This is a genomic window from Flavobacterium quisquiliarum (assembly GCF_019308285.1).
Classification (GTDB): Bacteria; Bacteroidota; Bacteroidia; order Flavobacteriales; family Flavobacteriaceae; genus Flavobacterium; species Flavobacterium quisquiliarum.
In genome coordinates, this window is sequence record NZ_WWEM01000032.1 from 1 (window position 1) to 57,671 (window position 57,671).

The 57,671-nt window shown below is 32.4% G+C and carries 58 protein-coding genes, 1 tRNA gene and 1 rRNA gene (1 of these 60 running past the window's edge); 28 read left to right on the forward strand and 32 right to left on the reverse strand.

Going from position 1 to position 57,671, the window contains the following annotated elements; genetic code table 11:
* Nucleotides 1-26: 26 nt before the first annotated feature.
* A tRNA-Ile gene (locus tag GSY47_RS15035) sits at nt 27-100 on the reverse strand.
* Nucleotides 101-229: 129 nt separating this feature from the next.
* Nucleotides 230-1,743, reverse strand: a 16S ribosomal RNA gene (locus tag GSY47_RS15040).
* A 638-nt stretch (nt 1,744-2,381) separates the two neighbouring features.
* Here GSY47_RS15040 and GSY47_RS15045 point away from each other — a divergent pair.
* On the forward strand, nt 2,382-2,900 hold the full coding sequence (locus GSY47_RS15045) for a hypothetical protein (protein ID WP_179002416.1): 519 nt from the start codon (nt 2,382-2,384) through the stop codon (nt 2,898-2,900).
* A gap of 113 nt (nt 2,901-3,013) precedes the next feature.
* Here the strand turns inward: GSY47_RS15045 and GSY47_RS15050 are convergent, their stop codons facing one another.
* Nucleotides 3,014-3,832 (reverse strand): formate/nitrite transporter family protein, encoded by an 819-nt coding sequence (locus tag GSY47_RS15050; RefSeq protein ID WP_218651387.1) that lies wholly within the window; start codon nt 3,830-3,832, stop codon nt 3,014-3,016.
* A 783-nt stretch (nt 3,833-4,615) separates the two neighbouring features.
* Here GSY47_RS15050 and GSY47_RS15055 point away from each other — a divergent pair.
* The 3 genes from GSY47_RS15055 (at nt 4,616) to GSY47_RS15065 (ending at nt 7,692) form a co-directional block, all read left to right on the forward strand.
* Nucleotides 4,616-5,431, forward strand: coding sequence for an oxidoreductase (locus tag GSY47_RS15055; protein WP_179002417.1), 816 nt, complete (start codon nt 4,616-4,618; stop codon nt 5,429-5,431).
* Between the two features lie 272 nt (nt 5,432-5,703).
* On the forward strand, nt 5,704-6,612 hold the full coding sequence (locus GSY47_RS15060; RefSeq protein ID WP_179002418.1) for a helix-turn-helix domain-containing protein: 909 nt from the start codon (nt 5,704-5,706) through the stop codon (nt 6,610-6,612).
* 345 nt (nt 6,613-6,957) lie between these two features.
* Nucleotides 6,958-7,692: a tyrosine-protein phosphatase gene (locus GSY47_RS15065; protein WP_179002419.1), complete on the forward strand. Its 735-nt coding sequence runs from the start codon at nt 6,958-6,960 to the stop codon at nt 7,690-7,692.
* 128 nt (nt 7,693-7,820) lie between these two features.
* Here the strand turns inward: GSY47_RS15065 and GSY47_RS15070 are convergent, their stop codons facing one another.
* From GSY47_RS15070 to GSY47_RS15170, 21 genes are all read right to left on the reverse strand, one after another.
* Nucleotides 7,821-10,187, reverse strand: a complete 2,367-nt coding sequence (locus GSY47_RS15070) for a GumC family protein (RefSeq protein ID WP_179002420.1) — start codon at nt 10,185-10,187, stop codon at nt 7,821-7,823.
* A gap of 8 nt (nt 10,188-10,195) precedes the next feature.
* Nucleotides 10,196-10,960 (reverse strand): polysaccharide biosynthesis/export family protein, encoded by a 765-nt coding sequence (locus tag GSY47_RS15075; protein WP_179002421.1) that lies wholly within the window; start codon nt 10,958-10,960, stop codon nt 10,196-10,198.
* A gap of 76 nt (nt 10,961-11,036) precedes the next feature.
* Nucleotides 11,037-11,237 (reverse strand): hypothetical protein, encoded by a 201-nt coding sequence (locus GSY47_RS15080; RefSeq protein ID WP_179002422.1) that lies wholly within the window; start codon nt 11,235-11,237, stop codon nt 11,037-11,039.
* Nucleotides 11,238-11,255: 18 nt separating this feature from the next.
* Nucleotides 11,256-12,656 (reverse strand): exopolysaccharide biosynthesis polyprenyl glycosylphosphotransferase, encoded by a 1,401-nt coding sequence (locus GSY47_RS15085; protein WP_219071451.1) that lies wholly within the window; start codon nt 12,654-12,656, stop codon nt 11,256-11,258.
* A complete protein-coding gene (locus GSY47_RS15090) occupies nt 12,649-13,095 on the reverse strand; it encodes a VanZ family protein (protein WP_179002424.1) in 447 nt (148 codons plus the stop codon). Before GSY47_RS15090 ends, GSY47_RS15085 begins: the two co-directional genes overlap by 8 nt.
* 11 nt (nt 13,096-13,106) lie before the next feature.
* Nucleotides 13,107-13,865, reverse strand: a complete 759-nt coding sequence (locus GSY47_RS15095) for a glycosyltransferase family 2 protein (RefSeq protein ID WP_179002425.1) — start codon at nt 13,863-13,865, stop codon at nt 13,107-13,109.
* Nucleotides 13,866-14,036: 171 nt separating this feature from the next.
* Nucleotides 14,037-14,585: a WcaF family extracellular polysaccharide biosynthesis acetyltransferase gene (locus tag GSY47_RS15100; RefSeq protein WP_179002426.1), complete on the reverse strand. Its 549-nt coding sequence runs from the start codon at nt 14,583-14,585 to the stop codon at nt 14,037-14,039.
* Between the two features lie 11 nt (nt 14,586-14,596).
* A complete protein-coding gene (locus GSY47_RS15105; protein WP_179002427.1) occupies nt 14,597-15,682 on the reverse strand; it encodes a glycosyltransferase family 4 protein in 1,086 nt (361 codons plus the stop codon).
* Between the two features lie 4 nt (nt 15,683-15,686).
* Nucleotides 15,687-16,226, reverse strand: a complete 540-nt coding sequence (locus tag GSY47_RS15110) for an acyltransferase (RefSeq protein WP_179002428.1) — start codon at nt 16,224-16,226, stop codon at nt 15,687-15,689.
* Entirely contained in the window at nt 16,223-17,764 is a 1,542-nt protein-coding gene (locus tag GSY47_RS15115) for a lipopolysaccharide biosynthesis protein (RefSeq protein WP_179002429.1), read from the reverse strand. The genes GSY47_RS15110 and GSY47_RS15115 overlap by 4 nt, the downstream gene beginning before the upstream one ends.
* Nucleotides 17,765-17,788: 24 nt before the next feature.
* The gene (locus GSY47_RS15120) at nt 17,789-18,472 is read right to left on the reverse strand and encodes an acyltransferase (RefSeq protein ID WP_219071452.1); all 684 of its coding nucleotides are present in this window, start codon (nt 18,470-18,472) and stop codon (nt 17,789-17,791) included.
* Nucleotides 18,469-19,608, reverse strand: coding sequence for a glycosyltransferase family 4 protein (locus GSY47_RS15125; protein ID WP_179002431.1), 1,140 nt, complete (start codon nt 19,606-19,608; stop codon nt 18,469-18,471). The genes GSY47_RS15120 and GSY47_RS15125 overlap by 4 nt, the downstream gene beginning before the upstream one ends.
* Nucleotides 19,605-20,882, reverse strand: coding sequence for a glycosyltransferase (locus tag GSY47_RS15130; protein WP_179002432.1), 1,278 nt, complete (start codon nt 20,880-20,882; stop codon nt 19,605-19,607). The genes GSY47_RS15125 and GSY47_RS15130 overlap by 4 nt, the downstream gene beginning before the upstream one ends.
* Nucleotides 20,883-20,886: 4 nt before the next feature.
* Nucleotides 20,887-22,374: a hypothetical protein gene (locus tag GSY47_RS15135; RefSeq protein WP_179002433.1), complete on the reverse strand. Its 1,488-nt coding sequence runs from the start codon at nt 22,372-22,374 to the stop codon at nt 20,887-20,889.
* 2 nt (nt 22,375-22,376) lie between these two features.
* Entirely contained in the window at nt 22,377-23,507 is a 1,131-nt protein-coding gene (locus tag GSY47_RS15140; protein WP_179002434.1) for a glycosyltransferase, read from the reverse strand.
* Nucleotides 23,508-23,521: 14 nt separating this feature from the next.
* A complete protein-coding gene (locus GSY47_RS15145; RefSeq protein WP_179002435.1) occupies nt 23,522-24,253 on the reverse strand; it encodes a sensor histidine kinase in 732 nt (243 codons plus the stop codon).
* 41 nt (nt 24,254-24,294) lie between these two features.
* Nucleotides 24,295-24,672 carry a hypothetical protein gene (locus GSY47_RS15150; protein WP_179002436.1) on the reverse strand — a complete coding sequence of 126 codons (378 nt, stop codon included), beginning with the start codon at nt 24,670-24,672 and terminating at the stop codon, nt 24,295-24,297.
* Nucleotides 24,673-24,841: 169 nt separating this feature from the next.
* Nucleotides 24,842-25,798: a GDP-L-fucose synthase family protein gene (locus GSY47_RS15155; RefSeq protein ID WP_317197932.1), complete on the reverse strand. Its 957-nt coding sequence runs from the start codon at nt 25,796-25,798 to the stop codon at nt 24,842-24,844.
* A 7-nt stretch (nt 25,799-25,805) separates the two neighbouring features.
* Nucleotides 25,806-26,930 (reverse strand): GDP-mannose 4,6-dehydratase, encoded by a 1,125-nt coding sequence (gene gmd / locus GSY47_RS15160; protein WP_179002438.1) that lies wholly within the window; start codon nt 26,928-26,930, stop codon nt 25,806-25,808.
* A gap of 48 nt (nt 26,931-26,978) precedes the next feature.
* Entirely contained in the window at nt 26,979-27,983 is a 1,005-nt protein-coding gene (locus tag GSY47_RS15165; protein ID WP_179002439.1) for a mannose-1-phosphate guanylyltransferase, read from the reverse strand.
* Nucleotides 27,980-28,408, reverse strand: a complete 429-nt coding sequence (locus tag GSY47_RS15170) for an adenylyltransferase/cytidyltransferase family protein (RefSeq protein WP_179002440.1) — start codon at nt 28,406-28,408, stop codon at nt 27,980-27,982. Before GSY47_RS15170 ends, GSY47_RS15165 begins: the two co-directional genes overlap by 4 nt.
* A 544-nt stretch (nt 28,409-28,952) precedes the next feature.
* Here GSY47_RS15170 and GSY47_RS15175 point away from each other — a divergent pair.
* Entirely contained in the window at nt 28,953-30,344 is a 1,392-nt protein-coding gene (locus tag GSY47_RS15175) for a UDP-glucose 6-dehydrogenase (RefSeq protein ID WP_179002441.1), read from the forward strand.
* A gap of 117 nt (nt 30,345-30,461) precedes the next feature.
* On the opposite strand, the gene GSY47_RS15180 is transcribed toward GSY47_RS15175, so the two are convergent.
* From GSY47_RS15180 to GSY47_RS15190, 3 genes are all read right to left on the reverse strand, one after another.
* Nucleotides 30,462-30,806 (reverse strand): helix-turn-helix domain-containing protein, encoded by a 345-nt coding sequence (locus GSY47_RS15180; RefSeq protein ID WP_179002442.1) that lies wholly within the window; start codon nt 30,804-30,806, stop codon nt 30,462-30,464.
* Between the two features lie 233 nt (nt 30,807-31,039).
* Entirely contained in the window at nt 31,040-31,474 is a 435-nt protein-coding gene (locus GSY47_RS15185) for a response regulator (RefSeq protein WP_219071453.1), read from the reverse strand.
* The gene (locus tag GSY47_RS15190) at nt 31,461-33,473 is read right to left on the reverse strand and encodes a sensor histidine kinase (protein ID WP_179002444.1); all 2,013 of its coding nucleotides are present in this window, start codon (nt 33,471-33,473) and stop codon (nt 31,461-31,463) included. Before GSY47_RS15190 ends, GSY47_RS15185 begins: the two co-directional genes overlap by 14 nt.
* Nucleotides 33,474-33,589: 116 nt before the next feature.
* Between GSY47_RS15190 and GSY47_RS15195 the strand changes: the two genes are divergently transcribed.
* From GSY47_RS15195 to GSY47_RS15210, 4 genes are all read left to right on the forward strand, one after another.
* Nucleotides 33,590-34,360, forward strand: a complete 771-nt coding sequence (locus GSY47_RS15195; RefSeq protein WP_179002445.1) for a response regulator transcription factor — start codon at nt 33,590-33,592, stop codon at nt 34,358-34,360.
* A gap of 691 nt (nt 34,361-35,051) precedes the next feature.
* Nucleotides 35,052-35,408, forward strand: coding sequence for a response regulator transcription factor (locus GSY47_RS15200; RefSeq protein WP_179002446.1), 357 nt, complete (start codon nt 35,052-35,054; stop codon nt 35,406-35,408).
* Nucleotides 35,409-36,693: 1,285 nt separating this feature from the next.
* Nucleotides 36,694-37,641 carry an alpha/beta fold hydrolase gene (locus GSY47_RS15205; protein WP_179002447.1) on the forward strand — a complete coding sequence of 316 codons (948 nt, stop codon included), beginning with the start codon at nt 36,694-36,696 and terminating at the stop codon, nt 37,639-37,641.
* A gap of 126 nt (nt 37,642-37,767) precedes the next feature.
* Nucleotides 37,768-38,538 carry a hypothetical protein gene (locus tag GSY47_RS15210; RefSeq protein ID WP_179002448.1) on the forward strand — a complete coding sequence of 257 codons (771 nt, stop codon included), beginning with the start codon at nt 37,768-37,770 and terminating at the stop codon, nt 38,536-38,538.
* Nucleotides 38,539-38,574: 36 nt separating this feature from the next.
* On the opposite strand, the gene dcm is transcribed toward GSY47_RS15210, so the two are convergent.
* The 4 genes from dcm to GSY47_RS15230 all read right to left on the reverse strand — a co-directional run bounded on the left by dcm (nt 38,575) and on the right by GSY47_RS15230 (nt 42,090).
* Nucleotides 38,575-39,561 carry a DNA (cytosine-5-)-methyltransferase gene (gene dcm, locus GSY47_RS15215; RefSeq protein ID WP_179002449.1) on the reverse strand — a complete coding sequence of 329 codons (987 nt, stop codon included), beginning with the start codon at nt 39,559-39,561 and terminating at the stop codon, nt 38,575-38,577.
* A 240-nt stretch (nt 39,562-39,801) separates the two neighbouring features.
* Nucleotides 39,802-40,041 (reverse strand): hypothetical protein, encoded by a 240-nt coding sequence (locus tag GSY47_RS15220; protein WP_179002450.1) that lies wholly within the window; start codon nt 40,039-40,041, stop codon nt 39,802-39,804.
* Nucleotides 40,042-40,535: 494 nt separating this feature from the next.
* Nucleotides 40,536-41,138: a murein L,D-transpeptidase catalytic domain-containing protein gene (locus GSY47_RS15225; RefSeq protein ID WP_179002451.1), complete on the reverse strand. Its 603-nt coding sequence runs from the start codon at nt 41,136-41,138 to the stop codon at nt 40,536-40,538.
* A gap of 268 nt (nt 41,139-41,406) precedes the next feature.
* Nucleotides 41,407-42,090: a S24 family peptidase gene (locus GSY47_RS15230; protein ID WP_246611340.1), complete on the reverse strand. Its 684-nt coding sequence runs from the start codon at nt 42,088-42,090 to the stop codon at nt 41,407-41,409.
* A gap of 293 nt (nt 42,091-42,383) precedes the next feature.
* Here GSY47_RS15230 and GSY47_RS15235 point away from each other — a divergent pair, with 293 nt between their 5' ends.
* The 15 genes from GSY47_RS15235 to GSY47_RS15305 all read left to right on the forward strand — a co-directional run bounded on the left by GSY47_RS15235 (nt 42,384) and on the right by GSY47_RS15305 (nt 54,422).
* Nucleotides 42,384-42,521, forward strand: coding sequence for a hypothetical protein (locus tag GSY47_RS15235; protein WP_179002452.1), 138 nt, complete (start codon nt 42,384-42,386; stop codon nt 42,519-42,521).
* Entirely contained in the window at nt 42,514-42,792 is a 279-nt protein-coding gene (locus tag GSY47_RS15240; protein WP_179002453.1) for a hypothetical protein, read from the forward strand. Before GSY47_RS15235 ends, GSY47_RS15240 begins: the two co-directional genes overlap by 8 nt.
* 29 nt (nt 42,793-42,821) lie before the next feature.
* Nucleotides 42,822-43,538: a DUF3164 family protein gene (locus GSY47_RS15245; RefSeq protein ID WP_179002454.1), complete on the forward strand. Its 717-nt coding sequence runs from the start codon at nt 42,822-42,824 to the stop codon at nt 43,536-43,538.
* Nucleotides 43,539-43,660: 122 nt separating this feature from the next.
* Nucleotides 43,661-43,861 (forward strand): hypothetical protein, encoded by a 201-nt coding sequence (locus tag GSY47_RS15250; RefSeq protein WP_179002455.1) that lies wholly within the window; start codon nt 43,661-43,663, stop codon nt 43,859-43,861.
* Between the two features lie 408 nt (nt 43,862-44,269).
* Complete coding sequence (locus GSY47_RS15255) at nt 44,270-44,524, forward strand: hypothetical protein (RefSeq protein WP_179002456.1); 255 nt, start codon at nt 44,270-44,272, stop codon at nt 44,522-44,524.
* Nucleotides 44,525-44,897: 373 nt separating this feature from the next.
* Nucleotides 44,898-45,119, forward strand: coding sequence for a methyl-accepting chemotaxis protein (locus GSY47_RS15260; RefSeq protein ID WP_179002457.1), 222 nt, complete (start codon nt 44,898-44,900; stop codon nt 45,117-45,119).
* Complete coding sequence (locus tag GSY47_RS15265) at nt 45,116-45,568, forward strand: CHAP domain-containing protein (RefSeq protein WP_091498012.1); 453 nt, start codon at nt 45,116-45,118, stop codon at nt 45,566-45,568. Before GSY47_RS15260 ends, GSY47_RS15265 begins: the two co-directional genes overlap by 4 nt.
* 27 nt (nt 45,569-45,595) lie before the next feature.
* Entirely contained in the window at nt 45,596-46,093 is a 498-nt protein-coding gene (locus GSY47_RS15270; RefSeq protein ID WP_179002458.1) for a hypothetical protein, read from the forward strand.
* Between the two features lie 30 nt (nt 46,094-46,123).
* Complete coding sequence (locus GSY47_RS15275) at nt 46,124-48,280, forward strand: hypothetical protein (RefSeq protein ID WP_179002459.1); 2,157 nt, start codon at nt 46,124-46,126, stop codon at nt 48,278-48,280.
* A complete protein-coding gene (locus tag GSY47_RS15280) occupies nt 48,281-51,619 on the forward strand; it encodes a hypothetical protein (protein WP_219071454.1) in 3,339 nt (1,112 codons plus the stop codon).
* Between the two features lie 14 nt (nt 51,620-51,633).
* Nucleotides 51,634-52,113: a hypothetical protein gene (locus GSY47_RS15285; protein WP_179002461.1), complete on the forward strand. Its 480-nt coding sequence runs from the start codon at nt 51,634-51,636 to the stop codon at nt 52,111-52,113.
* Nucleotides 52,114-52,176: 63 nt separating this feature from the next.
* Entirely contained in the window at nt 52,177-52,680 is a 504-nt protein-coding gene (locus GSY47_RS15290; protein WP_179002462.1) for a hypothetical protein, read from the forward strand.
* A 14-nt stretch (nt 52,681-52,694) separates the two neighbouring features.
* Nucleotides 52,695-53,243, forward strand: a complete 549-nt coding sequence (locus tag GSY47_RS15295; RefSeq protein WP_179002463.1) for an REP-associated tyrosine transposase — start codon at nt 52,695-52,697, stop codon at nt 53,241-53,243.
* 82 nt (nt 53,244-53,325) lie between these two features.
* Nucleotides 53,326-53,799 carry an SMI1/KNR4 family protein gene (locus GSY47_RS15300; protein WP_179002464.1) on the forward strand — a complete coding sequence of 158 codons (474 nt, stop codon included), beginning with the start codon at nt 53,326-53,328 and terminating at the stop codon, nt 53,797-53,799.
* 74 nt (nt 53,800-53,873) lie between these two features.
* Nucleotides 53,874-54,422, forward strand: coding sequence for an REP-associated tyrosine transposase (locus tag GSY47_RS15305; RefSeq protein WP_179002465.1), 549 nt, complete (start codon nt 53,874-53,876; stop codon nt 54,420-54,422).
* 428 nt (nt 54,423-54,850) lie between these two features.
* On the opposite strand, the gene GSY47_RS15310 is transcribed toward GSY47_RS15305, so the two are convergent.
* Nucleotides 54,851-55,663 (reverse strand): leucine-rich repeat domain-containing protein, encoded by an 813-nt coding sequence (locus tag GSY47_RS15310; RefSeq protein WP_179002466.1) that lies wholly within the window; start codon nt 55,661-55,663, stop codon nt 54,851-54,853.
* Nucleotides 55,664-55,880: 217 nt separating this feature from the next.
* On the opposite strand from GSY47_RS15310, the gene GSY47_RS15315 reads away from it, so the two are divergent.
* The 4 genes from GSY47_RS15315 to GSY47_RS15330 all read left to right on the forward strand — a co-directional run.
* On the forward strand, nt 55,881-56,429 hold the full coding sequence (locus tag GSY47_RS15315) for an REP-associated tyrosine transposase (RefSeq protein WP_179002467.1): 549 nt from the start codon (nt 55,881-55,883) through the stop codon (nt 56,427-56,429).
* 123 nt (nt 56,430-56,552) lie between these two features.
* Nucleotides 56,553-56,903: a hypothetical protein gene (locus tag GSY47_RS15320; protein WP_179002468.1), complete on the forward strand. Its 351-nt coding sequence runs from the start codon at nt 56,553-56,555 to the stop codon at nt 56,901-56,903.
* Entirely contained in the window at nt 56,903-57,394 is a 492-nt protein-coding gene (locus GSY47_RS15325) for a hypothetical protein (protein ID WP_179002469.1), read from the forward strand. The genes GSY47_RS15320 and GSY47_RS15325 overlap by 1 nt, the downstream gene beginning before the upstream one ends.
* A 114-nt stretch (nt 57,395-57,508) precedes the next feature.
* Nucleotides 57,509-57,671, forward strand: the beginning of a protein-coding gene (locus GSY47_RS15330; RefSeq protein WP_179002470.1) for a hypothetical protein. It continues 329 nt past the right edge of the window; the window shows 163 of its 492 coding nt (coding positions 1-163); the start codon lies at nt 57,509-57,511; the stop codon falls past the right edge of the window.

Consider the following 57,671-nt stretch of genomic DNA (forward strand, 5'->3'; position numbering starts at 1 on the left):
AATTTCCTTTAAATCAAGTTAAATAGTAGTCCCGGGCAGACTCGAACTGCCGACCCCTACATTATCAGTGTAGTACTCTAACCAGCTGAGCTACGAGACTCTGTTTTACTTAATTCTTTATCATTTTTTAAATCAACAGCAAGAGTAATACAATCTTAAAATTCCAGACCTTCTATTTTAAGCATCTTATTTCCCAATCGTGCCCGAAGGCTAACAGAATGGGCTCTAGAAAGGAGGTGTTCCAGCCGCACCTTCCGGTACGGCTACCTTGTTACGACTTAGCCCTAGTTACCAGTTTTACCCTAGGCAGCTCCTTGCGGTCACCGACTTCAGGCACCCCCAGCTTCCATGGCTTGACGGGCGGTGTGTACAAGGCCCGGGAACGTATTCACCGGATCATGGCTGATATCCGATTACTAGCGATTCCAGCTTCACGGAGTCGAGTTGCAGACTCCGATCCGAACTGTGACCGGCTTTATAGATTCGCTCCTGGTCGCCCAGTGGCTGCTCTCTGTACCGGCCATTGTAGCACGTGTGTAGCCCAAGGCGTAAGGGCCGTGATGATTTGACGTCATCCCCACCTTCCTCACAGTTTGCACTGGCAGTCTTGTTAGAGTTCCCGACACTACTCGCTGGCAACTAACAACAGGGGTTGCGCTCGTTATAGGACTTAACCTGACACCTCACGGCACGAGCTGACGACAACCATGCAGCACCTTGTAAACTGTCTTGCGAAAGATCTGTTTCCAAATCGGTCAGTCTGCATTTAAGCCTTGGTAAGGTTCCTCGCGTATCATCGAATTAAACCACATGCTCCACCGCTTGTGCGGGCCCCCGTCAATTCCTTTGAGTTTCAAACTTGCGTTCGTACTCCCCAGGTGGGATACTTATCACTTTCGCTTAGCCACTGAAATTGCTTCCAACAGCTAGTATCCATCGTTTACGGCGTGGACTACCAGGGTATCTAATCCTGTTCGCTACCCACGCTTTCGTCCATCAGCGTCAATCCATTAGTAGTAACCTGCCTTCGCAATTGGTATTCCATGTAATCTCTAAGCATTTCACCGCTACACTACATATTCTAGTTACTTCCTAATAATTCAAGTCCAGCAGTATCAATGGCCGTTCCACCGTTGAGCGATGGGCTTTCACCACTGACTTACCAGACCGCCTACGGACCCTTTAAACCCAATGATTCCGGATAACGCTTGGATCCTCCGTATTACCGCGGCTGCTGGCACGGAGTTAGCCGATCCTTATTCTTACGATACCGTCAAGCTCCTTCACGAAGGAGTGTTTCTTCTCGTACAAAAGCAGTTTACAATCCATAGGACCGTCATCCTGCACGCGGCATGGCTGGTTCAGGCTTGCGCCCATTGACCAATATTCCTCACTGCTGCCTCCCGTAGGAGTCTGGTCCGTGTCTCAGTACCAGTGTGGGGGATCTCCCTCTCAGGACCCCTACCCATCGTAGCCTTGGTAAGCCGTTACCTTACCAACCAGCTAATGGGACGCATGCTCATCTTTCACCGTTGTGACTTTAATAGCTCAATCATGCGATTGTGCTATGCTATGAGGTATTAATCCAAATTTCTCTGGGCTATCCCTCTGTGAAAGGCAGATTGCATACGCGTTACGCACCCGTGCGCCGGTCTCTGCTTCCGAAGAAGCATACCCCTCGACTTGCATGTGTTAAGCCTGCCGCTAGCGTTCATCCTGAGCCAGGATCAAACTCTTCATCGTATATTTTTATAATGTATATTCGATGCTTATTCCAGTCGGTTTCATTCGAATCTCTCGATTCTATTACTCTTATTCTTTTATTGTTCCGATTTGCATCGGAACGGCTGTCAATTCAATATGTCTACGAACGTGTGTTTCTTCTTATCCTCGCTTGTGTTTCAAAGCGGGTGCAAAGGTAGACAGTTTATCGGCTTTTACAAGCCTTTTTTTTATTTTTTTTCGATTTTTAAAACAAGTATTTCTTAACTTTCTGATAACATAATGGTTAAGAATTAAAAAACAGAAAAAATATTGAAGATTTTACCTACAATTGTAGATTTAAAACAAAAAATACATCATAATGTTTGTTGATTTTATTAAGTTCGTAAGCATATACTGTTAATTACAGCTAATTATTAAAATTGGAAGATTATATTTCATGATAAAACACTGTGCACTTAAATTTTTAACTACCATATTTAGAATTCATCTGTAAGACTGCTGATTATAGTACGTTTAAACTGTTTCTCTTTATGATGATTTTACAATTCTGATTTATATTCTTTTATAAGAGCTTTATAATGCATAACTTAGTATTTAAGCATTTTTTAATGCGTGAATAATTTTTGATATTGTCTAATTCATAAGATCATAATAAAATGAGATTTCCTACTTGTGTAACGGTATTTCTACTTCTGGCACTAGGCTCCTGCAAATCATCGAAGGTTGCCGATTTTAAAAAGTCGCTGGATCAATCGGAACGAAGAGCTTTTGAGATTGTTGTTGGAAAAGAAGGTCCAGGAGAAAAAAAGCTACAATGTCTAGAGAAAGAGGATTACAAAGGCGCTTTAAAGGCTGTGAAACAACAGAGCTTAGAGTTTGATAAGCTCATTTCCCATATCAGAAAACTTTCTGCTGACGGAATCCCGAAAGGGAAACCGCTTAAAACCGCCTACCTTGAATATTACGAATCCCTTAAAGAACTTCATGCATTCGACAGAAAAGAAATAGAGCAACAGGAAGTTCTGCAAACATTAAAAGACAATGAACTGAAAAATGGACATAATACCCTTATTGTTCTGGCACGGGAGAAAAAAAAACTCTTTGCTGCGGTATATGAAAAGGAAGCCCTTCTCCATACTGCTGCTGAAGACTTCAAAACTTCAAATGGTTTTTGATACAGCTTTTCATCCGCATTTTGTCTCCCAGTCTACTGATGAAATTGATAGCGAAATGCCAAAAAGCTAAAGCATTTTATGCTGATCAACCTGAAATTCATTAAAAAATCAAATCACAATTTATCGCCAGTAACTGTTTTTGTCTTATCTACATGCGTATAATAAACAGTCATGCCCGTAAAAAGCAGTCCGCCAATTATATTGCCGGCAGTAACGATAAACTGGTTATACAGCCACCAGTCAGAAATACTGACTTTAGCCCCGAACATCATGCCTGCGGGAATCACAAACATATTGACTACCGCATGTTCGTATCCCAATGCAAAAAATATAAAAATAGGAATGCCCGCCGCCAGTATTTTCCCTAATGTTGACTTTGAGGTCATTGACATAATTACCCCCATGCAGACCATCCAATTGCAAAGAATAGCCTTAACGAAAGCAGAAAACAATCCCGGAATTCCATGACCGGCGTAACCAATCGTTTTTTTCTCACTAATTTTGATTATTGCCTGCTCAATTAAACCCAATTCCTTTATCTGTCCAGTCTCTGTACTGGCTGCCCAAAATAAAACCGCAAACAGCAGACTCCCAATTAAATTACCTATAAATACCCAGCTTAGATTTTTAATCATTCTAAAACCTGAAATTTTCCCCTCAAGCCAAGCTAATGGTACTAGTGAAAAACTTCCAGTTACTAATTCAAGACCTAGAATAACTATTATTACAAATCCGACAGGAAATACAAAAGCCCCTATAAGACTTAATGAAGTCTGAGTAGTTGCCATCAGGGCAAGAGCCACAGAAATTGCCAGCAGAGCTCCCGATAAAGCTCCTCTTATTAATAAATCTTTTATACGCAATTGTGATTTGCTGACTGCAGCGGCCATCATGTTTTCTGCAACCTCATGCGGTGTGATATAGTCCATCATATTTTTAAGATTTAGATTAGGTTAATGCTTTCAAAAAACAATATACGTACAAATATAAGTATTAATACTTAACAAATACTTATATTTTTTTAATTATTTTAAAATAAAGGGCAAAAAATACATAGATCATGTTTAAGTTACCATTAGGCAATATCTAAATTATTTTTAAATAGGTTTTGTTTAAATCTCTTTATACTTGATCTGGACAAGACTTTTCAAATCAGCGCCCCACTCCAGCCAGCCACCACATTCATCAGCAGAAATCAAAGTAAAAAATCTGAGAAAAATAAATAAGTCTGAGAAAAAATAGAAACAAAAACTAACTAACTAACTAACTAACTAACTAACTAACTAACTAACTAACTAACTAACTAACTAACTTTTTAATAATCTCCATTTAAACAAACCTTCAAGGTCATCTACACTCTCACGGCCAAAATCATACAGGGAAAGAATCTTAGTATTCAAATTGTCAAATCCAAAAATCTTACTGTTGGTCTCTATTATATTCAATAATTAAAATTTAATCTTCTTTTTCAATCAGTTAAATGGTTAAATTATAAAAACACCTAATCTGTAACACCACCTCTTTTTTTCAATACTCACTATTTATCTAAAACAGCTTCAGGAGTCAAAAATTCACACAAAAAATACTATTATATATGAATATCGAATCATTTTAAGCTCTTATATTAGAAAAGTGTACAACTATCATGGATTCGTATTAATTCTGACCTATACAATCGTCTTAATTTTGTCTAATAATTTTAAACAAAATAAAAAATGAAAAAGATAATCTTAATTACTGGCGCAAGTTCTGGAATGGGAAAAGAAGCAGCAAAAGCACTTATCAAACAGGGTCATACAGTTTATGCGGCGGCAAGACGAATTAATCAAATGCAGGATTTAAAAGCATTAGGAGGATATCCTATTCAAATGGATGTAACAAATGAATCTGAAATAGAAACTACTATAAATGCAATTATTCAAAAAGAAGGAAAAATTGATGTCTTGTGGAATAACGCTGGTTTCGGTTTATATGGATCTGTTGAAGATGTTTCTTTAGATGAAGCCAGAAGACAATTTGAAGTAAATCTTTTTGGCATTGCAGCAGTAACTCAAAAAGTAGTTCCTCACATGCGTAAAGCAAATTCAGGAACAATTATCAACACATCTTCTATGGGAGGAAAAATGTACTTTCCTATGGGAGCCTGGTATCACGCTTCTAAACATGCAGTTGAAGGGTTAAGCGACTGCCTGCGATTAGAATTAAAAGCATTCAATATTAAAGTCGTGGTTTTAGAACCTGGTTTTATTGCAACTGAATTTGGCTCTGTTTTACTAGACAACTTTTCAAAAATCTCCAAAAAAAGTGCTTATGCTAATTTGATGGAAAAAATAATTGAAGGAACTAAAAAATCTGCCGAAGGAAATGGTTCTTCTAGTCCAGCTATTATTTCTGACACTGTCATTAAAATTGTAAACAGCAATAATCCAAAAACACGCTATAGAGTTGGGAAATTTGCAAAACCTATGGTCTGGATGAGAACCTATCTCGGAGATAAACTATTTGATAAAATCGTAATGAGCCAAATGTAAATTCTAATTACAAAATAAAAATCATGAAAATTGTGGCCACAGTTTTTTTTCCTATTACATTACTGCTTTTCTGGTTCTCCAAAATTCCAGTTCTCCAGGGATTAGATCTTGGATTGGCACTTTTGCTTTAGCTGGATTAATTGTTGATTATTTTTCACCAGAAAGAGCCAGCACATATTGCAAAATAATCGTAAAAGAATTTGACAGTATAAAAAATTAAAAAATTGAGCAGCAAAAAGTAAATTAGTCTTTATTTTTTTGAGAAAGAGCCTATGAAACCAATAATCAATTTAAAAAGTATTTCTGAAATAAATAAGTTTGTGCAGCAAGGTAACATCAATCATCCGCTTGTAGCTGTTATCGATTTTAGTAAAGTAGATGAATATGTAGAGGAAGGTACTCGCATTTGCTGTGATTTTTATTCGATAATGTTTAAAAATTATTGTGCAAACGGATTACGATACGGTAAGCAGGCTTATGATTTTCAAGAAGGAAGCCTAATCTGCATTGCTCCTAAACAGGTAATGACAATGGATAATGAAATCGAAAAAAGAGACGACATGATGGGATGGGGTCTTTTTTTTCATCCCGACCTTATCCGTAACACTTCTTTGGGCTTAAAAATGAAAGAGTACACCTTTTTCTCTTATGAAACATCAGAAGCTCTGCACTTGTCCGAAAAAGAAAAACAGATATTATATGACTGCATTGTAAAAATTCAAAACGAACTTCAGGAAAACATTGACAGTCACAGCCAAACTTTAATTGTATCCAATATCGAATTGCTTCTAAATTATTGTTCACGCTACTATGGACGACAGTTTATTACCAGAAAAAATGTGAATCGGGATATTGTCACTAAAGTGGAAAACCTTATTAAAGAATGTTTTAACAAAAATGATTTAAAAAAGAACAGTCTTCCAACAGTAAAGTATCTGGCAGATGCTGTCCATTTGTCTCCTAATTATTTAACAGACTTGTTAAAAAAAGAAACTGGAATGAATGCACAAGACCAAATTCATTATTTCCTTATTGAAGAAGCCAAGAGTATTTTAATGAATTCAGATGCGTCTGTTGGAGAAATTGCATACTCTCTCGGTTTTGAATACCCACAATATTTTAGTAAATTATTTAAAACCAAGACTGGAAAAACACCTAAAGAATATAGAAACTTAAATTGAGGGCTTTTTATAAAAATTATATTTCACAGTTTATTGCCAATAAATTTTTTAATGCACCTATTGATCAAAATTAATATTCAAGTTTACCCTAATAACAACTAATTGTTTTTAAAAGATGTTGAAATAATCTGAACAAAGAAATTTATTTATCTATTGTAAAAATGCTTTAATTACAACAAAACACCAGTAAAAAATTTCTAATGACAAACTATTTTTAAAATTTAAATATAAAAGAAAAAACAAAGAAACTATTAAGGACAAAAATTCACTTATAGTTTCTAATTAGATCTTCTAGCATTATGAATCTAAAAGCATAAGAATTAAATTTAGACTTAAATTCTAATTATGTTTCCGTTCATTAAAACTAGGTACTACTTAAAAGATTTCCTTCCTGAAAACTACATTGATATCCACAATCATTTATTGCCTGGTATAGATGATGGAGCAAAAACAACTCAGGAAACTACGGAACTTATTGCCGCAATGAAAGAATTAAACATTCATAAAGGTATTGCAACACCTCACACTTTCAATTCAAAATGGAATAATACCAGTCAAACTATAAAAGCTGCTTTTGGAATCGCTACAAAAGAGAAGGCAAACAAAGAGTTTTTAAAAAATTATGCCAGTGAATATATGCTAGATTCTTCTCTGATAGCAAAAATGAAGGAAGAAGAGCTTTTATGTATTCACGATAATTTTCTGCTGCTTGAGCTTCCACTGCTTTCAAGTCCGTTTAATTTGTATGAGATGCTTTTTGAAATCAAAATTAAAAACTATAAAATCATTCTTGCTCATCCAGAACGCTACTTCTATCTTCATAATTCTATCGCTAAATATGAAAAATTAAAGGAATTTGGTATTTTTTTTCAACTGAATCTGCTTTCTTTAACGGGATATTATGGTAAAATAATTCAGAAAAAAGCAGTGGAATTACTTGAAAATGATTTGTATGATTTTACGGGATCTGACATCCATAGCAAAACAGAAATTAATCAATTCAAAACTGTAAAACTTCAGATTCCCAATAAAAAGAAAATGGAGCATTTACTGCTTAATAATAGTATCTTTCTTAAATAAAAAACAAAAAAAAGCTGTTCTTAATGGAACAGCTTTTAAAAATTTAAACAAATTTAAATTTTATGATCGTGGTTGTTGTGGTTTAATCTTGGTTAATTATCATGACTATCTTTAATCTAAATTCGACATTAGAATATTTTTTTCTTCAGCTTCTGTAGTTTTGTTTCTTTTTTGATTTCTTTTCCGTAGCCATAGCCATATCCGTAATTATAACTGTAACCGTAACCTGAACTAAAATCAATATCATTAATTACATAGCCCATATTGACCAATTTTTGATCTTTGTGTAATTTGTTTGAATAGGCTATTAAATTCTTTTGTGTTACTCCAGAGCGTAGCACAAACAAAGTGGTATCTGCATATTTTGAAATCATAAGAGTGTCACTCACTAATAAGGTTGGCGGCGTATCAAAAATAATGATGTCATATACTTTTTTTACCTGATTAATAAAGTGCTCAAAACGCTGATTGGACAATAGTAATGTTGGATTAGGTGGGATAATTCCCGAAAGCAAAATATCAAATGGAAATTCAGCATCTCCGTTACTGCACAATAAATCTTCCCATTGAATAGTGCCATCATGCAGATAATTGCTGAATCCCTTGCTCTCTTTTGTTGTATTGTTTAAATGTTTATGCAGCTGTGGATTTCTGAAATCAGCACCTATAATAATTACTTTTTTATCAAGATGCGCGTAGGCTGCTGCCAAATTATAAGAAACAAAAGTCTTTCCTTCCCCTTTTATAGATGACGTGACAAATAATACTTTTCCAAGTTGATCTTCAATATAAGGTGTAATAAAATTGGTGTTATTGGCTAGAGTTCTAAAAGCTTCCAAATTCTGCATAATAGTGTCTTTATCATCCTTTAATGAAGGAAGCTCTGCTAAAATAGGCAGTACAGTATTTGTATTTTCAACATCTGCAGCTGTATATATTTTATTATCTAATTTAAATAATGTAAATAAAATGCTGAACGGAATACAAAATCCTATAAAAAATGCAATCAATACAATCTTGTTTCTTTGAGGGGAAATAGGATGAATATCTGTTATCGCATAATCTATAATCTTAGTATTGGGTATGGTAACAGCCAAATTTATAGAAGCTTCTTCCCTTTTTTGAAGCAGCAATAAATACAAACTTTCTTTTAAATTCTGCTGGCGTTCAATACTTCGCAATACTTTTTCCTTTTCGGGAAGAGAAGCAAAACTTCCTTCTGCCTCTTTTTGGGCAGATTCACTCTGAACAAGCGTTGTTCTTAACTGCTGTTTATAGCCTTTTACAGAATTGATAATATTGTTTCTTAAATTCGTAAGCGTAGTAACCAATAACTGTACAGAAGGATTGTTATTTCCTGCACTGGTCTGAAATTTTTGATACGATAAAACCGCTGTATTATAATCAGCAACCAATTGATTGATTATTAAATTTTGTATTCCGATATCTGCGGGCAAAAGTTCGAATGCTTTTTGAGATTCTATACTATTTCTGAGTAGATCTGCTAATAACAATTGTGATTCTATATCAAAGGAAGTCTGTTCTTTAGCCGCTTTTTGAAGAATACTTGAACCAGCATCCTCTTGAATAAAACTAAGCTTATTATTTTTTTTATAATTCTTTTTAGAACTTTCTATAGAATCAAGTTCTCTTCTCAGATATACAAATCGATCATCGACAAAATTAATAGTTCTTCTGGAGACTTCTTTTTTGTCTGTAATTCCGTCGGCTTCATAAACATAAATCAAATTGTTGATAACGGATTCTGACTGCGGTCCGTTTGTGCCTTTTAAGGAAATCGATAATATATCGCTGTCTTTTCCTTCAGCATCCACTTCAAAAGCATCACTTAATTCCAAAGCTGTTTTATGAAGCGTTTTTAAAGTAACATTAAAACTCTTATTGATGTTTTTTTTCATTACAGCCCCTGGAGCTGGTTTTATATTGATGGGTAAATGAGATATGTTTTTGTCTGACACATATCCTTTTACCTCAACGCTTTCTCCAGTTGCAATATCTAAAACAGTATATCCTGATGCCGTTACAGTTATGGTATAATTCAACGTGCTTCTCAGGTTGGATGCACCATCGCGATAACTCACAATAAAAGGTGGGTTAAAAATCTGTTTGGATGTTACTCTCGAATTATAGTAATACTCTACATTCAACTTCAAATTTTTGACTACCTGTTCTGAGAGATGAACTGATTTGAGCAATGCAATCTCGTTCTCTAAGTTAATGGTGGATTTATTAAATAATTTAGAAACATCTAATGTAAAATTTGAATTTTCTTTATCATTCAACAATTTAACTTTAGCCTCAGATTTGTATACAACATTTGCATATCTTAAATAAATAAAAGCGCTGAATAAAGAAATAAGTATCGATAATACAAAGGCTGGCCAGTACTTTAAATATTTATTGATAATTTGTTTTAAATCTACCGGGTTATTTTCTTCAATAAAATCGAAATATTCATTTTTATCCGTATTCATGAGTTGATTTATCTTGTAATTAATATTATAGAGCTTAGAATTAAGGATGCAATGGTCAATATGGTGCTTGCATTTCCTATATAACCTGCCGTTTTTACTTTAGCATCATTCGGATTAACGACTAAAATATCGTTTTGATGAACTTGATACTGTTCGTTATTCATCCAGTCTGCGGTTGTTAAATCAACATGTGTGATGGTTCTTTTTCCTTCAGATTCTCTAATCAGCAAAATGTCATTTCTTTTTCCGTTAATAGTCAAATCTCCAGCATAGCCAAGAGCCTGCGGAATAGAAATTGACTGTTCTAAAAAAGGATAAGTTCCCGGCGATTTTACTTCTCCCAAAATCGTCACTTTTGCATTCAAAATACGCACTGCTACAGAAGGATTCACTAAATGTCCTCCTTTTTCGAGTTCAGATTTAAGCTTTGTTTCCAGATCTTTTACAGACAGACCTGCAGTGTTTATTTCTCCTAAAATTGGCAGTACAATGGTTTTATCCGGAGAAACTAGATACCCTTGCACTTTCAAAATATCTAGGGTGCTGCTTACACCAACTGTATTCGCTGTTTGAATGTTGTATGCCAGCGCCGTTTCAGGAACTAAGGCTCCGATTCTAATACTAAGAATATCATTGGGTTCAATAGAAACAGGTTTTAAATTTGTTGCAACTGATGCATAATTACTGGCATCCTGAAAATAAATAATATCTTTTCTGGATGCACAGGAAAAAAATAAAATACTAATAAGTATTATATATAGTAATCGATTCATTGTATTTTGGAATAAATTTTAAAATTTAAGGCATTAAGATTGTGCTTTATCTCAAGCACTTGAAAGTAAAAAGCAATTACAAAGAATTGGACAACTCGCCTGATTCGTATTGGGCTGTTCTCTTTGCTTTCATTTTATCATTCAGTTTAGACAATCGGTTTAACTGTTTCTTCTGAACTTTATCTTTAATGTAATAGCGGTATAATTCTTTACCAATAAAAAAACCGGCAATACAAATACCTGAAAGAAATCCGGCAACATAATAGGTTACATTCATAATTATTTAGTTTTTAGGTTAAAATGCATTTTCATCCCCTTTAAGGGTTAATACAACTGTGAGCAGACAGATTTTTAAATCTTTTATCAGACTCCAGTTTTGTAAATAATCTATATCGGCTTTTACTCTGCGTTTCATATCAGAAACTTTTTTAGTTTCGCCTCTGTGTCCCGATATTTGGGCTAAACCCGTAATTCCAGGTTTTACAAAATGACGTACCATAAAATCATTAATCTGATTGTTATAATCTTCTGTATGTTTCAACATATGAGGACGCGGTCCTACTACACTCATATCGCCCAACAAAACATTGAAAAATTGAGGAAGTTCATCAAGACTCGTTCTTCTTATAAACCTGCCTATTGGCGTAACCCGCATATCTCCTTTTTTAGCCTGCAAGCTGTCGCTGTCTGTATTTACAGCCATGCTTCTAAATTTGTAGCAATAAAAAGACTGATTTTTTTTGCCTGTACGAAGCTGTTTGAACAAAACAGGCCCTTTACTTTGTTTTTTTATAATACATGCGAGAATAGGATACAACCATGAAAGAATAAAAATGATGACCAGCAGACTGAAAACAATATCAAAAATCCTCTTTACTAATCTATTGTAAGCATTTTGAAGCGGTTCATATCTCGGTCTAATAATATGGAAGTTTTCGTAACTGGTGCTGCTGAATGAATGTTTAGAAATGTCAGATAAATCTGGAACAAATTTTAATCGGATGCAGTATCTGTCTGCCAATTCAAAATAAGTATTCAAGTCATCTATAAACTCTGTTTTTACTACAATGTATAATTCTTGAATTCCTCTTTCAGATGATTTGTGAATTGCATTTATGAGTTCTTCGTTAAACGATGATTTATCTCTTAAATTATGATCTTCAACATCATTAATAATTCCAAGGAAATTAAAAAAATGAGAATTGCTTTCTAATTTAGATGCCAATTGGATGCTTGTTGAATTAAACCCATAAATAGCAACAAAAAAAGGTTTTTTAACCCATTTTTTTATGTTGTTTAAAACAAAAGTGAAAATGATTCTAGATAGCAAAAGATAAAAAAGCAGAAAGGTAAATTGCAACATACTAGCTCCTATAGTCAGCTGATATCTTCTTAAACCCTCAAAAAAAACAATATAGCTTTGCCAGAATATAAACTGGCATAAAAAAACGCGCCAGCTGTTACGGTAGAAAATTGGAAGACTAAAAACAGTATCCAGACGATATAAGTTAAAATATAAAGTGGTCAATAACCATCCTGCTGCTGCAATTAAATGACTATTATTGACAAAAGACGAAGTCCATTGCACATCTGTTTCTTTAGCAAAATAAAAGAATAATGATATACTGATAACGACTGCCGAAATATCAGATAAAATACTGCAAAAAATAAAAGTGAATTTATGTCTGTTACGCATTTTTATAAAAAAAATAATGATTTAACTTCTTGAATAATACAGCAGCTGCTCCGCCACAGATGCCTCCGGCTACTCCAAAAACAATATCCATAAAATCGGGATGTCTGTCTGATATAAAAAACTGTCCTGCTTCTGCCAGACAAACGATTACTGTACAGATTAGAATAGTATTCTTCTCTACAAAAAAGAAATTCATCTCTTTGTAATCAACCGCTGATTCCTGGCCGGCTTCACATAAAAATCCTAACAGCAGAAAAGGAACTGCTGTACGCAGATTGAGATATTCATTAGTCCATTCTATTATAAATTGTGGTAAATAAGTTTCGGTTCTTAAATTGGAAGAAGGCAGCCATGAATAATAAAAAATAGCTGCTGTGCATATTAAAAATAATACTGTTATGATACCTCTTCTGTTACTTTTGTGATTACTATTTTGCATTACAGAAAAATCTAAGCAATAGGTTCTAAATTCAAATATTGTTTTAATGCCCGTAGCTTTTTCTTAAATACTGCAGTGAAGGCTGGAAGACCATGATATCTGTAAATGCGGTAATCTTCGTAAAGAACTTCAAACGCCCTGCTGCGAGATGTGCTTAAACCTCCCATCTTCATTTTTACTAAGTAAGTATTAAGGTAGGCCAGTTTTATTCTGCTTTTAAATAAATAACGCAGCAGGAACTCCGTATCTGACGCTATTTTGAAATCAAGATCGTAATAGCCTAGTTTTTCAATAATACTTTTTCTGAGATATACTGTAGGATGAAGTGGCAGCCACCCAGATTTTATTTTTTTGTAATTGTAAGCCCCTCCTATTCTATTTCTTACAATTTTTTCTTCACTGTCATTTGTCACATAAATTCCGTCACCATAAACTCCGTCACGAGAAGGAAACATTTTAAACATGGTAACAATTTTTGAGACAACCTCGTTATCGTAAAACGCATCATCAGAATGCATCAATCCAATAACATCTCCAGTTGCGATTTTCAATCCTTTATTAATGGCATCATACATTCCCTTATCAGGTTCCGATATGTAGGTGCTTATCCTCTCTTCATAAGATTCAATGATTTCCTTTGTACCGTCAGTTGAATTTCCATCTATAATAATATATTCAATGTTGGAGTAATCTTGTGATAGAACACTCTCTATACAATTTGTAATGGTTTCTTTTCTATTGTAACAAATAGTAATGATAGAAACTTTCATGATTATTTTTTTTAGTTAATTTGAATGTTTGAAATAGTAACTGCTGCTGTAAAAATGGCTTGAAAAGAATGAGAAAATCTTTGTTTTCACTTTTAAGGCGACATAGAGAATCTCCATCATATTAAAAAAATGATGTTTTTTTGAATCTCAAAAAATAAAATGATGATTGAATTACCAGCGTTCTTTTACCAATTGAAGCGGATTGCCACTAAAAACCCCATTTTCAGGTAATGACTTTGTTACTATTGAACCAACTGAAACAATAGTGTTGATTCCTATTTTAACATTGGGACCAACAAATGAGGATGCGCCTACCCAGCTTCCATCTTCAATTACTATTACCCCGTTTCTGTAAGGCATTGTAGGGTCTTTGTAATCATGATTGCCTCCGCAGACAAAAACTTTTTGACTGATGCAGACGTTATTACCGATAGTGAGTAATTCAAAATTTAGAAGAAACACCTCTTCACCAATCCAAACATTATCTCCAACAACTAACTTCCACGGAAAATGAATATTAACTCTTGGCTTAATTACTAATCCTTTACCAACTTTTGCACCAAATGCTTTCAATAAAAACACTTTAAGTTTTGAAGGATATGGAATAGCAGAAAGAAAAAATACAACCTTTACGGCATACCACAACATCTCTTTTGCTTTAGATGCGCCTCTGTCGAGACCTAACTTGGAGTTAAATAAATCTAAACGAACTTTTTTCATAATAACTTAAATTAAATGTCTTTAATAACTTTAAAAACTTTAGCAGCAAATTGTTCTTCTGTAAAATAGGATTGAACATACTTGGTATTCACCCTGCTGTATTTATCAACCCATTCCTCTAATTTTTCATTAATTTCCAGTAGGGTGTTAAATATGCTTTGTGGACTTTTGGAGTGAACAAAACAGCCGTTTTCTGTACTGATAATATCAGGAATTCCAGAAAATTTTGTTGTAACGATTATATTCCCCGTGGCCATAGCCTCTATTAGTGAAATCGGCTGTCCTTCCATACGGTAATAGGTAGGCAGAACAAAAACATTGGACTTTTCTAGAAGATCAGTTTTACGCTGTCCTGATACAACGCCGTGATAATTAATAAATCCCTGAAGTTCTTGGAATTTATCGTTTATAATAACCTCTGATTCGTCTTCAATTTTACCAGCAATATCGGCTTCAAAAATAATTCCCTCATTTCTTAATAGAATTAAACTATCTAAAAAGTCTAGAATTCCTTTTTCCTCCATTAGATTACTCAAATAAAGCAACCTTAATTTATCTTTTGGCTTGACTACTCCTGCTTTTTGAACTAAATTATCCTGAGCAAAATTCTCGACTATAAAAACTTTCTTTGGATTCAGAAGTCCGTCAAAATTGTTTTTTAAAGAATCCGAAAGAACAATTCCTGCGGTAGCTCTTCGAATAAAGAATGCAAAAATCCTTTTTCTCAATCCTTTCAAAGATTTATATTCATTCCCCAGATGATTTCCATGAATATGGATAATATAAGGTCTGCTTGTCATTAAACAGTAAAAGTAAAAAGGCATATATTTTACAATCCCAAAAAAAGTTTGTCCCGGTGTTGTATAAACTACATCTGATTTAGAAATTGTTCCTATTTTTTTATAGACCTTTAAAAATGAAAAAACTTTACCAAATGAAAAACGCCCAACATTTTCTGAAGAAATATTTTTTGAACTCGTGTTTATAATAGCTACAGAAATTTCCTTTTTCAGTTCTAGCTGCTTTAACAGAACTTGATTAGCTAACGAACAGCCGTTAATAGGTTCAGGAAATGGCCCAATAATAAGTATCTTCATCTGTTTAAATTCTATCTTTCTGTATAAATGAACTCTCCATCTGCTGTTCCCATCTTAGGGCTTTCTCCGTTAATTTCCCGATTATCTGTCCCGGGTTTCCAATAACAATAGCATCAGAATAAATGGTTCCTCTTACCACGCTTCCTGCTCCTATGACTACATTATCGTGAATAATGGTTCCAGGCATGATGATAGCCCCCATTCCTATGAATACATTTTTGCCGATATGGATTTCTTTTTTGAAAGCAAGATCTGTCGCAGGCTTTTTATTCAATGCAATAAGACCAGTAGTTAAGGAATAATCATGTGTCAGCAGAATCACTTTTTCGGAGATGACCACACGTTCTGATAAATAGATTTTATTAAAATCATCAAATCTTACCTGAGTTGAGATATATCTTGGAAGACCATTCATTTTTACTCCGACCATTTTCAAAATGAAGTTATAGCCCTTCATATAAAACCTCGGCATTCTACCGTCAAAAGGCTTCAAAAAAGTTTTAAGAATATGAAATGCCAGCTTTAAAAATAGCCTCTTGATCATAGTTTTTTATTTATAATATTTTGTATTAAAGCGATAAAATATTTCAGTTCATCTGTCTTAAAATAAACGAGAAGAATAATGATGTTTGGAATTACGAAGGCAATTACTGCCTTTCCAAAAAAACCTAAAAAATTATCCGAAAGGGGCTCCTGCAAATACTTTACTGTTACATATGAAACAGCCAGAATAACAGTATATTTAACCAGCATAATGTAATAAGACAAGACTTTTTTTTGGAAACCATATCTAAAAACTACATAAGGTTCCCACCATATATTTGTTGTTAGATTGCTTATTATCGTCGCAATGATTATAGATTCGATTCCCCATTTTAAGACTAATAAAAAGTAAAATGAAAGGGATAAATTGATAACTGCTTCAAATAAAGATTTCCATTTAATGGGCCAGAATAGGCCTTTGGCATCTATAAAAATCTGAGAAGTAGTTCTCATTCTATCCAAATAGAAATTGAAGGTTATCAGAAATGTTATTAATGCAGAAAAGACATATTCTTTTCCCCAAATTAAATGTATAAAAGGATTAACCAATGTGCTCAGGGCTATAAAACAGCAGATAGCAAAATAGGCATTGATAAAAAATAACTTTTTAAAAAAAGTATGCGATTCATCATCTGATTTTTCTGCCACATAATTTCCAACACTTGCCGTTATGGGCAGCAGCATTTGCATGAAAACAATTCTAATGGTATTAGTCAGTAATAAATAGTTGGAATAAATCCCCATTGCCACTATTCCAACAAATTTTGATATCAACAAATCATCCACTCCGGTAATGACAACAGAACCTAATTTACTGAACGACATCGCAAAGACATTGCGTCTCAAAGCAATCTTATCTTTTTTCTCAATTTTTTTATGCTTATAATAGATCAAATAAGGAAATAACTTATCCGCTTTTTTAGATATAAAATAATTCCCTAAAAAAGTACACAGAATCTGAATGATCAGAAAACTTAAAAAATCATGGAATAAAAACAGGACTGCAATTTGTAAAGTTCCCTTGATAATATTAAAGTAAAGCTGATTTAATGAATCTATATGTCCATTCTGGCTGGCAATTATTAATGATCTTTTATAATTAAAAAAATAACTTATAGAAGTATTAAATAAATAGAGCAGATAGATAATCCATAAAGAAGGGAGTTCCTTTGGCAATTCTGATAAATCATTGATAAAAAAATGTAAAAAAGGAATTAAAAATAGACCCGTAATAAAAATTACTGTACCAATGATTTCATAAACCTTGGCAAAATAATTCATTAGTTTTGAAACCTGAATTACATCTTTTTCAGCGAGTGGCATATACATGGCATAAATAATTGCCGTTCCAAATCCAATTTCTGCAAAAGACAGCACCGAAAGAATATTGGTAAATAACCCATTAATTCCTAAATAAGCCGCTCCTAATGTTTTTATAAATATAGTTCGGACGGCAAAATTTAAAATAATTGTGATCAACTGACCCATTAAAGCCGCTGCAGAATTTTTTATAGAACTTCGGGTTCTGTTTGTTGTCATTAGAAATTATTGTTTTTTATAAGATTACTTCTCCCAACGAACATTCTTCTTAACCATTACTGCTGGTATGCCACCAATAATTATGTTAGGCTCCGAAAATGATTTTGTTACAATTGACCCTAAGGCCACTATACTGTTGTCTAGAATTGTCGCCCCTTTAAGAACAGTGGCATAACTTCCTATCCAGACTTTGCTTCCTATCGAAATTGGTCTGTTGGTATTGATGATGCTGTTATCCTGATCAAAAATGTGGTGTCCATCGCCATCCCGAATATGGATGTTCCAGCCTGCCAGTACATTATCTCCAAAAGTTATAGTGGTATTGGTGGCACAGAAGAAATTCTGGTTTGCTGTAAAGTTTTTTCCAAAAACGATCTGTCCACCCTCATCCGCTCTTAATGATACTCCTCTTGCAAAATGAGCGCTGCCTACAAAAGCAACTTTACATTCTTTTTTAATAGTCCAGTAGCTAAAGCGATTGCACTCATTTCCAACCGCGCCTTCTCCCCAGCCTATTTTAATCATTCCAAATCTTGGGGTTTCATTTAATACAACTGTATTCCTATGTAGTGAACAAAACTTGGTTCTATAGTCTACCAAAATGGGAAGTTTAACAGCTATTTTAGGTTCAAACAAACAGAAATTAAAATAGATCGTTTTAGGCAGGCTGAAGCTTAATCGTGCTGTTTTTTTTAACAAATGAATCATGTCTGTTGCTTTAATATGGTATTACATAATTTTACTAATTCTTCGCCTGAATGCGTCCAACTGTATTTTTTGGCATTTTCATAACCCGACTCAATCAGCTTTTTTCGAAAATCGGCATCTACTATAATTCGCTCTAAAGCATCTGTAGTTTCCTCAATTTCAAATGGATCTACTAGTACTGCAGCATCACCGGCAACTTCTGGCATAGACGAAACGTTAGAAGTAATAACAGGAGTTCCTGCAGCCATGGCTTCTATAATGGGCAGACCAAAACCTTCATAAGACGATATAAACGCCATTGCCAAAGCCAATTTATAAACCGCCGGCTTGTCTTCTTCATCGATATAAGGTGTAAAGAAAACCTGCTCTTCTATGTTAAGATTAGCTGTCAGCTTTTTCAAATCTTCATTCCCCTGAGTAATCACTAAACTGACTTCTGCTCTTATATCTTCAGAAAGCAAAGCATAAGCACGAATCAAATTATCTACATTTTTATGTCTGCGTATTCCTCCTAGATACACCACAAACTTATTGGGCAGTTGATATTTTTCTTTGACTTTTGTTAAGTGCTCTTGTTCTATTTCATTGTTATACAACTCAAAATCAACCCCATTAGGAATGACAAAAATTTTATTTTTGTTGTATAAAAACTCTTCCAAAATGTCTTTTTTAGAAGCCTCAGATATTGTTATCAAATAATCAGAATGGCGGATTGCATAATCAATATCATTTCTGTAATCTGTCTGTATTTTATCGTTTTCTGTGGCAACTCTTAAGGGAATTAAATCATGAATTGTAGTGATTACAATACCGCTGTAATTGACTCTTGGGATTTTATAAGTCAGGAACAAATTAATATCTGACTCGCCACGCATCATATTGTGGTAATAAAAAGGCAGTGCTTTTTTTATTAATCTCGAATACACAACTTTAGCGGGAACTGATGAATATTTTACAGGGAAGGAGAATCTTTCTAATTCCTTTTTTTTGACTCCTCTCACAAAATTAAAACTGCCGAAAATTTTATATAATTTACTTTTTTCTAATTCGGCTATTAATTTATTGGCAAACAGAGCAATTCCAGAACCTTGATTGTTTACAGGCTGCAGATTTATATTTATGGTATTTCTTTTCATTGTACAGAATTCACTTTAAGCTGCTGATAAAATTTTTGATAATTGGCCTCTGCATTACATCTTTCTTCCCAAATTCTTCTAGACTGTCTGCACATTTCGTTGAATTCTTCTGCTTCTAATAAAGCTATTTTGGTCAGTACCTGAACCAGTTCTTCGTTAGTAAAATCTTTATCGAGTAAAAAACCATTAACTCCATTTTCAACAATCTCTGCCGTTCCCCCAACATTGGTAGCGATTATAATTTTTCCAAAAGACATCGCTTCCATGATAGAAACAGGAACACCTTCATTTTCGCTTACGTTGATAAAAACATCATAGGTTTTACTGGCATATTCCGCAAGTACTTTTTCATTACTGTAAGCGCCCATCAATTTTACAGCTACTGAAGGATTATTGATCTGAGCTGCCATTTTACTTATCTTTTCAAATTCTTCTCCGTCGCCATAATGCACCCATTCTATCTTTACAAAAATCTTTGAAACTGCTTCCAAAATAGCGGATACTCTTTTAACAGGACGCATCCAGGAACAGGAAACAAGATGAAGTGTTTCGCTCTTTGGAAAAATCTTGATGCCTTTATCTAAAGAACCTAATCTTGACAATTTTAATTTATCGCTGTATTGTGGAAACTCTTTATTTAAATAGGATACACCATCTTTTGAAATCGAATGTATTTCATCCATCTCAGACAAAATGTATTCTCTCATAGGCAGATAACGGCCTGCATCAGCATATTCGTAGAGGTCAAATCGATGACAGCGCGTGATTTTTTTTTCAAAATGGATTGTCTTTTGAAACTTCTTTTTTAATGAAATAATTACAAAAGCAGTAATGTACATCCAGTAAGAATATAATACTACATCACAATTTTGGTACTTTTCCTTAACAACTTTTTCCAAATCATTTAAAGCATTGTGCGCGATAAATAAAAAGATAAAGAGCTGCTTAATATTTCTTAATGTCAGTCTATTTGTCTGTATCAAAAGCCATAATTCTTTATAAAATTTTGAATTAGTGCAAGTCAAAAAAAGGAGTTTTACTATTCTTGATTTGCTTTTATAAGAAAGAGCACTGTTGTAAAATGTTACGGACTGTTTGGGTTTCTTATAAATAATATCCTCAAACGTCTTAGCTCCATAAACTAAAATCGGAAAACATACTATTTCGTCAAAACCAGTCGCGTATTCTAATTCATTGGATAAAAAATCTTCTGATTTCCCATAAGGAAACTGTGTATTGACTACTATGAGTACTCTTTTTTTACTATTTTTCATTTTTTTAGACAATAGACCCAGCTGTCCAGTTATAATTTAGATTCTCTACATGAGCCTCTGCTCTCCTATATTTGTTTCGTTTTAAAACTCCGATTCGATTTACCCACAAGACAAGCCAATAAAAAAGGATGTATTTACTCCAGCAGAAAATAATGGTCTGCAGACAATAACAATGAACTAATCCCATAAGAATGGACATCCAGATGTACATGTATTTATAGTACAAATCTTGAACGACTTTAGATGCTGCTTCCATTCTTACTAAAAGCATAATCATAATATAATTCCCTAAAATCAGCACCGGCCAGCCCAGCAGATTGCCTCCTATAATTAAAAAGCCTCCGGAAAGCGAGAGCATCTGTCCCCTGTCATCTCTTTGTTTTAATGAATCTTTAAAAACATCCGAAGAAGAACGCAGCTCTTTCAAACTATTGGACAAAGTCTTAAATCCTGGTAAATCTGATAAACCTGAAAGTCCATCTGAAAAATCTTTAATCAAAGCCTCATTTGACTTTGCAGTGCTGATGCCTATCGAAGCTTGATAAGAACGTGCAACAGTCCATAAACCATTGGCATACTCTTCAATAAAATTGGAAACTACCACGCTGGAATCGCCACTTTCTAAAGTACCTGCATTATCTTCTGCAAATTGTTTATTTGCATAAGACAAAACCATAATAACAATGGCAAACGGAAGTAATATTGCCAAAATCTTTGTTTTTAACTGCGGATAACTTACAATCAAAATGGTAATTGTAGCAATCGCTGTTTCGTATATCAGCGAACGGTTGCTTCCAAAATAAGATATAAAATTAAAAATGGCCGCAATAACACCTAAACCAAAATACAACTGAAAACCAGCTTTGTTTCTCGCATATTTTTTTGCCTCAGCAAGCAATAGAATGAAAATAAAGATTTTTATACTATTAAAAATCGTAGCATCAAATACAACTGCAACTTTAGAAACTGATTCTTTTAATGCTAATATATTCAGTCCCGGCATCCACGAATTAAAACGGACTAAAAGGAATAAGAAATAAACAAGCAGCACTCGTTTTCCATAAGAATTTAGCGGTAGCTGTGTATGTGAAATATCTTTCTTCCGATATTTTTTTATGTAAATAGGAAACCATTTTTTTATAGCAATACAGGCAATAAATAATTCAATTCCATAAATAAGTACTGCCATATCATACGAAGCAGCTTTGGCTTCAGGCATCCTAAAATTCAATTTTCCTTCAGAAAGCGTAATTAGAAAAGGCTGAATAAGATATCGAACAACAACAATGCTGTAATAAATTTTAAGTCCTATTCCCTGCTTATGATACCGAAGTATTGTACTGCCGTAAATGGATATGCATACGGTAAAAAACAAAGGAATTAAGAACAGTAATTCTAGACCTTTTCTTGCAATTGGCTGGTTATAGATATAATAACTTTCTATTATACCCAGCAGCGCTAATCCAATTGTAATATAATTATGATTTTTCAAACTTAAACTGCTGCATTAAAATACTCAACAACACCTTGAAGCGTAACAGACATATCACATCTTTTTTGAGAGGCTGATCTGATTTCTTCCGAAATATTACGATCTGTATTCTGGTAAATTTTTTTGTAAAATTCTATAAGTCCGTAAATGTTAACAGGACTTTCATCAGGACTTATCTGATGTACATATTTTTCATTGTCTTGAATTGAAAAAGCATCCACAACATAAGAAGAAATCATAGGCAGTCCTTTAGCGGCATATTCCTTTGATTTTATTGTACTTTCTGTCTCTAAACCAATTCGGTGTATTGCAATTGAATTTACAGCAAGATCTGCCTTTTCATAAAGAGCATCTAAATCACTTCCGCTTTTGAAACCATGAAATAAAACATGTTTTTCAATGCCGTATTTCGCCACTAATTCTTGATACTTTTTGATTTCATCTCCTTCTCCAACTAAATGGTAGACAATATTAATATCGCCTCCAAGCTGGTAATACTCCTTTAATCCTTCTATTAACCTGTCGTAACCATGACAACTCATGGTAAGAGATACCGAAATTAAATGTATTTCATTGGCATTGTAAATTCTCTTTTCCACTGGAATAACATTTTCATAAATAACTCCATTCATGGTATTTATGGTTTTTATACCGAAAATCTTATGATCATTTGAATACGTTACAATTCGACCAACATAAAGTCTCAGCAAAAAATTAGAAGAAGCATCCATGAAATAACGCATTGCTCCTCCCTTCCATTTCAGCAGTTCGTGCTTGTAAGGAAACGTAGGGATTTCAATAACAATTTTGCTCTTTTTTTTACTTAAGATTCTCAGGGAATTGAGAAACAAAAAATCACACAAATGGTATCTGGTGTAAATAAAACTGTAATTGTTTACTGAAAGAGTTTTATCAATAAAAGAATACATTTTGAGTCTTCGATTGGTATTTTCTAAAGGAATCGTTTCAAAAAAACTATTATTCAGATAATAAAGACAGTCTGGGCCATAAGAGATTAGCGTGACATTATACGATTTACTAAAAACTTTATATTGATTTAGTATTTTTTTAGACACCCCATTTAATTTTTCAAAATCAATTATCACTGGCGCTATATACAACAACTGTTTCATTCCCTTTTAAAGTATTAATTTTGATTTTTAAAGTTTCTTAATTCTAAAATAAAACAGCTGCCTCTTCCTTGAGCAGACTTCACATTAATAGTACCTTCCAAAGCTTCAACGGTTTGTTTTACGATATGCAATCCTATTCCGTATCCTTCAGAGCTATTGGATTCTCTGAAAAATTTATCAAATACTCTGTCCTGATTGATCTCTGCAATCCCAATCCCATTATCGGATACAGAAATTTTAAGTGTATTTTCGTCTGAATAACCTTCTACAACTATCACTTTATCAACAGCCTCTTTATTATGATATTTTACAGCATTGCCTATCAAGTTTTCCAATACCGTATTTAATCTGAATCTATCTGAAAAAAAGGCTTCTTGTTCGTTAATGTTTACTTGAAAATGAATTCCTAAAGTTTTGATTTCATTAGAAAAAATTTCAGCTGCGTCTGCAACCGTTTTTTCAAGTGGAATTTTTGTGATCTGAAGTTCTGGATAATCGGCTTTTGAATTTTTTAGATTGTTTCGAATCGTCTGGTCTAGATGAACTACGCGGTCTTTTATCATTCGGATATATTCCATTGTGCTTTCTTCCTGAGTTTCTTCTTCTATTAAAGAAACCAGCATTTTTAAAGCATTAACCGGCGAAAGCAGATCATGTGATACTCTGAAAGCAAAACTTTCTAATTTTTTGTTTACGGCTTTCAAATCACTGATGCTGATTCTCTTTCTCTCTTTTAGCTTGTTCATTTCTTCTAATTTTTACCTAAAAAATAAAGCTGTACGCTGTTCTATTTACATATTGACTGTTCATCAACCAAACTAAATTTTTCCTCAAAATGCAGTCTAAGATCATTTCTAAATCCCCTTTTTGTATCCAGACATTCTAACACTTCAATGTTTTGTATGTTTTTAAATTTATTGAGGAACTGAGGGCAATGATTACAGACCAATACTGGAATTCCGTATGAATTAATCCTTAAAAGATCGATCAAATCATTCTCCGAATAAAAAACAAAAACTACTAATGAAAGATCATCTGTCATTTCATGCCCATAAAGAATATCTGCTTTATGCCCGGCAACAAAATTGATATCCTTAAACTCATATTTCAAAAACCTTGAGAAATAATGAAATTTATCATAAACCATTACTCTGTTTGCATCCATAACTTTTAATTGTTAAATTGAATTTATACTAAAATATTCATGCGTATTCAAGTGATTTGAGGCGGTTTAAGAACGGAAAATGATTAGTTTTCACTTTTATTTTAATTCTTTATTTTAAAATGTATTCTCATATTTTATACGGGACAGCTAAACGAAACACATAATTCAATTACAAGCCGATTGAAACTTCTTTTATATTTTCAGCATTGGCCAAAAACCATTCGTATGTTTTTGCAATTCCATCTTTAAGATGAATCTGTTGTTTCCAACCCAATTGCTGCATTTTTGAACTATCCATCAATTTTCGAGGTGTACCATCAGGCATAGAATCATCCCAAGTAATTTTACCTTGATGTCCTACAATGCTTTGAATCGTCAATGCTAATTCTTTGATGCTTAAATCTTGTCCAGATCCAACATTGTATAAATAATCCGGCAGTCTGTTTTCTAAGGCAAATACTACAGCCTTCGCCATATCGTCTGCATGAAGAAACTCTCTCATAGGATTTCCTGTTCCCCAAAGTGTTACTGCTGCATGATTATTTTGCTTAGCTTCATGAAATTTTCTGATCATAGCTGGTAAAACATGTGAGCTTTTCAAATCAAAATTATCGTGAATCCCATACAAATTAGTTGGCATTAGACTTACATAGTCTTTATCAAATTCTTTACGAACAGCCTGACAAGCTTTGATGCCCGAAATTTTTGCCAAGGCATACCATTCATTGGTTGGTTCCAATGCTGCAGTTAATAAATAATCTTCCTGAATAGGCTGTGGTGCCATTTTAGGATAAATACAAGAACTGCCAAGAAAAATAAATTTCTCTATTCCTGACTTTAAAGCAGTATCAATTAAATTATTCTGAATCTGCATATTCTCCATAATAAATTGATAGGGATAATTATTGTTTGCCAGAATCCCTCCCACTTTTGCTGCTGCATCTATAACTGCCTTCGGTTTCTCTTTTTCAAAAAATGCCTGAACCGCCTGCTGGTCACGCAGATCCAACTCACTGCTTGACTGTCCGATTAAATTTTGATATCCTTCGTTTTCCAACGCTCTCCATACTGCAGATCCCACCATACCGCGATGACCTGCAATGTATATTTTGGAAGTTTTATCTATATTCATTTTACTCGTAGTAGTTCATTGTTTGATATCCTGCTTCTTCTAAATGATGATCTTTCTGCATTATTTTTATATCAGACTGCATCATATCATTTACTAAATCCTGTAAATTATATTCGGGCACCCATCCTAATTTAGTATTTGCTTTTGTAGCGTCTCCAATTAGTAATTCCACCTCTGTAGGACGGAAATAACGAGGATTTACCGCTAAGATTTCTTTTCCGATTTCTATTTGAAAATCAGGATTATTACATGCAGCTACGTAAGCTTTTTCATCAACACCGCTACCTTTAAATTCAATTTCCACCCCAACATAAGCAAAACTCATCTTGACAAAATCACGAACTGTTGTAGTTGTTCCTGTAGCAATTACCCAATCTTCTGGTTCATCGGCTTGAAGAATCATCCACATCATACGTACATAATCCTTCGCATGTCCCCAGTCTCTTTGGGCATCTAGATTTCCTAAATAAAATTTTTCCTGTAATCCTAACGCAATACGCGATACTGCACGGGTAATTTTTCTGGTTACAAAAGTTTCCCCGCGAATTGGCGATTCATGATTAAATAGAATTCCGTTGCAGGCATACATACCATAAGCTTCTCTGTAATTCACTGTAATCCAGTACGCATACATTTTTGCCACTGCATAAGGGGAACGAGGATAAAAAGGTGTTTTTTCCGTCTGTGGCACTTCTTGGACTTTTCCATACAATTCAGATGTAGAAGCCTGATAAATACGTGTCTTTTTTTCCAATCCTAATAAACGGACAGCATCTAAAATCCTTAAAGTTCCTAATCCGTCAGCGTTACCAGTGTACTCTGGCACTTCAAAAGATACCTGAACATGGCTCATAGCCGCAAGATTGTAAATCTCATCTGGTTGTATTTCCTGAATCAGACGAATTAAATTGGTGCTGTCAGTCATCTCACCGTAATGAAGTATAAAACGCTGATTGTCTACATGCGGATCCTGGTATAAATGATCGATTCGGTCCGTATTAAATAAAGAAGAGCGTCTTTTAAGTCCGTGAACTATGTAATTTTTTTTAAGTAAAAATTCACTTAAGTAAGCGCCGTCCTGTCCTGTAACTCCGGTTATTAAAGCTATTTTTGGTGTATTGGTCATAATATTTTTGATGTTGTAATAATTTTGTATTTAACTGTAGCTTATACTTTAAAGCAGTGGAGAATTAGCCGCTTCCAATTCTTGATAAACTTGTTTTACCTCTTGCGAATTTTCTTTTTTTACTACCAAAAAAGCATCGGGAGTATGAACTAAAAGGCAGTTTTCTACCCCAATAAAAGAAGTGTGTATGGCTGATCCAATTAGAATATTTCCGTTAGCGTCAGCTTGATGCCCTTTTTTCACTAAATAATCATAAACGGATTCAAACGATCCAAGATCTGACCAGTCAAACTGCGAAGCCACAACTTTTATATTAGAACTACGCTCCATAACAGCATAATCAATACTAATGGAAGGAATCTGCATAGACAAATCATAATCTAAAAATCCTGAATCATTAGCTTCCCAAGCTGTTTTTGCCTTGTTGTAAACTTCTGGTTCCTGTTTTTGAAGTTCCTGCAGAAATACTCCTGCCTTAAAACAAAAAAGACCGCTGTTCCAATAAAAATTACCCTGTTCTAAAAAATCTGAAGCCTTATCTAAACTAGGTTTTTCATGAAAAGCCAATACATGATTTCCTTCAAACTCAATGTAACCATATCCAGTTTCAGGTTTTGATGGCTTGATGCCAAAAGTGACTAGATAATTATTCTCTGCAATTTCGATTGCTTGTTTTAGTGCTGCCAAATACTCTTCTTCTCCATTAATAATATGATCTGAAGGCGTAACAATTAAAACATCCTCTTCTTTAGACTGAAAAGCGGCAAAAGCAATCGCTGCAGCGGTATTTCTCGGCGCAGCCTCAACAATATGCGAATGCTCAAGAGAAAATTTCTCCATCACTTTACAGCTCAATGAATGGTTTTCTACATTGCCAACAATGATTAATCTATCAGCGATGCTTTTATTTCTATCAATTGTCATTTCCAAAAGGGAGCATCCGTCAAACAAATCAAGATACTGTTTTGGTTTTGTTTTACGAGAAAGAGGCCATAACCTGCTACCGACTCCTCCTGTTAATACAACATGAACGATATTAGCTGCTGCAATCATTTATTTCCGTTTAAAAGTTCCAATTGAAAAACTTCTCTGCGAAGACCGCTGCTTGAAAAACGATGATCTCTTGTGTTAAAATAGAACTCTATTCCTTTTTCTTCACAATAAGATCTTCCTGTAAAATCTCTGTCCTTATATTCGTCTCCTAAAAAACGTACATCAATTTGAAAAGACTGTAGAATATCCTTTAAATCCTGCTCTGTTGCATAAGGAACTATTTCATCTACAAATTTGCATCCTTTAAGCTGGATGTAACGTTCTACAACTGACTGACTCGGTTTGTTCTTCTCCGGTCGGTCAAGAGTTGGATCAGTCTGCAGTCCAACAATAAGATAATCACAATTTAATTTTGCTTCTTCCAGCATTTTAATGTGACCTGCATGAAGCAGATCAAAGGCACTAAATGTTATTCCTGTTTTCATAATTGGTTTAGATTAAAATATAGAAAAACTGTTTTTGTATGAACGTAGGTAAAACATGCAGAAAACAATTAAAAAAATAAAATTGAACAAGGGTTCCCCGTAGATAGTTACATTTTAACTACCTAAAAAATATTTTAAATGACAAAATACAGAGTTGATAATTCTTGCAGAAAACACTTGAAAATAGCATTCCAAATCTCATCATTTTCTTCTTGCAAAGAATCAAAAAACTAAAACTCTACAGCAACAAAATTACTACAAACGAAAGGGCAACACAGAAACTGTAAAAGACAATAAAACCAAATTTTGGAACATATAACTCTTTAAAGGAAGCAAAAAAAACACGGCAGAAATTACTTTTATAAGCTTTAAAATGATGCATCGTTATTACCTTGAGAATAAGAAAATCAAACGATTGATTCTTTCATAAATACAGCTGTGAAAGCTATTCATCAAAAAAACTACTCCTTATTAAAAAAATAGCACATTAAATAATCAGGAAAATATCCTTTCAGAATAATTTAAAAATTATAAAACAGATCAAATGGAAATCACTAAAATATGCTGCATTGGAGCCGGATATGTCGGCGGACCTACCATGGCAGTTATAGCACAAAAATGTCCACACCTCAAGATTACGGTAGTCGATTTAAATCAGGAACGAATTGATGCCTGGAATGATGAAAATACAGATAATATCCCAATATTTGAACCTGGCCTAAGTAGTGTTGTCGCGGAAACAAGAGGAAAAAACTTGTTTTTTTCAAATGACGTGGAAAAGGCAATCGAAGAAGCTCAAATTATATTCATCTCTGTAAACACTCCCACAAAAACTTATGGAAAAGGAAAAGGAATGGCGGCAGATTTAAAATACATTGAATTATGTGCCAGACAAATTGCAAAAGTGGCAAAAGACAATAAAATTGTAGTAGAAAAGTCAACACTTCCTGTACGAACTGCTGAAGCTATTAAAAGTATTCTTGACAATACAGGCAATGGTGTCCAATTCCAAATTTTATCTAATCCTGAATTCCTTGCCGAAGGAACTGCCATTTCTGATTTGTTGAATCCCGACCGCATTTTAATTGGAGGAGATCAAACACCTGAAGGGCAAAAAGCCATACAAGCCTTAGTCGATATATATGCAAACTGGGTCCCGCAGGACAAAATATTAACTACAAATGTATGGTCATCAGAATTATCAAAATTGACTGCTAATGCATTTTTAGCACAGCGAATATCATCAATCAATGCTTTATCTGAACTCTGTGAAAAAACAGGAGCCGATATAAACGAAGTGGCTCGGGCTATCGGAATGGATACCAGAATTGGATCAAAATTTCTTAAAGCCTCAGTTGGATTTGGTGGTTCTTGCTTCAAAAAAGACATTTTGAACTTAGTTTACATTGCTAAATCCTATGGACTGAATGAAACGGCAGATTACTGGGAACAGGTAATTATAATGAATGACCATCAGAAAAAAAGATTTGCTGACAAGATTGTAAAAACGCTTTACAACACCGTTGCTGGCAAGAAAATTACTTTTTTAGGCTGGGCCTTTAAAAAAGATACTAATGATACGAGAGAATCTGCAGCCATTTATATAGCAGATGATTTAATAAATGAGCAGGCTGGTATTTGCGTTTACGATCCTAAAGTAAACCAAAAGAAAATTTTAGCTGACTTGGATTATTTAGAAACCAGATCAGCTGCTGAAAATGCAAAAAGTACAAAATCTTTTGAAAATCCTTATGATGCTTGCCAAGGAGCTCATGCTATAGCTGTGCTTACGGAATGGGAAGAATTTGTTGATTATGACTGGCAGAGAATCTATGACGCCATGCAGAAACCTGCTTTTGTTTTTGATGGAAGAAACATACTAAATAAAACAGAAATGCAAAAAATTGGATTTGTTTATCAAGCAATAGGATCTTAAGCCAAATGAATAAAAAAAGAGACTGCTCTATCATGAACAGTCTCTTTCATCTTCCAAATCAATAATAAAAAACCGCCTCATTCTTTCAGCGGTTTTCCTTAAAATTACAACTTAAAGTTATCCGTTATTTCTAACTTTTTTTACCTGAAAATCCAAAAGTCTACTGTTTGGCATCCTAAACGTTTTTACACCGGAATTACTGACACTTCCAGATTGTCCATCAAATTTATCTTCTGCATCATTATTAAAAAAATACGACACGTCAAAAAATAATAAATCAGAAATTGAAATTCCAAAAATATCTGCCAGTTTGGATATTTTAGAAATTGTTATATCAATTTCACCTCTTTCAATTTTACCGTAACCACTATAAGTCATGTCCAATTCACCAGCGACAAAATCTCTGGTAAGATTTTTCATTTCCCTTATGGTTCTGATATTCTGAGAAACAATTTTGTTCATAATTTGATTTAATATATTTAATAATAGTAAAATTCCTCAACCGTTTATTTACAGGAACAAATAAATAAAAACACCATTTCAAAAACTAAAATAGTACGCACTGTTTAAAAAAAAATGGTATAGAATTAAAATAACACCTTTGGATATTATTTCAATAGAAAATTTAAGAATAGTAAGACTCTCTAATTCTACTAATTTGTCCTGAAATAAATTAAATCAAGATGAGTATTTACTTAACTGAGAAAGTCTTTTTTTTTAACGATCTGTAAATTATTTCTCATATTTTGATTTTTTTCAAATCTTTCAAGACCTGCGGCAACTATAAGCGTTAATTCATTTATTTTAAATGGTTTAGTTAAAAATCCATCCGCTCCATCCAGCAGACATTGCTGTATTAAATCAATTTCATTTTTTGCCGATAAAAAAATAAAAGGAATGATACTCCAAGATTTATTGTTTCTAATATTTTCATGCAGTTCAGTCCCATTCATAACTGGCATAACCATATCGCATAGAATTAAATCTGGCATCCAATATTCTAGCATATCCAAAGCTTCCTGCCCATTTGCTACAGTTCTAACATCATAATTTTTAAAGACCAAAAGTTCCTTTATTGTTTCTCTAACATTTGGCTCATCGTCTACAAGTAGAATTTTATTGGTGCTCATAAGGAAATGTCAATTTAATTGTTGTTCCAAAATTTTCTTTGGTTTTTAATTCTACAGTCCCGTTTAAAAATTCCGTAAACTGTTTTACAATAACTAAGCCTAATCCAGAACCAATTATTGAGCTGGTATTAGAAGCTCTGAAAAATGAAGTAAATAAATTTGGAATATCTTTTTTAGGTATTCCCATACCATAATCAATGACCTGGATCTCAATTGTATTTTCTAGGTAACTAATAATTAGCTCTGGATCTGGTTTACCCACTGAGTATTTAAATGCATTATTGATGACATTTGTGAGGATATGGACAATTAGTGACTCATCAGTAAAAAAGATTCTCTTTACTCCTTTCTTTGTTACTTTGATTTTTGCACCGCCATCCTTATTAAAATAGGTCTTTGTAAGTGTTTCAATAAACTCATTAAGATCTATTGGCTGAATTATTTTTTCAATTTTTTTTGCTTCCTGTTTTCCAAAGACTAAAATATTATTCATTAGCTCTGTCATTCTCTCCACCTCATTTTTTATTCTAGAAATAATAACATTGCAATCATTGGAAAGGCCTTTTTCATGATGATTTATCTTTAGCTCTAAAAGTTCAGCATTAGAATAAATAACAGTCAATGGAGTTCTGAATTGATGTGAAGCAATAGAAACAAAATTAGATTTTAATTCATTGAACTTCCTTTCTTTTAAAAAGGCCGCTTTCATTTCTTTATCAGCTTTTATACGTTTAGTTATATCTCTGCTGGAAGTTTGAAATCCTATGATGTTTTTTTCTGAATCCAGCATCACTTTTGTTGCCGTTTCCAGCCAGACATAGGTGCCATCATTTTTCCTAAACCGAAATGTGATGGTTTCAATTTCCTTATTTTTGACAATTGAATAATAATATTTCTTAATATTATCCAAGTCTTTTTGATGAATAAAATCCCAAGGACATTTATTAATCAACTCTTCAAAATTATACCCTATTATATCATTCGACAAACTGGAAACATAAAGTAAATTTCCTTCTTTTGAATGCTGGCAGATTAAGTCTGTGGTATTTTCGGCAATAAACCTAAATTTTGCTTCAGACAATAGCACTTGTTTCTCTTTTTCTACCAGTTCACTAATATCCATATATGTACCTATAACTTTTTTGGGAATTCCATTTTTATTTAGTTTTAGTAAACCCGAGTATCGTGCTGAAATAGAATGTCCATTCTTATGAATAATTTGTATGTTGCCTTCAAAGCGCTCCAATTTTCCGGATACAAATTTTTTAAAATCATTAAAAATCTTGTCATGATCAGCTGCAGAAAAAACTTTTTCCCAGAAATTAGGAATTTCATGTATTTCCTCAGGAGTATATCCTATAATTCCGAACCAATTTAAACTAAAATTTGTTTTTTCAGTTTCAATATCAAACTCCCACATCGCTTGATTTGAACTTGACATAAAAAAATTAAATTTTTCTATCGTTCTCTCTAATTTTGATACAGTTGCAGTCTGGCTAAGACGGATTCCTAAGCTTTTTATAATGGTCTGCAACACCGAGATTTCATCCTCTTCCCAAAACCGTTCATTGGTGCAGTCTTCAAGTCCAATCCAGCCCCAGAATACATTGTCAGAAAAAATTGGCGCAAAAAAATAAGATTTAACACCGCGTATTTCGAAAATCTTTTTTAATAAGTTATTATCAATATCTTTACCTATCCCAAACCTCAATTTATCTCTGGATAAAATAGTATCAAGAGAAAATAAAGCATTTATAAGACTTTTGCTCAGATCAAGATGATGAATATAAGATGTTATACCATTGTTACACCATTCGTAAGCGTAAGCATAATCAAAACCTAACAAATCGCTATTATTTTTATTTTTTAGAATGTAACATCTATCCATGTTGTGTTCTAAACCAATATCTCTAATGCACAAATTTAAAGCGTCATCTATTGTAGAGCATTCCAATAGATGATTATTGATTTTAGAAACATACGACAGTAGTTTTTTCATCTCTTTTTATCAATTTTTCAAATAAGAAACTAAAAGTATTACATTTTATGCTTTATTTTCAAAATAATACTGATAATCTAAAAAATAACCGTAATGATTTAAAATAAATTAAACCAATGACAAAACAAACAACTAAAATAACTATAATTGAAGATGATATAGTACTGGGAACTACCATCTCAGAAATATTAAAATTAAATAATTTTGATGTCCTATATTTCAAAGACAGTGTGGAAGCTCTCTTTTATTTGAATAAAAATATACCTGATATAATCATTTGTGATATGCTGATGCCTAATCTAAATGGAGAGGAACTGTTTTTTAAAATTCGTAAAAACAATAAATTTAATGTAATTCCATTTATTATGATTACTGCCAATATTGACGATGATTTAAAATTTAAGCAACTCAAAAATGGTGTTACTGATTTTATTATAAAGCCCTTTAAAGTTCAAGAATTAATCTATAAAATCAACAATCTAATCTTTCTTAAAAACAACATTGAAAAAAAATTCAGTCCAGATCCTTTTTCTAAAATTACAATTAAACTCTCTGAAAAAGATTTCATTACCTCATTAAACGAAATTTTAATTCAAAAAATGAAGACCAATATTGACATGAATGAGCTTGCCAGAGATTTGGCCATCAGCAAATCAACCCTCGACAAAAGAGTACGGAAATTAACTCATAAAAATGCCAGCCAATATATCAGGGAATTTAGACTCGATTATGCTGTTAAACTAATTCATTCTGGCGAAAGAAATATCAAATACATAGTTGACCAAACCGGATTTAGTTCATTATCTTATTTTTCAACAAGTTTTAAATTATATCTTAATACTACTCCTCGGGATTTCATAAAATCTATAGAAACAGAAAGTGCTTAACAGTTTACTTCTCCATTAAAAAAAAATTAAAAGCAGCCAATTCAAAGCATAAATTGGAACGGTGTATTTTTGCTCCTGTTGCAATTAAAATCTATCAAGCTGATCTTAATAATTCGTTTTTAAATTTCATGATAAGAGAAATTTTAATTTGTATCTTCTCAATTCCACACCAATCTGTATGGAATTACTATAACAAACCTTTTATTAAGATCTATAACGCTGCTTTTAAAATAAAGCATCTTATCGTCTAAAAGACCATTAGAATATTCGGTCTAATCTATTTTTCTCTTCAAAACTTATAAAAATTTAACATTTTGTAGCTATATCACAAAAAAATCAAACAAAATTTGTGATATAATTATTACAATTGAAAAATAATATTTTAACTTTTTCTTTTGTATTTTTAAATTATTACTCTAAGTTTACGTAGCATTTAGGAATAAACCAATATGAATTTTCAGGTATTAGTTTGTTGCTTAATGCAATTAGTTAGTATACCCCTCGTACTCCAATACTTTATAAGCTATATTTAAATTTATTAATACACTAGAAAAAAATATGTATTCTTAATTTATTAAAGGAGTTCTTTTGATTATTTGGATTTTCTATACATCCAAAAGAAGTCGTTCCTCGTATTTAATTCACAAGTCTGCATAGAACTGAAATTACCAAAGAAAAAAATAAAAGGAATATGGCTAAAATATTAATCATTGATGATGAAGAAACATTACGAATTACAATTTGCGAATTGCTTTCTTTTGTTGGACACATTGTTTGTGAAGCAGAAGACGGAAGGGACGGATTAAAGAAAGTAAAAGAATTTGAACCTGATATTATACTTTGCGATATTATGATGCCTAAACTTGATGGCTATGGTTTTATGGAGCAACATATTGAATCTGAATATGCTAGTACGCCTGTTATATTCCTTTCAGCAGAAATAGAGTCGAAAGATAAAGTAATTGGGTTCAGTTTAGGAGTAAAGCAATTTTTAAAAAAGCCATTTGTATTTAGTGAATTAAAAGATCTTATAGAACATAATCTTTAATTTTTCTTTTTTAAATAACCTTTTTACCAATCTTTTTACACGATTGATTTTAGAAAATTCCATCATCATTATCACTGTCTCATCTACAAAAAATATGTTTTTGCTGCTTTCCAATTCCATCTCCTCTTTAGATTTAATCAAAAAGACCTAACAAAACCTTTAAAAGGAAGTAATTTAACGATAAAGAACATCTTACTTCTTTATAGTTCTATAAAAACAAAAAAACATTACCAAATTTGTAACTGTTGATAAACTTTTTTGGGGGAAGTTTATGATTCCTAATTTTATTCTTCTTAGAGTAAATTGAATCATTTATCAATAATCTGAAAGCCGGTTATTACCACCAATAACCGACTAAATAAATATAGAATTCAATTACTGGCTTTTTCGCCAGTAATTGAACTATAAATGTAAATGATTTAGAAGTATTAAATAATCTTTACTATTTCAGAAAATTGATAAAATATAAAATGCTTAAAAACAGTTGCTACAAAATATTCTCCAATTTGTATAAAACTGCAGTAAAAACTAATTAAAATCATTGATGCAGCATATTTATCAGAACGATTTTGGAGAAATTTATAGTGATCAAATAAGACTGATCATTTTAAATCAAAAGAAAACTATTCATTTAAAAAGCATCAATAAAATTAGATTTATTAAAAGAAAAACATACTTTTCAAATTATACCGCTTTATTATTTGCCATTGTATTTTTTAATATTCTAAAGCCTACTGAAAAATCACTAATCTTTGCTTTAATTATATTTCTACTTACGATTATCTGTTTCCATCTGAAATTAAACCAGCATAAGATCATCATCATTAGAAAAAATGATTTCATAAAAATTGATGTAGAAAAAAAACTGAGTAAGGATGCTGAAAATTTTGTCTATCACTTGAAACAATTATACAGCCTTTGAGAATATTATAAATGCAGTATAAAAGCGGGATCCGACGTTTTTTCAAATCCCTTTTCTTCTACGAAAAGGCAAGAAACAAAAGAAAAAAATTATGCCAGACTCTCCAAATCTAAAAATCCGTATTTTTTTTCTTTTCAATTACTATAAACATACTTCTCAAAACCCTTATTTAATTAATTTCAAACTAAAAAAATCCTATTTCTCAGTATTAAAAGAAAACCATAAAACATTTATTACAAATAATAAATCCAGCTTTGCAAAAAACTTTTATTTTTGTTTTAATCAAATACATATCAATACATTAAACACATACAAAACCCTGAGTAACAAATCTGAACATTAAATTTAACACCAGTTTGACAGATGAAAAAAATACATTTTGTAATACTTCTTATTGTTTTCGTTTCTAATAAATCATTTACACAGACTCAAACTCATTATGATACTTTGTCGGTGGGTAAAATAAAACAAGTCATCTCTTATAAAGGAAAACAGACTTCTCCTCTGATTTTATTTTTACATGGCGGACCTGGCAGTTCTCGAATGAATCAAGCGGAAAAATTTACGAATAAACTTGAAGATCATTTTTTGGTGGTTCAGTGGGACCAAAGAGACGCAGGCAGAACTTTAGCTCTTAATAAGTCTTCGGAGCCAATCACGCTGGAACTAATGGAAAATGATACTTATGAATTGGTAAAGCTACTTTTAAAAAAATTTAATAAACAAAAAATATATCTCGCAGGCGAATCTTGGGGAACTGTGTTAGGATTTTACATGACTCAAAAGCATCCCGATTTATTAAATGCCTATCTGGCATTCAGCCCTGTAATCGATCAATCTAACAGCGAGCGAATACTGCTGGATAAACTTAAAGCTGACGCAAAAGAAAAACATAACACTGCTGGCGAAAAAGAACTAAAAACGGTAAAAATTCCTTTTGAAAACTACCAACAAATATTTTATTCACGAAAATGGATGTTTAATTATGATGGACAGCCCTTTGCAGATAAAGATACAACTGTAGTAAAAGAATATCTTAAATCCTGGTCAGACACTTGGATGCCAACATGGAATAAAGCTATTAAACAAAATCTTTTTAAAGATCTTCCTTCTGTTAAATGCCCTGTATATTTCTTTATTGGCGAAAAAGATCTCCAAACCAACTTTACTATTGCTGAAAAATATTTCGATAAACTAAAGGCTCCTAAGAAAAAAATATTTTTGTTTAAAGATGCTGGTCATTCTGTTCTAACTGAAAAATCAGAAGAAGTTCAAAAAATAATTATTGATGAAATTTTAAAAGGCAGTTAAAATATAATTAGCTTTTCTATTCAACAGAAAAGTAAAGTTTTTACAAAAGAAAGAAAATTCTTTAAATTTATTATATTTGAAACTCGAGAGTTACAAATGATAAATAATTAAAGAAGTTTTAAAACAATGAAACTGAATCATAAAATAATTGAGCAGAAAGATTATTATTATGTGAGTAACACAAAAGCATTTTTGGGCTTACCAATTTCTAAAGTTCAAATACAGCAAGTTATAGATTTTTCATTTGAAATGTGTTTTGGAAAAGGACATCATAGAAATTGCCGAACAGGCGGACAATATGAAAGAAAAAAAAGCGAGAAATTTTGCAATACTTTTCAGGGAAAACTAGCAGAGACTGTTCTTTACAATTATTTTAAAGACCAAAATCTTGAATCTAGAAAACTTGATTTTGAAATTTATGGTGAAGGTGTTTGGGATGATTCGGACTTGGAAATTAAGGGCCGAAAAATCAATGTTAAATCTGTTGCTGCTCAGTCCAATTTATTGCTTCTTGAAACAAAAGACTGGAATTACGAGGGACAATACATTCCGAACCTTTCATTAAATAACAATTCTACAATTCAATATGATTATTTTATTTTGGTTAGAATTCAGCCGGATATAAAAAAATTATTTACAGCTAAAAAGTGCTTATATAACGATGAAATGACAAAAAATGAAATTGAAGAGTTAATATTCAATTCAGTCTGGGAGTTTGATATAGCAGGATATTGCAGCAATAAAGATTTTATAAATGCTATTAAAGATAATAATATCCTGCCTCAAAATGCAATGCTAAATCAATATACTAAAATGGATGCCAGCAATTACTACATCCAAAGTGGCGATCTGCATCCGATTGATAATTTAGTAAAAATATTAAGCTCTGAAATTTAATAATGTCAATTTCTACTGTAATTTTCAAGTTAAAAATTATCGTATTGTATTAGTCAATACTGGTACATTTTCTAGAACCTCCAATATCTTCTTAGATAATGCTTCAATTACTGGAACGCTGACAGAGTTTCCTGCCTGCTTATACAAACTAGAATTAGCCAGTCTCGCTGGAATTTTAAATGAATCTGGAAAACCTTGAAATCTTAAGCATTCTCTTGGCGTTAACTTTCTAAATCCAAAATCTGTTTTTATTAGGGGAACATTATGTCCGCCTGTTCCCATATTTGCAGTTAAAGTTGGACAGACATTCGATTTATTTTCTCTAACATATTGCCTTCTGAATTGATATACTGTATCTTTTGACTTCATTGTCTCTTTCAGCATATTAAACATGTATTTATCTTCCTTATAATAGAAATTTTCTTCTACTTTTTCTTTGGTAATTACATCTTCAATTGTTCGAGTTAATTCTTCTTTTCCAGGAAATTTAAAAGTTTTTTCTGCATCAGGATATTCTAATGTATCAAATGCCACCATAAATATCCTTTCTCTATTATGAGGTATGTTTCCGTAATCTTTCGTATTTAAAACTTGTGATTGAAATGAGTAGTTTCTTTCTCTTAACGAGGATTCTATCACTTTCATTGTTTTTCCGTTGTCATGATTCACAAGGTTTTTTACATTTTCTAAGAATATCACTTTAGGCCTCATAGTATCTACGAAATCTAAAATTCTAAAAAAGTGATTTCCTCTATTATCATCAAAACCTTTTCTATAACCAGCTACCGAAAATGGCTGGCAAGGAAATCCGCCCGTCAAAATATCAACTTTCGGAATATTATCTAGATCCAATTCTAAAACATCTCCCTCAATAAGTTCATGTTTAAAATTTTCTCGATATGTTATACAAGCATTTTTATCAAACTCATTGGCCCAAAGTAAGTCAAATCCAGAATTTTTAAATCCCATACAAATTCCGCCAATACCTGCATACAAACTCCCTACCTTAAACTTTTCACTCATTGCTCTTAATCTTTTTTATGCCAATTTGTACTTAAGGTACAAATATACATGTTATACCAATTATAATGTTAGACAAATATCGGCATCAATCAAATTTTAAGCAATAGTATAATCTGGCATATCTTGTAAAAAATCTATTCTTTGTGTAAGTAAAACATTTTTGATTTAATAAAAAACTTCCCTTTACAGCCAGCAAAGAGAAGTTCTCATCCAAATTTAAACGACAGAATACATTGTATTCTAGCCATTACGAACAATATAAAAAAGTATTTCTTCTTCCAATTCTTTAGATAAAATTTCACATTCCTGTTCCTTTAAGAAATTTTTTTCCTTTTTCTTTCTATAGTTTTCGCCATTTACAATGTTATCACAGTAATTATCGCAAATCACCTTAAATTTTTCATCAATTAAATACATCTTACGTATTGATTCAAAATACTCAGCAAACTTCATATTATATAATTGATCAGGTAAAGACATCTTCTTGAAATTTAAATATTATTAAAATCCATAATCCACATTGTTGCAAAAATTCTACATTGCTCTAAATCTTTATTTTCACCATTTTACTTTTTAAAGTTTCATTTTAAGGGGTGTCAGGAGTAAAAACTGATTACACTTTCCATAATATCAAAGTTATAACCACAATCAATTTAAAACTGTACCAAGTTTCTAAATTCGGTTTCAAATTATAATTTGAAACGAAGTTTTTGACTTATTTAAATCCATATTTCTAAAAAAAGAAATGATTTATTTGATTAAAATAAAAGTTAGATACAGAATCATTTTCGAATAAAAAGAAGTACTCAAGATAAAAGCATTCCTCTTAAAAATTAATTTTCAAACAAATAAAACCTTTAATAGCTATAATTTAGAGCAAAAACACTAATCCATATAAAAATGCCATTGTATAACTTTTAAGCAAAAAAAAAGAGCCTATAGGCTCTTAAATTTCATATGATAAAAATATTTTATTAATAATAAACCGAAAGCATGATTTTAGAATCTGAGCCTTCAATAAACTTGTCAAGTCTTTTAAAGAATGCTTCGCTTACCATTGGACAACCGTGGCTGTTAATGATGTAATATTCCTTTTCATCATCTGGAACCTCTTTATAACAATGCAATACTATAGCTCTTTTCTGGGCATTGTTGTTTGACTCGTCCATTCCACTTAATCTATATGCTTTTCCAAAAACCCCTTTATAAGGTTTCTCTACTCCATAACGACCTAAAGAAGTACAGTTAGAATTTGGCATATTGCTGAACTGTAAAATATCTCCTTTTATACCTGTTTCAGATCCAGAACCATGAGCTACAAGCCCTTGATCTATAATTCTCTCATTTTCAAGATCGTAAACAAAAAAACGGTTTTTTCCAGATTTGATCTTCATGTCAACAAGAAAAGCAATCTTCTTGCTATAGCCACGATTAGCAGAAACATAAGTCTTAACCTCACTTACATGTTCGTTAAGTCTTGCTAATTCAATTTCATTTAAAATTTCTTTCTTGTTCGTTAAGTTGTAGGTTGTAAACGAACTTAGAGAAAAAAGCAGTGCTACAAAAAATATTCTCATAAGCAGGCCATAAATTAAAGTTAAAAAAACAGATTTGGGTACTATGTCAAAAATAAAATCACGGGCCTCATCTTTGACTTTGCAAAATTATGTACAAATTTTACACAATTCCCACATTTCAGATGTTAAATATATTATAAATATTTGATTAGTTGAACTTTACAAAGGCTTTTTTTTTATCAACGAGATGTTTTTTAACATAAAACGAATTAAAAAAACCATTATAACATGCATTATAATGGCTTTCTTTTCTTTTTTTAATAAAAACTTACATCATTGTATTAATTCTAATACTTGCTTTTATAAGTGCTAAGGCTGAAATTTTTGAAATATGAATATCTTTTGGCTGATGGTGTGAATTTTGGCTTACCAATTTCACATACTCAACACCTTGATCTGATTTTTGAACATATTTTACTGTAATATATTCTTCCCAATCATTTAGCTTCACACTCAGAAGATACATTTCTCCAAAAAAGATATTTTCGAATTCTGTTTCTTTATACAAAACGATATCCCCAGATTTCAATAACGGATACATACTATCTCCCGTTACTGAAATAGCACCATCGCATTTAGGTAGATTCGGAATTTTAATAGTATCTAAAACTCTTTGCGGTTCACCGCTATTGAACAACTCCCGTAATCCTGCAACAGCTTCCAAATCATATAATGGTATTTCCTGATTAATATGAATAGAATCTACCGTCCTTCTGTCATTATTCATGATAACCACGCTGGTATTTTCTTCCTTTATCATAGGCCCATTTCCCGTCAAAAGCCACTCCGAATTGATATCTGGATAGTGATGTAAAATTTTACACGCCTTATCAGTTCCCATATTACTGCTATTATCCAAAAACTTATTAGAAAAACCTAAATCGTTACAAAACTTATACTTAGTAATCCCTTTATAGTCAAGGTATTCTCTCATCCTCTCAGTTGACCCCATAAAAAAGCGTATTTTTTTACGTTAAAAATTTGTTTTAATGTATTATTTTACATTATATTTGCAAAGTAAAGAAAAATAAAATTCAAAAACAACAGAAACTTTAACAAATTCATGAAGTACATCATTAATACAAAAATCACACAAGACAAACAATAACCTAAAAACAAACAAGTTAAACATAGTTTAAGTGACTAAAAAATAAAAAAGCAAGCCACTACGCTCAATAGGAATAAAACTACGAATTAAAGGTAAAATAAATCACTAACAACAAAAACAATAGCAATTGATCCAAAATGGAAACAAATCAAATCAAAGAAAAAATTCAGGAACTAGAAAATTGGCTTGTTGAAAATCCAAGCAGTCCTGAAAGAAATTTAATAGAATCTGACATTAAAAAATTACGAACCTTATTAGAGAAAAATCATGAGTAAAAATCAAATCGAAGCACGTATTGCACAATTGTATCTGGCACTTCAATATTGTTCTGAAAGATCAAGAACTTTTACTGCTGGAGAAAGAATCTGCATTAATCAGGAACGTTTTCAATGGATGCATATTCTGGACAATGAAGCTTCTGCTCCCCGTCCCGTTCCACTAAGCATAGAAAATAAATTAAAAGAGGTTTCCAGATTAATTGCCCTCCACAATTTCAAACCTTATTATGGAGATCCTTTTAAAGAAGAAATTCTATTACAAAACTAAATCAACATTTAAACTAAAAGCCCAATATTATGAACACGCCGTTAACAAACACAATGACATCAGCTATGGATTTATCTCAATTTTCTGCACAAGAATTAAAAGAGGCTTTAAACCGAATTGAAAACAAAAAGAATGAGGAAAGAGAAGCTTATAAAAAACTAGTTGCTGAAACTATTCCAAGAGCACTTTCAAGATTACACGAAACATCCGAAATGATGCGTAATGCCAAAACGGAAACTTTTAGATTGTTTGAGACTATTTTGGATCTAAAAAATCAGGTGTATGGTTTTAAAGAAAAACAAATGTCGCATACTTTCTCTAATGATAAGGAAGAAATTACGATTGGATACCGCATTAATGAAGGTTGGGACGATACCGTAACTATTGGCATTGAAAAAGTACAGCATTATATCTCTTCTCTTTCTACCACCAAAGAAACTGCCGCACTGGTAAAAATCGTTTTTAACCTACTCAAAAAAGACGCAAAAGGAAACCTAAAAGGTTCCAGAGTTTTAGAACTTCAAAAACTGACAAAAGAATTTAACAACGAAGAATTTACAGATGGTGTCGAAATTATCGCTTCTTCTTTTAAACCTGTGCGTTCCAGCTGGTTTATTGAGGCCAGCCGAATTGATGATAATGGCGTAAGAACCAATATTCCGTTATCCATGTCTTCTGTAGATTTTTTACAAGGATATGCTTTTGATTTCTTTAATCAGCAAAACGAACAAAATCATGCAGCCTAATAATGACATTTACGCATCGGTTCTATTGGCACTCTTGCTGATTGCAACCAATTTGAAACCTATTCTAATGTTTCGCGAATGGTTTTTCTTCAGAATAAAAACAATTTTTAAACACTATTTTAATGAGCATAAAAATAAAGCCAATTACAGATCACGAAAGCTACAAAGTAAATAATAACATCGTTTTTAAAGACGGACTGGGAAACTGGAACTGTAACAACGATTTGTCTCTAAAAGAACGACAGGCTTTTAACCAGTATGAAAGCATCGTGATTAAAAACCCTCGGTTTAAAAAACACACCAAAGCCACTTACAAAGGCTAAAAGTTCTTCACTACTTGCAAATGTAGAAACAAGTATAAAAAAATGGTTCCTGCTTCTTCTTTCTTTAAAGAGAACCAGGAACCGGCAAACGGGCCGTTTGAGCCCTTATTATAAGCAGCCAAAAACATTCTTTCTAATGGAATCCAAACCTCTAAAGGGTATTGGAAACGGGATTGTCATGCGGAGTCTGCAGACCTTGATTGTTAAGAAAACTTAACAAATACTACCTCAGAACGAGGTTTAAAAATGGCATTAGAAGTAAAAAACCATCACTGAGAAAAAGATCAAATGGTTTGGCTGCATTAAAATTTTATGTCATGTCTTATAATTCAAATTATTGTAATTAAAACTTCATCCTTCTTTCAAAAATCTTTCTTCATTTTCTTTCACTATAAATACCTTATCCTCATGCCAATATCTGCAAACAGAAGTCTCGGAATTCAAAAAAATAAATTAATGCGTTACAAACTCATCAAAGAATTGTATCAAAAACATAAAACAGAAGACATTCCTACGACCGTTGTATGGCGTAAATATGTTTATCCTGTTTACCCAATTTCACGCACTACTTTGTATGAAATTCTTTGTACGCCTATCACTTCAGAATTAAAAAAAATCGAAGAACTTATGAACAATAAGGAAAATCTTCGCAATCCATCTTAAAAAGAAAACTGCTTCTTTTTAATCTTCAAAAACATCCTTTTGTGATGCAAAGATGAGGCATTTCCTCCATCAAAATCGAGCTTTGTTCGCTTTCCTTACAACCTTGTAAAGCCCTAGAATACAAATGTTCAAGCACCTTGCATTTGTTTTTTTTAGGGCTTTTTTCGCCCAATCTTTGCAATGTCAAAAGGAAACAACTGCACTTCAAAACTGGAAAAAATCCAGCTTAGCTTCCCTCAAAAAACAGCCTAAAAGTTGTTATCCAAAAACATTTTTAAAATCTAACATTCAACATTAAACACATTCAATGGAGCAGTTTTTATACCCCACCCTAACCGCCTTTTTCGCCGCTTTTATTACTTGGTTTTTCTCGATGCGGAAATCATTGGCAGAAGATCGAGCAGCCGAACTTGACAATGCCGTAAGTGCTGTAAAATATTACCGCGATCTTCTAGACGACCTTACCGCCCGACTTACAGCGGCAACAGACACCATAAAAAAAATGGAAATACAGCACAAAGAACTTATGCTTATTAACCAGCAATTGGTAGATGAGCTGCAAAAATTCAAACAGTTAAACGGAAAACACGCATGACACTTACCCAAAAAACCTTAGAAATCGCCACGGCACAAATTGGCGTCGAAGAAATTCCTAGAAACAGCAACTCTGGACCCGAAGTAGAAATTTATTTAAGAAGCGTTGGACTTGGAAAAGGATACGCTTGGTGCATGGCTTTTATTTACTGGTGCACTCAAAAAGCCGCACTTCAAATCAACGCCAAAAATCCATTGAAGAAAACGGGAGGCGTTTTGGATCAATACAATTCAAGACCGCTTTTGGTCAAAAAACTGCCACAGCCTGGAGATGTTTTTATTATGGATTTTAAAAACGGTACAGGCCATGCCGGATTTGTCGAAAAAGTTGCGGGAAACACCATCTACACCATCGAAGGAAATACGAATGACAGCGGAGGCCGTGAAGGCTATAAAGTCGCCAGAAGAAAACGAGATATCAAAAGCATAAAAGGCTTTCTGCGCCTGTAAAATTAACTTATAAACCAATTCTAAATTATGACTAAACAGCTCAAGTACTTTATTATTTCTCTTTTCATTCTGCTAATCGTGATTTCATGCCGAAGTCCGAAACCTGTGCAGAACGAGAATAAAATTCAGACCATCACGATTACCGAAACTTTACACGACACTGTTTTTAAAATCGCAAAAGACAGCAGTTCTTATAACGCATTACTAGACTGTATAAACGGAAAAGTAGTCCTTAAAAATGTTATTCAAGCCGAACCAGGGCGTACATTAAAAAGCCCAAAGGTTCGACTGGATAACAATACACTCCAAGTAGACTGCAACCTGAAAGAACAAGAACTCTACGCACACTGGAAATCGAAACAAGTAAAAGACGTACTGGAAAAAACCATCACGATTACCAAGTTTGTCAACCATTTAACCTTTTGGCAGAAAGTACAGATTTGGTTAGGAAGACTGCTTCTTATTGTACTGCTTTTTCTGATTGGCAGATTCTTGTACAAAACCTATAAACCGCTTTGGTTTTAAATACATCAAAATTTTAAATAATACCTTAATATGGCAGCACAGTCTCATTTTTTTATAGAGCCTGGAGGATTTACACAAAGTGAGACACAAGCTTTTGGTCCCGTTTCGAGCACCAAGTTCAACCTCACTTCCAGATTCTCTTTAAGTTCTCCCCAAAAAGCCTATTCGATCTGTAAAGGCGTTGTTTTAGTACAACCTCAGGAAGATCTGAATAATGGCAAAGTAAATTTAATTTTACGTCCTTACAAACAGCCCTTTCCGGGTTTAAACATCAAGTATTTTATTTATAGAGGATTGCGAAAAAGCGATTTTTTTATAAAAGACGGCGAATACAAGGTAATAGCCGAAAGTGGTCAAACTTCTGATTTTATAACTAAGATCAATAAAGATTTTAATGCTTTTTACGAAGGAACTACAACTTTAACCAAACCAACTTTTAAAGCCAGTTTTATTGGTTACAATGAAGATCCTGTTCAACAAAATGCAGAAACTTCTCTTTCTAATCTTTTCTTTAAAGAATCTGAATTAAAAACAGTAGATAATACTACAACGGAAAATGATTCTTTTGAACTTCCGCTTATTGATAGCGGTGAAACGTTAGGTTATTTTGCGCAAGGCGAATGCGGTATTGATGTTGTCCTTAATTACGGCGACTACAAACATGAGTTTGACAACAGTGAATTTGTTTTCGATTTGGAATATGCCCGTAAACCTTTTGCAGAAATTACAGTAACTGGTGATACTGCATTTAAACAAAAATTAGAGCGTGAGCAAAGTACACAGTTTATTGATATTACTGCGTTTTATGGCTCACATGTCGAAAATGGAGTTGTTAAAGCAACTGCTTCCGGAGTTCAAACCAACAAAAAAGGAACTGCAATTTTTAGTGATCTGCTCCATAATTTTTGGACCAAAAACCATTGGTACGTTTACATCCAGAGTGATAGAACCCGTAGTTACGATTTCTATGGAAACTACAAAATTGATGAAGGTCCAGAAAACCTAAAAACAGGTTTATTAGAAAATCCGACAACCAAAGTAGTCCCGATGACAGCGGAAATTTATGGCACTAAAGAATGGCCGGTTTTAATTAACAACCAAGAACAGGCCAATACGGTTACAACAAATAACCTCTACCTGCAATTTCCAACCGACAACAATAACAACACCGCTTTTTACGGACAGCTTGCTAAAGTGGCCAATGCGCAAAAAGACAATTTCATTAACGCAGATGGTTTACAACTGCCTCCAGATGAAGAAGGCAATTATGCCGACTTCACCTCAACAATACAATTGACAACTCCTGCAGTGGCTGGTAAAAATATTGCTTCTCTTAGTCTTTTGATGTATCAGGGAAAAGTGAATATGTATACTGCTGGAACAACATTAGATGAAAACGGAGATTTGGTCATTTTATACAGACAAGCCAACTATTTTGACAATGTTTTCAATTTAATCAAGACAAAACCTTTACTAAAATTGGGCAGTGACGAAAGTTATTCCAGAATGACTTCTGAAAAACTAAATCTCGTTAATGAATTTTACGATAAAAAACAGCAGGGAATTTCGATTGTACAAACGCTTACAGTAAATGATAGTATTGAAACTGGAATTGAAGAAACGCCAACAGTTGCACGAGTTACCTACATCACAGAAGCTATAGATGTTATGAACAATGCCGTTTCCGCAACTGGAAGCACTACACCAGATACTAAAACCACCGCTTCTGCCAGTGGTGCTGTAACTAAAAGTAAAACCTACCAGCTTCCTGATCCTTACTATTATAATTTAAAATTGTTTACAGACAGCACACAAACTATTACTGGTTTGGAGTTAAAAACTCTTGACGGCTCTACTCCCAATAAAATTATCCTGGGATTAACCAAAACCGAAAATGACGCCATAAAAGCATTAATTACAGATGACACAAAAAATCCTCGTTTGTTTTTGATTGATCTTTTTGAGGATGAAAACGAATTTGTTTCTCCTGAAGATGTTAAATATCAGAAATACAAAGTGGGTGTTGTGGCTGAAAATGCTGATGGTGACAATGTCTTGACAGAACCTGATGTTCCTGTTTTTGTTTACTCACTTGATAGAAGATATCATTTTAGTAAGGAGTATAGTGAGTATATGCCTGATTTAGACATTAGCATTCCATTTTTTAATATTAATACCGTTTTATAAATGACTACTACCGCAATTCTAAAAGATGGAACTCCGGTAAGGATACATCTATTTGAAAAACCAGCTTTTGATGTCGAAGGCTTTTTAGTTGGTTTTACTTTATCCTCATTAAATTCAGAAGAATATAGATATTATCAACATTCTGAATTTAAAAGAGAGGATAGAAAAAAACCAAACCTATCGGGCTATTACGACAAAACAATGTTTTTAAAATACATTCAAAACGTTGAACCTGTTCCCACATTGGATAAATTGGTTAAATATAATTTTGAAAGGGTTCGAGCTACTGAAGGTGAAGAGATAACTGTCAGTACAATCGATTTTGGGCAACCTTATGATTATTTCTATAACACTAAGAATTACACTTTTAATTTACAAAGTTCTCCTGACAAGAAGAGAGTTGGCAATTACTTAAAACCAATTATAGAAAACTTTGAGGTAATTGATGAAAAAGTTAATTTAGACGGTATTGCTGGAGTCACTGTTTTGAATAATCAAGCCGGGTCACCTGGAGGAAATTTCTATAAAAAAAATCTTGGTGATTTAAATATAAATAATAGAGAAGTAAGCGACGCAATTAAAAGCAACTTTAAGAAAGTAATGTCCTTAATTATTTTCAGAATTAGAGAAATTGATAGAGATATTATTCCAATACTTGCATCACACACTCATTTTTTTGAAAAGGAAGAAAAAGTGGCTGATGGAATTATAGATTACAATGATAATAATTCAGCTCAAGGATTTACTGATCTCGAAAAATTGCTATTTGATTTAAAAAGAGGCTGGGGTTATTACTATAATCCTAATACAGACATCCCTCTCCCTTTAAGAAATGATTTTGATGCTCAATTTTCTATCCAGTCTTCTTTTGCCGATTATGAAACATATTATTCTCACCTAACTAGCTTTTACACTAAATGTAATGCCACAAAGAATCTTGAATATTACCCTTCTGATAAAAAATTTCAATATTTACTAGAAATTTTACCTCCTTCTGCATTAAGCATTTTACCATTCAGTTATATTATTAATGCAATTAAAGGTTTATTAACAAAAAAACTAAAGCAAGACGAACAGCGTTTTTTAGTTAGACTCGTACTTTCAATAACTCCCTCACGCGCAAATGAGTTTTTAGATTTTTTATTAGAAAAAGAAAATGGTACTGAGACTAATTTTCAAGTTATCTACGATACGCTAACAGATGCAAGGCTAGAAAGATACCCTTTTGTAAACTGGTTTGTTGATGAACAGCCTAATAGAAAATATTTTGCTTTTGCTATATACAAATTATGGAAAGTTTCTAAATATAATTTAGATTATATACGTCCTGGAATTGTTGTTCCTGATCTTTGGCCAAATTTCAAAGGAATTGACCCTGAAAACTATTTTTATATTAATCATAAGGAATTTAACGAAAAGAACTGGTTAACATTTATTCCATCTACAACAGATAATGTAGTAACCACAGAACAATATTTTGAATCTAGATTGATTGATAAAAAAGTAGAAATAACTAAAATCACAAAGTTAGATCACAATTTTGAACATGGCGGATTCCATCATGAAGATAAAAGTATATTTGGGTTATTTCATCTTTATCAACAAGTTACTTTTTCGGGATATAAAGCTAATCTTGACCTATCAATTCCAACAACAGCGACTTTACCCGCTTTTCTTTTTCATTTTATTAAGGAATACGATGATCTGGCAGATTTTGATGCTGGAGTTGCACTAGCCATTAATATAACTGCTGATGTTTTGCTAATTTACTTTACAGGTGGCGCAAATGTATTAAGAGATCTACAGTACCTAAAATATACTACTAAAATTGGAAGAGCTTTACAAGGAAGCTTAAATGGTGTTGAAGCTGTTGAAGTTTGGAGAGGACTAGAAGTTGGAAGTGAAATTTTTACTGTCACTACTGGTGAATTAGCACATATTAACCAATATTTAATAACAACCGAAAATGATGAACAAAAAAGAAAAATTCTAGAAAAAAACCAGAAGGTTCTACTCAATCTTATGCTATTGGGAGTAACATCATCTATCACAGCAAGATCAAATGCTGTTAAGGAAGCTGAAGAAGCATTACGCTTAATCGATAATTTACCAGTTAATACTCCTCATGGAATTCCTCCGCCAATGATTAATGTTTTAACAACCTTAAAAGGACAAAAAGCTGTAACACTATCTTTATTTGGAAACAAATTAAACAACCTAGAACTTGGTGGAGTCGCAAATACAATTGTGGCAAAATATAATATGCTTTTTACTGATGCTCAAAGACTAAAATTCTGGAATGATTTTCAACACATTGATGATCCTGTATTCTGGGAATTACTAAATAGTGGTAGAGGAGCTGACGGTTTACTTAATGGCAGTTATATTAACAATTGGATTGATTTAAGCGAAAGAGGTTTACAAGAAGCTAAATTTACTGATTATATTTGTGTTCAAAGACGAACTGATGGTCTAATTCGTTTTACTGACCAAAACAATTTAAAGCCTATTGTACAATCTTTAAATTTTGAGAAAAAAGTTTTTTTTGTAGATAAATATGGATCCATAGAAAACTTTAATGATTTTAAATTTAATAAATGTATTCAACAACCAAAAAAATTAGAATTATTAACTGAATCAGGAAATTTTTTAAAAAGAGGACAATTAGATGAGCTGTTGGAAGAAGATATATTAAAAATTATTGAAAGCAATTTGAGTAATGCTCATATTGATTTATTAAGAATAAAAAATAAAAATAATCTAGGACAAATCGTTTTTAACTTTGAAAAAGATATTGCAAATATCAATTTAGATTTAAATAGGCTACGAGCGTTAAGAGATGGAACAGCCTTTTCTTTTATGCAAGATCTTAATTTAACTACAAAGCAGATTAAAGATTTTCAATCTGCAAATAAGTTATTTGTCGAGACAAAAATTTATAATAATGCTAATTTAATTAATACTTTTAATGACATTTATATCTCTGGTTGGAAAAATTTTGTGGGAAGCATTTTTAACAACAATATTCCAAATAGTATTATTGAACCTGGAAACAATGCAAACTTTAATATTTTTAAGCAAAAAGCTATTGATATTATAAATAAGAAGAAAAGATATGATGATACTGAGCTAAAATATATATTTAATTTTTTAGAAAAACATTGGGATAAAGGTAATCGTTTTGAAATAACTATGGAAAGTACCTATTATTCATGTCAAAGTTGTCAAGGTTATATGTTATATTTAAAACAGTTAGCCAAACAGGAAGGAAAAGTTTTAAATATTACCATAAAATCAAGTACTGACGCCAAAGATTATAAGACATTAGAAAGACTATAAAATAATTAAACATTATGACTATAAAATATTTACAACAATTAAAAAACAATCCAATCGCATATTCTAAAAATAATAAAGAACTTCAATTTAAAATAGAAGGAATTCCTGAATCAGAAATTCAACAATTAGAATTAGTATGGAACAATGGTGATGTTTTCCCTAAGGTTTTAAAAGAACTATTGTTTTTAGCAGGTAATTTTTGTTATGTCTGTGATTATGGGCCTAATAATAATCAACAAGAAATGCAGGAATGGGTAAGAGAGCATATGAAAGATAATAATCGTTCAATAAATCGTCCTTTTTTTGCCTTTGATGTATATGGAGGCGATACTTTTTTGTTTATCTATTTAGATGAAGGAGATAATCCTACTGTTTTTGAAGCTAAACCATATTCTGATGACAATAATTGGATTGATACATTGGCACCACAAACGATACAAAGTATTATAAATATAGGGATTAACAGAGTTAAAATAGGGCAAAATCCATATTAAAATAATTTACCTGATCGCACAGATATACCCGATCTATTAACTTCTGACGATGTTATAGAATTTTTGAAAACAGGTCCAACCAAAAATGATATTGGAGTTCGAATTGAGACACAAAGATTGAATTGGAGTACTTCAATGAGAATGTATCAAGAAAACATTTCATTTAAAGGAATGTCTATTCAAGAACTTTCAGATTTTCATAGTCTTTTTAAAGATTATTTTAGAAGTGATAAAGAGAAACTTAATAGTTATCTTAAAAGTAATAGAGCGAGAATTAAAATTAACTGTTATAACAATTCCGAATTAATTGAGCCAACAATTGTAGAGTTTTATATTTCAGGAACCCCAGAATCATTTGTAGAATTATTCAAAGATGTCCCTGATGAGATCAGTGAAATGTTTATTCAAACTTCCCCCGCTAGCGCGAGCGTCTCGCTCGTGAACGCAAAGTTGTCTTATCCTAAAAATAGATTTACAAAAAACATAAAAACAACCCGATCGCACAGATCTATCCCCCCCGCTGGCGCGAGCGTCCCGCTCGTGAACGTAAAGTATTTCTTATATTAGCTCAAAAATAATAAATGAGCAGGAAATACAAATTTGGAGATAAAACTGGAGCATACTTTATAAGTTTTGCTACGGTTTACTGGATAGATGTTTTTACTAGAGAAGAGTATTTTGGGAGGATTGTAGAATCATTAGATTACTGCAGAAAAAATAAAGGAATGGAGATTTATGGATATTGCATAATGCCAAGTCACGTCCATTTAATTTTCAGATCTGAAAATGGAGACCCTTCTGGTCTAATAAGAGATTTCAAAGGTTTTACCTCGAGAAAAATGCTCAAAGCAATTGAAGAAAATCCGCAAGAAAGCAGAAAAGAATGGATGCTCTGGATGTTTGAAAGAGCCGGAAAGAAAAACAGCAATGTAAAATTCAGGCAATTTTGGCAGCAAAACAACAAACCCATCGAAATCTGGTCTTTTAAAGTTTTTGAGCAAAAATTAAATTATATTCATAACAACCCGATCGAGAGTGGTTTTGTTACCAATCCTGTGGATTGGAAATACAGCTCTGCTAGAAATTATGGTGATAACGATCAGACTGTCCTAGAAATTGATATTAATTGATATGCTGTACGTGCACGAGCGAGACGCTCGCGCCAGCAGGGGCAATTGACACTGGAATAGTAAGAACTTTAAAACAACAACTATGAATATAGACATTTTGACCTATTTAAGAGATAATCCTATTAAATACGGTAAATCGATGAATTTTGAGATAAAAGGTATTTCTCTTAATGAAATACAACAATTAGAACAATTATATAATAATGGAGTACAATTCCCAAAGGCTTTAAGAGAGCTTCTTTACTTAGGAGGTGATTTTTGCTATGTTTTAGCAAAAGGCATTTATGATACTCAGCAAGAAATGCAAGAAATTTCCAGAGAAAAATTACTTGAATTCAATAAAAATATAGTAAGACCTTTTTTTGTCATTGACGTTTATAACTCATCTGAACAATTTTTATTTGTGTATTTAGATGAAGGTGATAATCCATATGTTTATCAAGCTTATTTACCAACATTAGATTACCTTCCTCCTATTACAAATTTAGACAGGAAATTATCTGAATATATTAATCTCCTTATTGACAAAGTAAAAAAAGGCCATAATCCTTTCTAAGAATTTCCCCTAGCTGGCCCGAGCGTCTCGCTCGCGAACGCAAAGTATTTCTTACATTAGCTCAGAAATAATAAATGAGCAGAAAATACAAATTTGGAGATACAACTGGAGCTTACTTTATAAGTTTTGCTACAGTTTACTGGATAGATGTTTTTACAAGAGAAGAGTATTTTGGGAGTATAGTAGAATCATTAGACTACTGCAGAAAGAACAAGGGAATGGAGATTTATGGCTATTGTATTATGCCTAGTCATATTCATTTAATTTTCAGATCTGAAAATGGAGATCCTTCCGGTCTAATACGAGATTTCAAAGGTTTTACTTCTAGAAAAATGCTCAAAGCAATTGAAGAAAATCCGCAAGAAAGCAGAAAAGAATGGATGCTTTGGATGTTTGAAAGAGCTGGAAAGAAAAACAGCAATGTAAAATTCAGGCAGTTTTGGCAGCAAAACAACAAACCCATCGAAATCTGGTCTTATAAAGTTTTTGAGCAAAAATTAAATTATATTCATAACAACCCGCTCGAGAGTGGTTTTGTTACCAATCCTGTGGATTGGAAATACAGCTCGGCTAGAAATTATGGCGATAACGATCAGACTGTTTTAGAAATTGACATTAATTAATATGCTGTACGTGCACGAGCGGGACGCTCGCGCCAGCAGGGGAGTCAAAGTCAACTTCAGGCCATCCATATACTAAAGGACAAGAACTTTTAAGTTATTATTATTTATTATCATCTATATATGGCTTCAATGGTATAAAAAATGCCGTTTCCGATGCAAAAACCATAAAAGCTAAACTAAAAGTCCTATCACAATTTGAAACCATCCTTTCTGCAAAAGGTGTCAGAGACGATTTTAGATATTTTATGTCAGTTAATTATCCAGAAGAAAATATTGATATATTTAATAGCTTTAGTAAGGATATAGATGAAATCGAAAAAGAATTTAACCGATACAAATATTTACAAAATCAAAACTAAAATTTTTAGCTTAGTTACAAACATCAACATCATTCAAAACACTAAAGCTTTAAGAATCAAATAAATTTGCTATTGACATATAAATTCATTTATAACTTCAGAATAGGTACCATAGAGTTCACCACCTCTATCTTTAAAGGCTTTTATGCTTGGATGGTTGCATTTTGTAAAACTATCTATATAAAGTCTCGATAGTTTGTACGGATTGACTATAACAACTGTATTACGTGGATTGTCTTTGCAATTAAGTTCAATTAAAGCCTTATTTTTAGTGACATCTAAAACAGTAAGTTGGTTATATGGACAATAAATTTTTCTCAGAATTTCATTTTCTCCAAACTTTAAGGTAGTGATTAAATTACAACAGCAAATAAGCTCAACCAAATTAGAATTTTTACTAACATCGAGAGTTTTAATTTGGTTATTGCTACAATCAAGTTTTATCAAATTTGTATTCTTACTGACATCAAGATTTGTAAGTTGATTATAGCTACAATAAAGATTCGTCAAAGCTTTATTTTTACTTATATCCAAAACAGCAATATGGTTATCCAAACAGTCAAGTTTTGTCAAAGAAACAAAATGTTCTATCCCAGATAAAGAAGTAATGTTTTTTTTTCTAATACTCATTATTTCATTATAAGAAGTAACAGAAGGATGATTAGAAATAAATTTACCATCAGGAGTAAAAGCCAGTGGCACTATCGTTTTTAAATAAGCTTTAAAATTTACATCTGGGATTTCAGCGTACACTGGAGGTGGGGCATTTTTTTTCAAACAACTATAACTTATATTACTGATTACAATCAATACCGAAAAGATTATTATCCTCGTTAAAACTTTATTAGCCTTCTTTTGAGCCGTAAATATGTTTTTTACCATTATTATTAATTGATTTTATCAGACTTAAATATCGTTTATATTATATGCAAGTTTATAAATTAAATCATTTTAGAACAACCTATTTGTAAGTTTTTTCAAAATAAAAATGCATCAGCCCCGATCGCGCAGATTTATCTCTGCAACGATAGCCCCCCGCTAGCGCGAGCGTCTCGCTCGTGAACGCAAAGTATTTCTTACATTAGCTCAAAAATAATAAATGAGCAGAAAATACAAATTTGGAGATACAACTGGAGCTTACTTTATAAGTTTTGCTACAGTTTACTGGATAGATGTTTTTACAAGAGAAGAGTATTTTGGAAATATTGTAGAATCATTAGACTACTGCAGAAAGAACAAGGGAATGGAGATTTATGGCTATTGTATCATGCCTAGTCATATTCATTTAATTTTCAGATCTGAAAATGGAGATCCTTCTGGTCTAATACGAGATTTCAAAGGTTTTACTTCTAGAAAAATGCTCAAAGTAATTGAAGAAAATCCGCAAGAAAGCAGAAAAGAATGGATGCTGTGGATGTTTGAAAGAGCTGGAAAGAAAAACAGCAATGTAAAATTAAGGCAGTTTTGGCAGCAAAACAACAAACCCATTGAAATCTGGTCTTTTAAAGTTTTTGAGCAAAAATTAAATTATATTCATAATAACCCGCTCGAGAGTGGTTTTGTTACCAATCCTGTGGATTGGAAATACAGCTCGGCTAGAAATTATGGCGATAACGATCAGACTGTTTTAGAAATTGACATTAATTAATATGCTGTACGTGCACGAGCGGGACGCTCGCGCCAGCAGGGGAAAAAAATCGGAGGTACGATTCAAGAAATTGATGGATTATTATTTAATAGCAGTACAACTAAAATCGAAAAACTAATTAGTATGAAATTAGATGCTGGAGCTCATAATGCCAAAATGGACTTTAAAAAGATGCAAAATGTAATGAGAAACCTTCCAGATAATGGTAGTGAATTAAAAAATTACATTATTAGTACTCCACTTTTAAAAGCTGTTAAAACGAAAGTAGATGAAATTTACGAAGCAAAAATATTTTTTAAAGATTTAAGAACAGGAAAAGAATATAATGAACTTCCATCCACATTTAGACAAAAAATAAAATTATCATATGATCAAATTAATGATTTTCAAAAAATTGATCCAGAAGTATTAAACACAAGTAAAGATGAACTAATAGAAAGTTCATATCAATCAGTTAAAAACAAACTAAAATAATGGGAAATACAAGAGTCAAGATTTTTGAATTAAATGATCAAGAGTTAACATTTGATTTTGGCACATATGCCTTATTAATGTATTATGCCAAACAAATAGATCCAATTAAAGGAAAAAAATTAATAAATGCAACAATATCTGAATGGAGTTATAGAATTGAAAATGGAATTCAATTGGATAATATTACAAATGATAATAATATGGTACATTTTATTATTTCAGAAATCAATACTGTTATATCTTTTATTGATTCTGAATTAATTCCTAATTTAAGTAATGAACCACAAAATTTAATTACAAAATATGGTGGAGAATCTAATTTTGTCAATTTGTATGATAACAATCTAGATTATCTAAAAGTTTTATGTTTTACTAAAGATGAATTCTTTGATGGTGATACTCATCAACTAATATTCTTATTAAATGAACTTAAACTTTTTTTTCAATATGCTATAAATCAAAACCAACCTTTTAAAGTGTATGTATATTGACCCGTTCTATGAAATGTTAGTAATTGCTGTGCGAAGTGCTCCAGAGACTCTTAATACCACTAAAGAGATATTAATAGAGAGCTCATATCAGTCAATAAAAAATAAATTTTAATCATGAGAAAAACGAGAGCAATATATTTTGAATACAACGGTATTGTAGAGCATTTCGATTTTGGCACATTTTCATTATGTATGTATTATGCTACATTAATAAATTGTTTAAAGGCAAAAAAATTGTTTGAAGCTACTATTTCAGAATGGAAATATAGAGTTGAAT

What these genes read in the sequence shown, in the direction of transcription:
- GSY47_RS15045 (WP_179002416.1), top strand. Translation starts at nt 2,382, where the DNA reads ATGAGATTTCCTACTTGTGTAACGGTATTTCTACTTCTGGCACTAGGC.
- GSY47_RS15050 (WP_218651387.1), bottom strand. Translation starts at nt 3,832, where the DNA reads ATGATGGACTATATCACACCGCATGAGGTTGCAGAAAACATGATGGCC.
- GSY47_RS15055 (WP_179002417.1), top strand. Translation starts at nt 4,616, where the DNA reads ATGAAAAAGATAATCTTAATTACTGGCGCAAGTTCTGGAATGGGAAAA.
- GSY47_RS15060 (WP_179002418.1), top strand. Translation starts at nt 5,704, where the DNA reads ATGAAACCAATAATCAATTTAAAAAGTATTTCTGAAATAAATAAGTTT.
- GSY47_RS15065 (WP_179002419.1), top strand. Translation starts at nt 6,958, where the DNA reads ATGTTTCCGTTCATTAAAACTAGGTACTACTTAAAAGATTTCCTTCCT.
- GSY47_RS15070 (WP_179002420.1), bottom strand. Translation starts at nt 10,187, where the DNA reads ATGAATACGGATAAAAATGAATATTTCGATTTTATTGAAGAAAATAAC.
- GSY47_RS15075 (WP_179002421.1), bottom strand. Translation starts at nt 10,960, where the DNA reads ATGAATCGATTACTATATATAATACTTATTAGTATTTTATTTTTTTCC.
- GSY47_RS15080 (WP_179002422.1), bottom strand. Translation starts at nt 11,237, where the DNA reads ATGAATGTAACCTATTATGTTGCCGGATTTCTTTCAGGTATTTGTATT.
- GSY47_RS15085 (WP_219071451.1), bottom strand. Translation starts at nt 12,656, where the DNA reads ATGCGTAACAGACATAAATTCACTTTTATTTTTTGCAGTATTTTATCT.
- GSY47_RS15090 (WP_179002424.1), bottom strand. Translation starts at nt 13,095, where the DNA reads ATGCAAAATAGTAATCACAAAAGTAACAGAAGAGGTATCATAACAGTA.
- GSY47_RS15095 (WP_179002425.1), bottom strand. Translation starts at nt 13,865, where the DNA reads ATGAAAGTTTCTATCATTACTATTTGTTACAATAGAAAAGAAACCATT.
- GSY47_RS15100 (WP_179002426.1), bottom strand. Translation starts at nt 14,585, where the DNA reads ATGAAAAAAGTTCGTTTAGATTTATTTAACTCCAAGTTAGGTCTCGAC.
- GSY47_RS15105 (WP_179002427.1), bottom strand. Translation starts at nt 15,682, where the DNA reads ATGAAGATACTTATTATTGGGCCATTTCCTGAACCTATTAACGGCTGT.
- GSY47_RS15110 (WP_179002428.1), bottom strand. Translation starts at nt 16,226, where the DNA reads ATGATCAAGAGGCTATTTTTAAAGCTGGCATTTCATATTCTTAAAACT.
- GSY47_RS15115 (WP_179002429.1), bottom strand. Translation starts at nt 17,764, where the DNA reads ATGACAACAAACAGAACCCGAAGTTCTATAAAAAATTCTGCAGCGGCT.
- GSY47_RS15120 (WP_219071452.1), bottom strand. Translation starts at nt 18,472, where the DNA reads ATGATTCATTTGTTAAAAAAAACAGCACGATTAAGCTTCAGCCTGCCT.
- GSY47_RS15125 (WP_179002431.1), bottom strand. Translation starts at nt 19,608, where the DNA reads ATGAAAAGAAATACCATAAATATAAATCTGCAGCCTGTAAACAATCAA.
- GSY47_RS15130 (WP_179002432.1), bottom strand. Translation starts at nt 20,882, where the DNA reads ATGAAAAATAGTAAAAAAAGAGTACTCATAGTAGTCAATACACAGTTT.
- GSY47_RS15140 (WP_179002434.1), bottom strand. Translation starts at nt 23,507, where the DNA reads ATGAAACAGTTGTTGTATATAGCGCCAGTGATAATTGATTTTGAAAAA.
- GSY47_RS15145 (WP_179002435.1), bottom strand. Translation starts at nt 24,253, where the DNA reads ATGAACAAGCTAAAAGAGAGAAAGAGAATCAGCATCAGTGATTTGAAA.
- GSY47_RS15150 (WP_179002436.1), bottom strand. Translation starts at nt 24,672, where the DNA reads ATGGATGCAAACAGAGTAATGGTTTATGATAAATTTCATTATTTCTCA.
- gmd (WP_179002438.1), bottom strand. Translation starts at nt 26,930, where the DNA reads ATGACCAATACACCAAAAATAGCTTTAATAACCGGAGTTACAGGACAG.
- GSY47_RS15165 (WP_179002439.1), bottom strand. Translation starts at nt 27,983, where the DNA reads ATGATTGCAGCAGCTAATATCGTTCATGTTGTATTAACAGGAGGAGTC.
- GSY47_RS15170 (WP_179002440.1), bottom strand. Translation starts at nt 28,408, where the DNA reads ATGAAAACAGGAATAACATTTAGTGCCTTTGATCTGCTTCATGCAGGT.
- GSY47_RS15175 (WP_179002441.1), top strand. Translation starts at nt 28,953, where the DNA reads ATGGAAATCACTAAAATATGCTGCATTGGAGCCGGATATGTCGGCGGA.
- GSY47_RS15180 (WP_179002442.1), bottom strand. Translation starts at nt 30,806, where the DNA reads ATGAACAAAATTGTTTCTCAGAATATCAGAACCATAAGGGAAATGAAA.
- GSY47_RS15185 (WP_219071453.1), bottom strand. Translation starts at nt 31,474, where the DNA reads ATGAGCACCAATAAAATTCTACTTGTAGACGATGAGCCAAATGTTAGA.
- GSY47_RS15190 (WP_179002444.1), bottom strand. Translation starts at nt 33,473, where the DNA reads ATGAAAAAACTACTGTCGTATGTTTCTAAAATCAATAATCATCTATTG.
- GSY47_RS15195 (WP_179002445.1), top strand. Translation starts at nt 33,590, where the DNA reads ATGACAAAACAAACAACTAAAATAACTATAATTGAAGATGATATAGTA.
- GSY47_RS15200 (WP_179002446.1), top strand. Translation starts at nt 35,052, where the DNA reads ATGGCTAAAATATTAATCATTGATGATGAAGAAACATTACGAATTACA.
- GSY47_RS15205 (WP_179002447.1), top strand. Translation starts at nt 36,694, where the DNA reads ATGAAAAAAATACATTTTGTAATACTTCTTATTGTTTTCGTTTCTAAT.
- GSY47_RS15210 (WP_179002448.1), top strand. Translation starts at nt 37,768, where the DNA reads ATGAAACTGAATCATAAAATAATTGAGCAGAAAGATTATTATTATGTG.
- dcm (WP_179002449.1), bottom strand. Translation starts at nt 39,561, where the DNA reads ATGAGTGAAAAGTTTAAGGTAGGGAGTTTGTATGCAGGTATTGGCGGA.
- GSY47_RS15220 (WP_179002450.1), bottom strand. Translation starts at nt 40,041, where the DNA reads ATGTCTTTACCTGATCAATTATATAATATGAAGTTTGCTGAGTATTTT.
- GSY47_RS15225 (WP_179002451.1), bottom strand. Translation starts at nt 41,138, where the DNA reads ATGAGAATATTTTTTGTAGCACTGCTTTTTTCTCTAAGTTCGTTTACA.
- GSY47_RS15230 (WP_246611340.1), bottom strand. Translation starts at nt 42,090, where the DNA reads ATGGGGTCAACTGAGAGGATGAGAGAATACCTTGACTATAAAGGGATT.
- GSY47_RS15235 (WP_179002452.1), top strand. Translation starts at nt 42,384, where the DNA reads ATGGAAACAAATCAAATCAAAGAAAAAATTCAGGAACTAGAAAATTGG.
- GSY47_RS15240 (WP_179002453.1), top strand. Translation starts at nt 42,514, where the DNA reads ATGAGTAAAAATCAAATCGAAGCACGTATTGCACAATTGTATCTGGCA.
- GSY47_RS15245 (WP_179002454.1), top strand. Translation starts at nt 42,822, where the DNA reads ATGAACACGCCGTTAACAAACACAATGACATCAGCTATGGATTTATCT.
- GSY47_RS15250 (WP_179002455.1), top strand. Translation starts at nt 43,661, where the DNA reads ATGAGCATAAAAATAAAGCCAATTACAGATCACGAAAGCTACAAAGTA.
- GSY47_RS15255 (WP_179002456.1), top strand. Translation starts at nt 44,270, where the DNA reads ATGCCAATATCTGCAAACAGAAGTCTCGGAATTCAAAAAAATAAATTA.
- GSY47_RS15260 (WP_179002457.1), top strand. Translation starts at nt 44,898, where the DNA reads ATGCGGAAATCATTGGCAGAAGATCGAGCAGCCGAACTTGACAATGCC.
- GSY47_RS15265 (WP_091498012.1), top strand. Translation starts at nt 45,116, where the DNA reads ATGACACTTACCCAAAAAACCTTAGAAATCGCCACGGCACAAATTGGC.
- GSY47_RS15270 (WP_179002458.1), top strand. Translation starts at nt 45,596, where the DNA reads ATGACTAAACAGCTCAAGTACTTTATTATTTCTCTTTTCATTCTGCTA.
- GSY47_RS15275 (WP_179002459.1), top strand. Translation starts at nt 46,124, where the DNA reads ATGGCAGCACAGTCTCATTTTTTTATAGAGCCTGGAGGATTTACACAA.
- GSY47_RS15280 (WP_219071454.1), top strand. Translation starts at nt 48,281, where the DNA reads ATGACTACTACCGCAATTCTAAAAGATGGAACTCCGGTAAGGATACAT.
- GSY47_RS15285 (WP_179002461.1), top strand. Translation starts at nt 51,634, where the DNA reads ATGACTATAAAATATTTACAACAATTAAAAAACAATCCAATCGCATAT.
- GSY47_RS15295 (WP_179002463.1), top strand. Translation starts at nt 52,695, where the DNA reads ATGAGCAGGAAATACAAATTTGGAGATAAAACTGGAGCATACTTTATA.
- GSY47_RS15300 (WP_179002464.1), top strand. Translation starts at nt 53,326, where the DNA reads ATGAATATAGACATTTTGACCTATTTAAGAGATAATCCTATTAAATAC.
- GSY47_RS15305 (WP_179002465.1), top strand. Translation starts at nt 53,874, where the DNA reads ATGAGCAGAAAATACAAATTTGGAGATACAACTGGAGCTTACTTTATA.
- GSY47_RS15310 (WP_179002466.1), bottom strand. Translation starts at nt 55,663, where the DNA reads ATGGTAAAAAACATATTTACGGCTCAAAAGAAGGCTAATAAAGTTTTA.
- GSY47_RS15315 (WP_179002467.1), top strand. Translation starts at nt 55,881, where the DNA reads ATGAGCAGAAAATACAAATTTGGAGATACAACTGGAGCTTACTTTATA.
- GSY47_RS15320 (WP_179002468.1), top strand. Translation starts at nt 56,553, where the DNA reads ATGAAATTAGATGCTGGAGCTCATAATGCCAAAATGGACTTTAAAAAG.
- GSY47_RS15325 (WP_179002469.1), top strand. Translation starts at nt 56,903, where the DNA reads ATGGGAAATACAAGAGTCAAGATTTTTGAATTAAATGATCAAGAGTTA.